Source organism: Actinotalea alkalitolerans (genome assembly GCF_023369855.1).
In the GTDB taxonomy this organism is placed as follows: domain Bacteria; phylum Actinomycetota; class Actinomycetes; order Actinomycetales; family Cellulomonadaceae; genus Actinotalea.
The window spans coordinates 113,272-169,672 of sequence record NZ_JAMBPP010000001.1; the positions used below are offsets into that span (position 1 = coordinate 113,272).

54 protein-coding genes (2 of these 54 running past the window's edge) are annotated in these 56,401 nt (G+C 72.2%); 15 read left to right on the plus strand and 39 right to left on the minus strand.

The annotated features are described in order from the left end of the window. Positions 1–205 carry the 3' portion of a FadR/GntR family transcriptional regulator gene (locus tag M1R94_RS00540; protein ID WP_249379708.1) on the plus strand. The gene continues 527 nt to the left of window position 1, outside the view, so only the last 205 of its 732 coding nucleotides appear in the window; the start codon falls outside the window, past its left edge; the stop codon is at positions 203–205. 31 nt (positions 206–236) lie between these two features. Here the strand turns inward: M1R94_RS00540 and M1R94_RS00545 are convergent, their stop codons facing one another. Together M1R94_RS00545 and M1R94_RS00550 are read right to left on the minus strand one after the other, a co-directional pair. After that, entirely contained in the window at positions 237–1,004 is a 768-nt protein-coding gene (locus M1R94_RS00545; RefSeq protein WP_283252716.1) for a class I SAM-dependent methyltransferase, read from the minus strand. A gap of 25 nt (positions 1,005–1,029) precedes the next feature. Next, a complete protein-coding gene (locus M1R94_RS00550; protein WP_249379709.1) occupies positions 1,030–2,820 on the minus strand; it encodes an ABC-F family ATP-binding cassette domain-containing protein in 1,791 nt (596 codons plus the stop codon). A 215-nt stretch (positions 2,821–3,035) separates the two neighbouring features. On the opposite strand from M1R94_RS00550, the gene M1R94_RS00555 reads away from it, so the two are divergent. After that, the gene (locus tag M1R94_RS00555; protein ID WP_249379710.1) at positions 3,036–3,626 is read left to right on the plus strand and encodes a TetR/AcrR family transcriptional regulator; all 591 of its coding nucleotides are present in this window, start codon (positions 3,036–3,038) and stop codon (positions 3,624–3,626) included. A gap of 92 nt (positions 3,627–3,718) precedes the next feature. Further along, positions 3,719–4,309, plus strand: coding sequence for an AhpC/TSA family protein (locus M1R94_RS00560; RefSeq protein WP_249379711.1), 591 nt, complete (start codon positions 3,719–3,721; stop codon positions 4,307–4,309). A 57-nt stretch (positions 4,310–4,366) separates the two neighbouring features. Here M1R94_RS00560 and M1R94_RS00565 read toward each other — a convergent pair whose 3' ends face one another. From M1R94_RS00565 to M1R94_RS00605, 9 genes are all read right to left on the minus strand, one after another. Beyond that, positions 4,367–5,122: a glucose 1-dehydrogenase gene (locus tag M1R94_RS00565; RefSeq protein WP_249379712.1), complete on the minus strand. Its 756-nt coding sequence runs from the start codon at positions 5,120–5,122 to the stop codon at positions 4,367–4,369. After that, positions 5,119–6,150 carry a zinc-dependent alcohol dehydrogenase gene (locus tag M1R94_RS00570; protein WP_249379713.1) on the minus strand — a complete coding sequence of 344 codons (1,032 nt, stop codon included), beginning with the start codon at positions 6,148–6,150 and terminating at the stop codon, positions 5,119–5,121. The genes M1R94_RS00565 and M1R94_RS00570 overlap by 4 nt, the downstream gene beginning before the upstream one ends. Before the next feature lies 1 nt (position 6,151). Then, positions 6,152–7,165 (minus strand): C-terminal binding protein, encoded by a 1,014-nt coding sequence (locus tag M1R94_RS00575; RefSeq protein WP_249379714.1) that lies wholly within the window; start codon positions 7,163–7,165, stop codon positions 6,152–6,154. Further along, positions 7,165–7,953, minus strand: coding sequence for an SDR family oxidoreductase (locus M1R94_RS00580; protein ID WP_249379715.1), 789 nt, complete (start codon positions 7,951–7,953; stop codon positions 7,165–7,167). The genes M1R94_RS00575 and M1R94_RS00580 overlap by 1 nt, the downstream gene beginning before the upstream one ends. A gap of 61 nt (positions 7,954–8,014) precedes the next feature. Further along, positions 8,015–8,905 (minus strand): IclR family transcriptional regulator, encoded by an 891-nt coding sequence (locus M1R94_RS00585; protein ID WP_249379716.1) that lies wholly within the window; start codon positions 8,903–8,905, stop codon positions 8,015–8,017. A 23-nt stretch (positions 8,906–8,928) separates the two neighbouring features. Continuing rightward, positions 8,929–9,768, minus strand: a complete 840-nt coding sequence (gene kduI / locus M1R94_RS00590; RefSeq protein ID WP_249379717.1) for a 5-dehydro-4-deoxy-D-glucuronate isomerase — start codon at positions 9,766–9,768, stop codon at positions 8,929–8,931. Positions 9,769–9,859: 91 nt separating this feature from the next. Next, the gene (locus M1R94_RS00595; RefSeq protein ID WP_249379718.1) at positions 9,860–11,170 is read right to left on the minus strand and encodes a TRAP transporter large permease; all 1,311 of its coding nucleotides are present in this window, start codon (positions 11,168–11,170) and stop codon (positions 9,860–9,862) included. Positions 11,171–11,184: 14 nt separating this feature from the next. Continuing rightward, the gene (locus M1R94_RS00600; protein WP_249379719.1) at positions 11,185–11,688 is read right to left on the minus strand and encodes a TRAP transporter small permease; all 504 of its coding nucleotides are present in this window, start codon (positions 11,686–11,688) and stop codon (positions 11,185–11,187) included. 27 nt (positions 11,689–11,715) lie between these two features. After that, a complete protein-coding gene (locus M1R94_RS00605) occupies positions 11,716–12,777 on the minus strand; it encodes a TRAP transporter substrate-binding protein (RefSeq protein WP_249379720.1) in 1,062 nt (353 codons plus the stop codon). 295 nt (positions 12,778–13,072) lie between these two features. Between M1R94_RS00605 and M1R94_RS00610 the strand changes: the two genes are divergently transcribed. After that, positions 13,073–14,041 (plus strand): DUF4862 family protein, encoded by a 969-nt coding sequence (locus M1R94_RS00610; protein WP_249379721.1) that lies wholly within the window; start codon positions 13,073–13,075, stop codon positions 14,039–14,041. Between the two features lie 61 nt (positions 14,042–14,102). On the opposite strand, the gene M1R94_RS00615 is transcribed toward M1R94_RS00610, so the two are convergent. Further along, on the minus strand, positions 14,103–15,158 hold the full coding sequence (locus M1R94_RS00615; protein WP_249379722.1) for a D-2-hydroxyacid dehydrogenase: 1,056 nt from the start codon (positions 15,156–15,158) through the stop codon (positions 14,103–14,105). 113 nt (positions 15,159–15,271) lie between these two features. On the opposite strand from M1R94_RS00615, the gene M1R94_RS00620 reads away from it, so the two are divergent. Next, complete coding sequence (locus M1R94_RS00620) at positions 15,272–16,189, plus strand: NAD(P)-dependent oxidoreductase (RefSeq protein WP_249379723.1); 918 nt, start codon at positions 15,272–15,274, stop codon at positions 16,187–16,189. A gap of 92 nt (positions 16,190–16,281) precedes the next feature. Here M1R94_RS00620 and M1R94_RS00625 read toward each other — a convergent pair whose 3' ends face one another. Then, the gene (locus M1R94_RS00625; RefSeq protein WP_249379724.1) at positions 16,282–17,313 is read right to left on the minus strand and encodes an aldo/keto reductase; all 1,032 of its coding nucleotides are present in this window, start codon (positions 17,311–17,313) and stop codon (positions 16,282–16,284) included. 68 nt (positions 17,314–17,381) lie between these two features. Between M1R94_RS00625 and M1R94_RS00630 the strand changes: the two genes are divergently transcribed. Continuing rightward, positions 17,382–17,846, plus strand: coding sequence for a tRNA (cytidine(34)-2'-O)-methyltransferase (locus M1R94_RS00630; protein ID WP_249379725.1), 465 nt, complete (start codon positions 17,382–17,384; stop codon positions 17,844–17,846). A 106-nt stretch (positions 17,847–17,952) separates the two neighbouring features. Here the strand turns inward: M1R94_RS00630 and M1R94_RS00635 are convergent, their stop codons facing one another. Together M1R94_RS00635 and M1R94_RS00640 are read right to left on the minus strand one after the other, a co-directional pair. Then, positions 17,953–18,561 carry a Clp protease N-terminal domain-containing protein gene (locus M1R94_RS00635; RefSeq protein ID WP_249379726.1) on the minus strand — a complete coding sequence of 203 codons (609 nt, stop codon included), beginning with the start codon at positions 18,559–18,561 and terminating at the stop codon, positions 17,953–17,955. Continuing rightward, entirely contained in the window at positions 18,554–18,796 is a 243-nt protein-coding gene (locus tag M1R94_RS00640; protein WP_249379727.1) for an RNA polymerase subunit sigma-70, read from the minus strand. The genes M1R94_RS00635 and M1R94_RS00640 overlap by 8 nt, the downstream gene beginning before the upstream one ends. Positions 18,797–19,088: 292 nt before the next feature. Between M1R94_RS00640 and M1R94_RS00645 the strand changes: the two genes are divergently transcribed. Then, complete coding sequence (locus M1R94_RS00645) at positions 19,089–23,168, plus strand: carbohydrate binding domain-containing protein (protein ID WP_249379728.1); 4,080 nt, start codon at positions 19,089–19,091, stop codon at positions 23,166–23,168. Positions 23,169–23,273: 105 nt separating this feature from the next. Here M1R94_RS00645 and M1R94_RS00650 read toward each other — a convergent pair whose 3' ends face one another. The 4 genes from M1R94_RS00650 to M1R94_RS00665 all read right to left on the minus strand — a co-directional run bounded on the left by M1R94_RS00650 (position 23,274) and on the right by M1R94_RS00665 (position 27,160). Beyond that, positions 23,274–24,209 carry a hypothetical protein gene (locus M1R94_RS00650; protein ID WP_249379729.1) on the minus strand — a complete coding sequence of 312 codons (936 nt, stop codon included), beginning with the start codon at positions 24,207–24,209 and terminating at the stop codon, positions 23,274–23,276. 176 nt (positions 24,210–24,385) lie between these two features. Next, complete coding sequence (locus tag M1R94_RS00655; protein WP_249379730.1) at positions 24,386–26,044, minus strand: catalase; 1,659 nt, start codon at positions 26,042–26,044, stop codon at positions 24,386–24,388. 65 nt (positions 26,045–26,109) lie between these two features. Next, positions 26,110–26,652 (minus strand): Fur family transcriptional regulator, encoded by a 543-nt coding sequence (locus tag M1R94_RS00660; RefSeq protein ID WP_308199855.1) that lies wholly within the window; start codon positions 26,650–26,652, stop codon positions 26,110–26,112. Between the two features lie 37 nt (positions 26,653–26,689). Next, entirely contained in the window at positions 26,690–27,160 is a 471-nt protein-coding gene (locus tag M1R94_RS00665) for a VOC family protein (RefSeq protein ID WP_249379731.1), read from the minus strand. Positions 27,161–27,244: 84 nt separating this feature from the next. Here M1R94_RS00665 and M1R94_RS00670 point away from each other — a divergent pair, with 84 nt between their 5' ends. Beyond that, a complete protein-coding gene (locus M1R94_RS00670; RefSeq protein ID WP_249379732.1) occupies positions 27,245–27,811 on the plus strand; it encodes an MOSC domain-containing protein in 567 nt (188 codons plus the stop codon). Between the two features lie 36 nt (positions 27,812–27,847). Here M1R94_RS00670 and M1R94_RS00675 read toward each other — a convergent pair whose 3' ends face one another. Next, a complete protein-coding gene (locus tag M1R94_RS00675; protein WP_249379733.1) occupies positions 27,848–28,528 on the minus strand; it encodes a DUF624 domain-containing protein in 681 nt (226 codons plus the stop codon). A gap of 235 nt (positions 28,529–28,763) precedes the next feature. On the opposite strand from M1R94_RS00675, the gene M1R94_RS00680 reads away from it, so the two are divergent. After that, entirely contained in the window at positions 28,764–29,789 is a 1,026-nt protein-coding gene (locus M1R94_RS00680) for a LacI family DNA-binding transcriptional regulator (RefSeq protein WP_249379734.1), read from the plus strand. A 25-nt stretch (positions 29,790–29,814) separates the two neighbouring features. Here M1R94_RS00680 and M1R94_RS00685 read toward each other — a convergent pair whose 3' ends face one another. The 8 genes from M1R94_RS00685 to M1R94_RS00720 form a co-directional block, all read right to left on the minus strand. Continuing rightward, a complete protein-coding gene (locus M1R94_RS00685; RefSeq protein WP_249379735.1) occupies positions 29,815–30,792 on the minus strand; it encodes an NAD-dependent epimerase/dehydratase family protein in 978 nt (325 codons plus the stop codon). A gap of 75 nt (positions 30,793–30,867) precedes the next feature. Next, positions 30,868–32,730 (minus strand): putative bifunctional diguanylate cyclase/phosphodiesterase, encoded by a 1,863-nt coding sequence (locus tag M1R94_RS00690; RefSeq protein WP_249379736.1) that lies wholly within the window; start codon positions 32,728–32,730, stop codon positions 30,868–30,870. A gap of 307 nt (positions 32,731–33,037) precedes the next feature. Next, positions 33,038–35,584, minus strand: a complete 2,547-nt coding sequence (locus tag M1R94_RS00695) for an ATP-dependent Clp protease ATP-binding subunit (RefSeq protein WP_249379737.1) — start codon at positions 35,582–35,584, stop codon at positions 33,038–33,040. A 119-nt stretch (positions 35,585–35,703) separates the two neighbouring features. Further along, positions 35,704–37,626: a putative bifunctional diguanylate cyclase/phosphodiesterase gene (locus tag M1R94_RS00700; protein WP_249379738.1), complete on the minus strand. Its 1,923-nt coding sequence runs from the start codon at positions 37,624–37,626 to the stop codon at positions 35,704–35,706. A 139-nt stretch (positions 37,627–37,765) separates the two neighbouring features. Further along, positions 37,766–38,008: a helix-turn-helix transcriptional regulator gene (locus M1R94_RS00705; RefSeq protein WP_249379739.1), complete on the minus strand. Its 243-nt coding sequence runs from the start codon at positions 38,006–38,008 to the stop codon at positions 37,766–37,768. Continuing rightward, positions 38,001–38,855 carry an ABC transporter permease gene (locus tag M1R94_RS00710; RefSeq protein ID WP_249379740.1) on the minus strand — a complete coding sequence of 285 codons (855 nt, stop codon included), beginning with the start codon at positions 38,853–38,855 and terminating at the stop codon, positions 38,001–38,003. The genes M1R94_RS00705 and M1R94_RS00710 overlap by 8 nt, the downstream gene beginning before the upstream one ends. Beyond that, positions 38,852–39,805, minus strand: coding sequence for an ABC transporter ATP-binding protein (locus M1R94_RS00715; RefSeq protein ID WP_249379741.1), 954 nt, complete (start codon positions 39,803–39,805; stop codon positions 38,852–38,854). Before M1R94_RS00715 ends, M1R94_RS00710 begins: the two co-directional genes overlap by 4 nt. Positions 39,806–39,868: 63 nt before the next feature. After that, a complete protein-coding gene (locus M1R94_RS00720; RefSeq protein ID WP_249379742.1) occupies positions 39,869–40,402 on the minus strand; it encodes an O-acetyl-ADP-ribose deacetylase in 534 nt (177 codons plus the stop codon). 152 nt (positions 40,403–40,554) lie between these two features. Between M1R94_RS00720 and M1R94_RS00725 the strand changes: the two genes are divergently transcribed. Then, positions 40,555–41,409 (plus strand): aldo/keto reductase, encoded by an 855-nt coding sequence (locus tag M1R94_RS00725; protein ID WP_249379743.1) that lies wholly within the window; start codon positions 40,555–40,557, stop codon positions 41,407–41,409. Positions 41,410–41,448: 39 nt separating this feature from the next. Here M1R94_RS00725 and M1R94_RS00730 read toward each other — a convergent pair whose 3' ends face one another. The 10 genes from M1R94_RS00730 to M1R94_RS00775 all read right to left on the minus strand — a co-directional run bounded on the left by M1R94_RS00730 (position 41,449) and on the right by M1R94_RS00775 (position 50,022). After that, positions 41,449–42,366, minus strand: coding sequence for an alpha/beta fold hydrolase (locus tag M1R94_RS00730; RefSeq protein WP_249379744.1), 918 nt, complete (start codon positions 42,364–42,366; stop codon positions 41,449–41,451). Further along, positions 42,363–43,058 (minus strand): TetR/AcrR family transcriptional regulator, encoded by a 696-nt coding sequence (locus M1R94_RS00735; protein WP_249379745.1) that lies wholly within the window; start codon positions 43,056–43,058, stop codon positions 42,363–42,365. The genes M1R94_RS00730 and M1R94_RS00735 overlap by 4 nt, the downstream gene beginning before the upstream one ends. Positions 43,059–43,107: 49 nt before the next feature. Then, entirely contained in the window at positions 43,108–43,533 is a 426-nt protein-coding gene (gene dtd / locus M1R94_RS00740) for a D-aminoacyl-tRNA deacylase (RefSeq protein ID WP_249379746.1), read from the minus strand. After that, positions 43,530–44,519 (minus strand): asparaginase, encoded by a 990-nt coding sequence (locus tag M1R94_RS00745; protein WP_249379747.1) that lies wholly within the window; start codon positions 44,517–44,519, stop codon positions 43,530–43,532. The genes dtd and M1R94_RS00745 overlap by 4 nt, the downstream gene beginning before the upstream one ends. Then, entirely contained in the window at positions 44,516–44,851 is a 336-nt protein-coding gene (locus M1R94_RS00750; protein ID WP_249379748.1) for a DUF2516 family protein, read from the minus strand. The genes M1R94_RS00745 and M1R94_RS00750 overlap by 4 nt, the downstream gene beginning before the upstream one ends. A gap of 34 nt (positions 44,852–44,885) precedes the next feature. Beyond that, complete coding sequence (locus M1R94_RS00755; RefSeq protein ID WP_249379749.1) at positions 44,886–45,968, minus strand: GGDEF domain-containing protein; 1,083 nt, start codon at positions 45,966–45,968, stop codon at positions 44,886–44,888. Then, complete coding sequence (locus tag M1R94_RS20615) at positions 45,965–47,062, minus strand: GGDEF domain-containing protein (protein WP_249379750.1); 1,098 nt, start codon at positions 47,060–47,062, stop codon at positions 45,965–45,967. Before M1R94_RS20615 ends, M1R94_RS00755 begins: the two co-directional genes overlap by 4 nt. A gap of 95 nt (positions 47,063–47,157) precedes the next feature. Further along, complete coding sequence (locus M1R94_RS00765; RefSeq protein WP_249379751.1) at positions 47,158–48,240, minus strand: FUSC family protein; 1,083 nt, start codon at positions 48,238–48,240, stop codon at positions 47,158–47,160. Continuing rightward, positions 48,237–49,427 carry a CAF17-like 4Fe-4S cluster assembly/insertion protein YgfZ gene (ygfZ, locus tag M1R94_RS00770; protein WP_283252749.1) on the minus strand — a complete coding sequence of 397 codons (1,191 nt, stop codon included), beginning with the start codon at positions 49,425–49,427 and terminating at the stop codon, positions 48,237–48,239. The genes M1R94_RS00765 and ygfZ overlap by 4 nt, the downstream gene beginning before the upstream one ends. A gap of 28 nt (positions 49,428–49,455) precedes the next feature. Next, on the minus strand, positions 49,456–50,022 hold the full coding sequence (locus M1R94_RS00775; protein WP_249379753.1) for a heme-binding beta-barrel domain-containing protein: 567 nt from the start codon (positions 50,020–50,022) through the stop codon (positions 49,456–49,458). Between the two features lie 162 nt (positions 50,023–50,184). Here M1R94_RS00775 and M1R94_RS00780 point away from each other — a divergent pair, with 162 nt between their 5' ends. Next, positions 50,185–50,556, plus strand: coding sequence for a DsrE family protein (locus M1R94_RS00780; RefSeq protein ID WP_249379754.1), 372 nt, complete (start codon positions 50,185–50,187; stop codon positions 50,554–50,556). A gap of 14 nt (positions 50,557–50,570) precedes the next feature. Here the strand turns inward: M1R94_RS00780 and M1R94_RS00785 are convergent, their stop codons facing one another. Beyond that, a complete protein-coding gene (locus tag M1R94_RS00785; RefSeq protein WP_249379755.1) occupies positions 50,571–51,305 on the minus strand; it encodes a hypothetical protein in 735 nt (244 codons plus the stop codon). 184 nt (positions 51,306–51,489) lie between these two features. On the opposite strand from M1R94_RS00785, the gene M1R94_RS00790 reads away from it, so the two are divergent. The 4 genes from M1R94_RS00790 to M1R94_RS00805 form a co-directional block, all read left to right on the plus strand. Next, positions 51,490–52,236, plus strand: coding sequence for a winged helix-turn-helix transcriptional regulator (locus M1R94_RS00790; RefSeq protein ID WP_249379756.1), 747 nt, complete (start codon positions 51,490–51,492; stop codon positions 52,234–52,236). A 198-nt stretch (positions 52,237–52,434) separates the two neighbouring features. Further along, positions 52,435–55,308 carry a DUF4040 family protein gene (locus M1R94_RS00795; protein WP_249379757.1) on the plus strand — a complete coding sequence of 958 codons (2,874 nt, stop codon included), beginning with the start codon at positions 52,435–52,437 and terminating at the stop codon, positions 55,306–55,308. After that, positions 55,305–55,613 carry a sodium:proton antiporter gene (locus M1R94_RS00800; RefSeq protein ID WP_249379758.1) on the plus strand — a complete coding sequence of 103 codons (309 nt, stop codon included), beginning with the start codon at positions 55,305–55,307 and terminating at the stop codon, positions 55,611–55,613. The genes M1R94_RS00795 and M1R94_RS00800 overlap by 4 nt, the downstream gene beginning before the upstream one ends. Next, positions 55,610–56,401 carry the 5' portion of a monovalent cation/H+ antiporter subunit D family protein gene (locus tag M1R94_RS00805; RefSeq protein ID WP_249379759.1) on the plus strand. The gene runs 693 nt beyond the window's last position, so the window shows 792 of its 1,485 coding nt (coding positions 1–792); its start codon is at positions 55,610–55,612; its stop codon lies beyond the right edge, outside the window. Before M1R94_RS00800 ends, M1R94_RS00805 begins: the two co-directional genes overlap by 4 nt.

The following is a 56,401-nucleotide window of genomic DNA, read 5'->3' on the forward strand; positions in this document are numbered from 1 at the left end:
GGCGCTGGCCGGACGCACCGCCCGCCACCGCCTGTGGCGCGGCATCACCCAGGCGGGCGCCGACGAGCGGACCCAGGGTGAGCACGAGGCGATCCTGGCGGCGGTCACCGACGGTGACACCGGACGCGCGCGCGTGCGCATGGCAGCCCACCTGCTCGAGGTCGAGGACTTCCTGCGCTCGCGTCAGGACCCGACGGGGCCCTGACGGGTGCTCCGGCCACGCGCTGCGCCGACGGCTACCGCGAGCGGTCGGGCTTACGCGCCTCGACCAGGAACCGCCCGGTGTGCGCGACAAGCTCGCCCGACTCCTCGATCTGCTGGTGCAGCGTCAGCAGCTGGGGGCGGAAGCGCTCGACGCTGAACCCGGGCACGATCCACACGACCTTGCGCAGGTAGTGCACCACTGCGGCGACGTCGACGAAGGCCAGCCGCAGCTCCTGGGTGCGCAGGTCCACGACGTCGAGCCCGGCCTCGCGCGCCGCAGTCACCGCGACACCCGGGCTGCGCGGTGTGAGCGTGACGTCCTGCCCGAGCATCGCGCGGGTCAGCTCGGGCGCCGTGAGCGGCCCCACCTGCTGCGAGAGGTAGGTGCCGCCGGGCTCGAGCACCCGCGCGATCTCGGACCACACGGTGACGGTCGGGTGCCGGCTGACGACCAGGTCGAAGGACCCGTCGTCGAAGGGCAGCGGCGCGTCGTCGGCCACCTGGTGGACGCTCGCCCCCAGCGGGGCCAGGGCTCGCCGCGCGATCGGCACGTTCGGCGGCCAGGACTCCGTCGCGGCGAGGCGGGGCGGCACGACCTCGATCCCGGCCAGCACCTCCCCGCCGCCGGTCTGGACGTCCAGGGCCGAGCGGGCGTGCGCCATCCGCTGCGAGACCAGGCGCGAGTACCCCCAGGCCGGGCGCTCCTCGGTCGCGCGACCGTCGAACCACGAGAAGTCCCAGCCGTCGACCGGGACGGCGGCCCCCTCGGCCAGCAGCTCCTCGAAGGCGCTCGTCACCATGGCCTCGATCGTGGCACGAGGCCGGTCACCGGTCCGCAGCCCGTGGGTCGGACGCCGCTCGGACCGCGGTCGTGAGGTCGAGCCGACGTCCTGCCCAGGCACGCCGCAACCACCGGTCGTGCGAGGCGACCACGACGGTGCCGGGGTAGTCGGGGATCGCCGCCTCGAGCTGGGTGACCAGCAGCAGCGACAGGTGGTTGGTGGGTTCGTCGAGCAGCAGCACGTCCGGCGGGTCAGCGAGGAGGGCAGCGAGGGCCAGCCGGCGCTGCTGCCCGACGCTCAGAACCGTGACCGGCCGGCTCTCGTCACGCCCGCCGATCAACCCGAAGGTCGCGAGCGGCACCTCGTCCGCACGCGCGGTGCCGACCAGGTCCGCGTAGGCCTCACCGGCGGTGCGGTCGGGCCCGCGCCCTGCCGGGTCGGGCAGGTCGCCGTCCTGGGAGAGCAGCCCGATACGCAGCCCTCGCGGGTGGTCCACCGAGCCGGACGTCGGTCGCAGGTCACCGGCGAGCACGCTCAGCAGGGTGGACTTGCCCGACCCGTTCGCACCGGTGACCAGCCACTTCTCCCTCGCCCCCAGGGTGATCGACGTCGTCGCGAGGCGTCCCGCGACCTCGACACCGGTGGCGGCGAGCACGGGCCCGGCCGCGGTGCGCGCACGGCGCGGAGGGCCGTCGGGGGTGAGCCCACGAAGCACCAGGTCTCGCGGTGGTCGGCGGACCTGCCGCTCGTGCAGGTCCTCGAGCCGCGAGCGCGCGTCGTTCACCCGACGGGAGACCACCGTGGCGTTGCGGTCGGCGTAGAACTTCTTGGCGGCGCGTCCCTCGGTGCGGGGAGCACGCCCCGGGTGCCCGACCTGGTGGTGGTCACGGACCGCTGCGTGCAGCCGACCGAGCTCGGCCTGCTCGTCGCGGTACTGCCGGTCCCACCGGTCACGGGCGTCCAGCCGCGCCAGGAGGTAGTCCGTGTAGGCACCCGAGAACCGGGTCACGCCGATCCCCGCGCCCTCCCCGTCACCGACCAGCGGGCCCGTCACCGCGTGCGGCCTGGCCGCGGGGTCCAGGTCGACCAGCGACGTGACGCTCTCGTCGAGGAACGCGCGGTCGTGGCTGGCGAGCAGCACCGGACCCCGCCACCGGGTGAGCACCTCGCGCAGGTGCGCGGCGGCGTCGTCGTCGAGGTGGTTGGTGGGCTCGTCCAGCAGCAGCACGTCGGGGGCGTTGAGCAGCAGCCAGGCGAGCGCCAACCGTGACCGCTCGCCGCCCGAGAGCGTCCCGGTGGACCGGTCGCGGGGCAGGTCGGCCAGACCGAGCCCGGCGAGCATCTCCTCCACCCGGGTGTCGATCGTCCAGACCCCCAGGTGCTCCGCGTCCGCGAGCGCACGTTCGAAGGCACGTGCGGCGGACGGGTCGTCCGGGGTCCGGCCCAGGGCGTCGGCCGTCGTGCTCACGGCGCGCTCGGCTGCCCGTACCGGTGCGACGGCCAGCTCAAGGGCCGCGCCGACGGTCGCCGAGGCGGAGAAGGGCGGCACCTGGTGCAGCAGACCGACGCGCGCCGGTCCGCCGTCGGGGGCGACCGCGGTCACGGCGCCGGCGTCAGGGAGGACGAGCCCGGCAGCGGCCCGTAGCAGGGTGGACTTGCCCGAGCCGTTCTCGCCGATCAGCCCGGTGCAGGTACCGCCCGGGACGACGAAGGACACGTCGGTCAGCACGCGGCGGTCGGCGAAGGAGACCGACAGGCCCTCGACCCGCAGGTGGGCGAGGTCGGGCGACCCCGCGCGCGGCGAGCCGAGCACTGGGGGTGGGGTGGTGGTCATGCGGGCGTCCTGGAGGTCGGTCGGCCTCCCACCGGGTCGGGGCCACGGGCGCGGGAGCGGATCGCTGGTCACAGGAGCACGTCACGATGCTAGGTGCCGGACGTGATGACAGGCACGCGAATATCGGTCACCAGCCCCCACCGATCCCGTTCTTGACCGATCGACCAAGTCACGCCTACGCTCGTGGCCTGTCGACCACGACGAGGGAGGACCTGGTGGGTGCCGAGACGAAGGAGCGCGTGCTGCAGGTCGCACGCGACCTGATCCACGCCTCCTCCTACACCGAGGTGAGCCTGCAGGACATCTGCGACGCGGCAGGCGTGCGCAAGGGCAGCCTGTTCCACTTCTTCCCCTCCAAGGAGGCCCTCGGCCTGGCGGTCGCCGGACGCAACCGGGAGCTGCTCGCGGCACTCCTGGACGAGACGCTCGGCACCGAGGCGCCGCCCCTCGAGCGGCTCACCACCTTCTTCCACGCCTTCGCCCGCATGCTCGCGACGATGCGGCAGCCGATGGGCTCGACCCCCGGGTGCCCGCTGGGCGGGTTGGCGGCCGAGCTCGGCCCCGGTCCGAGCGACCTGCGGGCCGCGGTGACCCGCGACCTCGAGGCGTGGGCCGGCCGCTTCGAGGGTGCCGTCCGCGAGGCGCAGGCCCGCGGTGAGGTCGACGCCGCGACCGATCCGCGCGCGGGGGCCCTGGCCCTGCTCGCCCACCTCCAGGGAGCCGCCCTGCTCGCCCACGCGCTGGACGACCCCGACGTCGTCCACCAGGCGGCGGGCGCCGTCCCGCACCTGCTCGCACCCCGCTGAGCGCCATCGACCCTCACCGCACCGAGCCGCCCCTGACCACTTGGCCGAACGACCAAGTACGAGCCCGCACCACGACCCACGAGGAGACACCCGTGCCCGCCACCCGCACCGCTCGCAGACTCACCCCCGGCGACGTCGTCCCACCCCGCGCACTGACCACCATGACTGGCCGGACCGTCGACCTGACCAGCCCTGGGGCCCTCACTCACCTGCAGCTGCGTCGCTTCGCCGGGTGCCCGATCTGCAACCTGCACCTGCGGTCGGTCGTCGGCCGGCTCGAGGAGATCACCGCCGCCGGGGTGCGCGAGGTCGTGGTGTTCCACTCGACCGCGCAGGACCTCCTCGCCTACGAGGCCGACCTGCCTCTCGACGTCATCCCCGACCCGGACCGTCGGCTGTACTCCGAGCTCGGGGTCGAGCCCGCCGTGCGCGCGCTGCTCGACCCCCGGGCCGTGCTCGCGATGCTGCGCGGGACGGTCCACGACGTCGTGGCGGCGCTCCGCGGTCGCGGCAAGGTCCCGCCGGTCACGCCCGACGGCGGCATGCTCGGGCGCCCCGCCGACCTGCTGCTGGCTCCGGACGGCACCGTGGTCGCGGTCCGCTACGGGGCCCACGCCGCCGACCAGTGGTCGGTCGACGAGCTCCTCGACCACGCGCGCAGGGCGCGACCGGCCCTCGGGTGAGGCGCCGGGCCGCGCGAGACGGCTCAGCGTCCGAGACGGCTCAGGCTCCGAGACCGCTCAGCGTGCGAGCCAGCCCCCGTCGACCGCGAGCACCTGACCGTGGATGTAGCCCGCGGCCGGGGAGGCCAGGAAGACCACGACGTTGCCGATGTCCTCGGGGTTGCCCCATCGTCCGGCAGGGATGCGCACCGAGAGCTGCTCGAGGCGCACCGGGTCGGCGAGCAGCGCGGTGTTCATGTCGGTGGCCATGTAGCCCGGAGCCACCGCGTTGACGTTGACGCCCTTGGCCGACCACTCGTTGCACAGCGCCTTGGTGAGCTGTGCGACGGCGCCCTTGCTCGCGGCGTACGCAGGGACGGTCAGGCCGCCCTGGAAGCTCAGGAGCGAGGCGAAGTTCACGATCTTGCCCTCGCCACGCTCGAGCATCGGGCGCCCGAACAGCTGGCACAGCTGGAAGGTCGACCGCAGGTTGATGTCGATCACGCGGTCCCACGCCTCGAGCGGGAAGTCCACGGCCGGGTACCGGTCCTGCGTGCCGGCGTTGTTCACCAGGATGTCCACGCGGTGGTCGGCCAGCACCTGCGCGGCGGTGGCCGCGATCGCGTCGCCGTCGGCCAGGTCCACGGGGTAGAAGTGCACGGACCGGCCCAGGTCCTCGGCGTGGGCGACCAGCTCGGCCGGCACCTCGGTGCGGGCCAGCACGACGACGTCGGCCCCGGCCTCGAGCAGCGCGGTGCTGATGCCGTGGCCCAGCCCGCGGCCACCACCGGTGACCACGGCCGTCCTGCCGGTCAGGTCGAAGGGGTTGCTCATGCGTCTGCCTTTCCATCCAGGGGGGTGACCAGGACCTTGAGGCAGTCCTGGCCGGTGGTCGCGGCGCTGAAGGCGGCGTCGACGTCGGCCAGGTCGAAGGCCTTGGTCGGGAAGCGGTCCAGGCCCAGCGCGTCCTGCGCGATGAGCTCGATCGCCCGCGTCATGTCGGCCGAGGTGTAGACGCGCACGCCCACCATCGACTGCTCCTTGAAGCAGATGCCCTGCAGGTCCAGTGGCGTGGGCTGCTTGTAGACGCCCACGACGACGATCCGACCGAGCACCCGGGTGGTGGCCGACAGCTCGGCGGCCACCGACGGATGGGCCGCGGAGTCGAACGTGGTGTCCGCACCCTCGCCGTCGGTCAGCGGGGCCAGTGTCTGTGCCATGGTCGAGCCCTCGGGCACGACCGTGAAGCCCAGGCCCTCGGCGACCTCGCGCCGCCACGTACTGGGCTCGGTGATGACGACGGTCCCGGCACCGGCGTGGCGCGCGACCAGCGCGGTCAGCACCCCGATCGGGCCCGCCCCGTACACGGCGACCGTGTCCCCGGCCTCCATGCCGGACAGGTCCACCGCGTGCACCGCGACGGCGAGCGGCTCGGCGAGGCTCGCGGTCCGCGGGTCCACGCCGTCGGGCACCGCGTGCAGCACCTCGGGCGGGAGCGCGACGTACTGCGCCATGCCCCCCGGGGCGTCGATGCCGTACAGGCCGAGCCGACGGCACACGTGCGAGCTGCCCGCACGGCAGGCCCGGCACTCCCCGCAGGAGATGAGCGGCTCGACCGTCACCAGGGCGCCGACCGGCGGTCCGCTCGCCCCCGCGACCTCGACCCAGCCGGACATCTCGTGACCCATGATCAGCGGCGCCTGGGCGCGCGGGTGCTTGCCGTGGAAGATCGACAGGTCCGTGCCGCAGATCCCGTTGTAGGCGACCTTGACCAGTGCCCAGCCCTGCGGGACCTCGGGCAGCGGGACGTCGGTGACCTCGAGCTCGTCGACCGCGGTCCACCGGGCTGCGCGCATGCTCATCTCAGGCTCCTGTCATGCCGTCGGCGGGGGCGCACCCCGCGTTGCGACCCGGGGCGCCGAGCACCTCGGGGTTGACGATGTTGCGGGGCGCGCGGCCGGCGCACACGTCCACGACGTTCGCGACCGTGCGTCGCTTGAGCTCGTCGTAGGACTCCTCGGTGTACCAGGCCAGGTGGGGGGTCAGCACCACGTTGTCGAAGTCCATCAGCGGGTGGCCGACAGGCAGCGGCTCGGTCTCGTGCACGTCGATGGCGGCCGCGAGGATCCCCCCGCTGCGCAGCGCCTCGACCAGCGCCGGGACGTCGACCACACCACCGCGGCTGGTGTTGACCAGGATCGCATCGCGGCGCATGCGTGCGAGCTGTGCGGCGCCGATCATGCCGCGGGTCTGGTCGGTGAGCGGCGTGTGCAGCGACAGGACCTGCGAGCGTTCGAGCACCTCGTCCAGACTCACCGAGGTGACGCCGTGGAAGGTGGGCTCACCGGGCTGCGCGGCGACGTCGTAGCCGATCACCTCGTAGCCCAGGCCGGCGGCCTTGCGTGCGGTGGCCGTACCGATCAGACCCATCCCGATGATGCCGAAGACCCGACCTCGGGTCTGGTAGAGCGGACGCACGACGGGCAGGTCGAAGGACCCGGCCCGCACACCCCTGTCCAGGCGTGGGATGCCGCGGGCTGCGGCCAGAGCCATCCCGATCGCGTGGTCCGAGACCGACTCCGTGCCGTAGTCGGGCACGTTGCAGACCGCGATGCCGCGCTCGCTCGCTGCCGCGACGTCCACCGAGTCCACGCCCACCCCGTACCGGCCGATGGCCTTGAGCCGGGGCAGGGCGTCCATCACCTCGGCGGTGATCGACGCGTACTGCACGAGCACGGCGTCCGCCCCGGCCGCGTTGGCCACGAGCTCTTCGGCGGTCCGCGACTGGGTCAGCACCAGCTCGGCACCGACGGGGTCGACGACCTCGTGCTCGGCGGTGAACGAGTCGTGGTCGCACTCGGTGATGACGATCCGCATCAGCGGGCCAGCCAGCCACCGTCGACCGGCAGGATCGCCCCGTGGATGTAGGTGGCGGCGTTCGAGCAGAGGAACAGCACGGCGTCGCCGATGTCGGACGGCTCGGCCCAGCGGGCGGCCGGGATGCGGCCGAGGATCGCCTGGCTGCGCTCGGGGTCCTGACGCAGGTCGTGGGTGTTGGCCGTCGCCACGTACCCGGGGGCGACGGCGTTGACGTTGACGCCCTTGTCGGCCCACTCGTTGGCCAGCGCCTTGGTGAGTCCGGCGACGGCCGACTTCGACGAGGTGTACCCCGGGACGTTGATGCCGCCCTGGAAGCTGAGCATCGAGGCGGTGTTGACGATCTTGCCGAAGCCGCGCTCGATCATGCCGCGGCCGACCTCACGGGACAGGATGAAGGTCGCGCGCAGGTTGACGTCCACGACGTAGTCGAAGTCCTCGTCGGAGTGCACGGCCGCGGGGGTGCGACGGATCGTGCCACCGTTGTTGACCAGGATGTCCACCTCGCGGGCGACCAGCTCGGCGGCCAGCGCGGTGACCTGCTCGCGCACCGAGAAGTCGGTGCGCAGCGGGGTGAAGGTGCGCCCCAGGCCCTCGACGAGCGTCCGGACCTCGCTGTCCCCCTCGGGCATGTCGTGGCTGACGCCGATGATGTCCGCGCCGGCCGAGGCCAGGGACTCCGCGATGGCCAGGCCGATGCCCTGACTGGCCCCGGTCACGACGGCGAGCCGGCCCTCGAGGCTGAGGAGACGCTCCGCGTAGGAGGCGGGGGTGATGGGGTTCGTCATGGTCGGGTGCTCCCTGTATGAGTGCTGATGGGTTGCGGCGTGGTGGTCGTGGCCGCGTCGGTCAGGTGGTGTGGCCCAGTGCCGCCGAGATGCGGTCGGCGGTCTCGACGGCCAGGGCCGCCATCGCCTCGATCTGCTCGACGCTGTGCTCGAGCGTGAGGGTCGAGATGCTCAGGCCGTACTTGATGGTTCCGGTGTGGTCCCGGATGGGGGCCGCGACGCAGCCCACGCCGGGGACGTTCTCCTCCCGGTCCAGGGCGTAGCCGAGCCTGCGCACCGAGGCGATCTCCTCACGCAGACCCTCGATCGTGGTGATGGTGTGCTCGGTGCGGTACGGCAGCCCTGCCCGGGCCACGAAGCGTTGCAGGCCGTCGTCGGTGTACCCGCTGAGCACGACCTTGCCGATGCCCGAGGAGTGCATCGGGATGGCGTGGCCGACCCTCGAGGGCATCTGGTAGGGCTTGTCGGAGTCGCTGCGGATCAGGTAGACGATCTCGTCGCCGTTGACCGCCCCGACGTGCACGGTGCAGTGCACCCTCTCGACGAGGTCGTCGACGAAGGGCTGCGCGATGGCCGAGATGTCGATGCGCTGGAGGGCGCGCCCGGCCAGGGCCAGGATCTTGGGCCCCGGGAGGTAGCCCCCGTCGCTGCTCAGGCTCACGAACTGCCGGTCCAGCAGGGTGCTCAGGATCCGGTGCGTGGTGGCCTTGGCGAGCCCGGTCGCCTCGACCACGTCGGTGAAGCGGGAGTGCATCAGTGCCGCCTCGAGCACCAGCAGGGTCTTCTCGCTCGCGCTGGTGGTCGAGGTGACCCGTGCGTCGGCCTCCTGCGCGGGTGCCCCGACGGGCAGGACGCCCGTAGGTGCCCCGACGGGCGGGACGCCGTCGTGCGAACCGCCGTCGTGCGAACCGCCGTCGTGCATCCCCTGCGGGGGCACCGTCTGCGTGGCCATGGTCGTCTGTCCGTCTCTCGCGCTCAGCGCATGTCCGCGATGGCGAAGCCATCCATGTCGTCGAAGGACTGGTTCTCGCCGGCCATCGCCCACACGAAGCTGTAGCTCGCGGAGCCGACCCCGGAGTGGACCGACCAGCTCGGGGAGATGATCGCCTCCTCGTTGCCGACCACCAGGTGCCGGGTCTCGGTGGGCTGGCCGAGCAGGTGGATCACGCGCGCGTCGGCAGGCAGGTCGAAGTAGAGGTAGGCCTCCATGCGGCGGTCGTGCGTGTGCGCGGGCATGGTGTTCCACATGCTGCCCGGGTGCAGGGTGGTGACCCCCATGACCACCTGGCAGCTGCGGACGCCGTTCTCGTGGATGTACTGGTTGAGGGTGCGCCGGTTGGAGGTGAGACCGTCGCCGAGCTCACGGATGGTGCCTGTGCCGGCCTCGACCAGCGTGGTCGGGTAGGCGGTGTGCGCCGGGGCGGAGACCACGTAGAACCGCGCGGGACCCTGCTCTCCGGAGGTGTCGGTCGAGGAGAACACGACCTCGACCGCGCCGCGCCCGACGTACAGGCACGAGCCGTGGCCGACGTCGTAGGTGGTGCCGTCGACCGTGATCTGGCCGGGGCCTCCGACGTTGACGATGCCCGCCTCGCGGTGCTCGAGGAAGAACTCCGAGCGGATCTCGGGGAAGGTCGGCAACGGCAGCGGGCCGGTGACGGGCTTGGCCCCGAGCAGCACCACGCGGTCGTGGTGGGTGTAGACCGCGGTCGCCTCGTCGTCCACGAACAGGTCCTGGACGAGGTAGCGCCGCCGGAGCTCGGCGGTGTCCATCCCGGGGACGTGCTCCGGGCTGGTCGCGTAACGCTGTTCCATGGTGGGCCTTTCGGTGACGAGATCGAGGTCGTGACGAAGGTCGGGACCACCGGCCGGCGGCGCGAGGGGGGTCGGCGCCGGCCGGTGGGGACTAGAAGGCGACCAGGCCGAGCACGCTCGGCAGCCACATCGACAGGGCCGGTGTGAAGATCACCATGATCAGCAGCAGGATCAGGGCCCCGAAGAACGGCATGAGGCGTCGGACGACGTCCTCGATGCCGAGCCCGGCGACCTTGGCCCCGACGAAGAGGATGGGACCCACGGGCGGGGTGATGGTCCCGACCGACAGGGCGAACACCATCATGATCCCGAAGTGCACCGGGTGGATCCCGAACGCCGCGACGATCGGCAGGAAGATCGGCGTGAAGATCAGCACGGCCGGCGTCGGATCCATGAAGAGCCCGACGACGAGCAGCACCAGGGCGATCAGCAGGAGCAGGATCACCGGGTTGGAGCTGATCGTGAACAGCGCCTCGGAGACCAGCGCGGGCACCTTGGCGAAGGACATCACGAAGCCCATCACCGAGGAGACCCCGATGAGGAACATCACGACCGAGGTGGTGCGGGCCGCGTCCATGAGGATGCGCGGGATCTGCTTGATCGTGATCGACTTGTAGATCGCGGACAGCACGAGCGAGTAGATGACCGCGATGTTGGAGGCCTCGGTCGCGGTGAAGATCCCACCGAGGATGCCACCGATGACGACCACGATGAGGAACAGCGCCGGAAGGGCGATGACGATGGTCTTGAGCCCCTGGGCGAAGCCCACCCGCTCGGTGATCTTGAGCTCGGGGCGCTTGCGGGCGTACAGGTAGACGATGACCATGCACGAGAACGCCCACAGCAGGCCCGGGACGTAGCCGGCCACGAAGAGCGCTGCGATCGAGGCGCTCGAGACCAACGAGTAGACGATCATCAGGTTGCTCGGCGGGATGAGCATGCCGGCCGGGGCCGAGGCGATGTTGGTCGCTGCGGAGAAGCCTCGGTTGTAGCCCTCCTTGGCCTGCAGCGGCCCCATGGTCGAGCCGATCGCCGCTGCCGCGGCCACGCCGGACCCGCTGACCGCGCCGAAGAGCGCGTTCGCGGCGACGTTCGTCTGGGCCAACGAGCCCGGGGTGCGGCCCACCATGACCTTGGCGGCGTTGATCAGCCGGATGGCTATCCCGCCGTTGTTCATGATGACGCCGGCCAGGACGAAGAACGGGATGGCCAGCAGCGGGAACGAGTTGATCCCGCGGAAGATCTGCTGGGCAGAGGTCAGGACGCCGTTCTCGACGCCGAGGATGACGAACAGCGCCGTCATCGAGGACAGGCCCACGGCGATGCTGATCGGCGCGCCGATGATCAGGAAGATCGCGATGCCTACGAGGAGGATGAGTGCTGCGAGTGCTGCTGGATCCATGGGTCAGCCCTCCTTCACAGGACGTCGGGCTCGGAGTCCTCGACGGGGCGCTCGGCGCCCGTCAGGATCCGGACCAGGTGGTAGACGGTGTAGAGGGCGATGAGCACGCCCGAGATCGGCAGCGCGAGGTACAGCGGGCCGACGTTGACCGGTAGACCGGTGAGGTTCTGGGCCCAGGCCAGCTGGACGACCAGGTAGCCACCCCAGATCAGCACCAGGCCGGTGAAGGTCAGGATGGCGAGCTGCACGATGACCGAGAAGACGGTCTGCGCGGCCCGTGGGAGCTTGCGGACGGCGATCTCGACCGCGATGTGGCCGCGTTCGCCGAAGACGAGCGCCGCCCCGAAGAGGCCCAACCAGATGAACAGGTACTTGGCGAGCTCCTCGGACCAGCCGCTGGGCTGGTTGAGGACCTGCCGGGCGAACACCTGCCACGCGACGTCGACCACGAGGGCTGCGAACAGCACCACGCAGAACCACGTCAGCACACGATCGAGCACGTTCTTTGCTGTGGTCATGTCGGACCTCTTCGGGACGGGCAGCCGTTACTCGGCTGCGGCGCGGACCTGGTCGTAGATACCGCGGGTGACGTCGTTCGAGAGCTTCTGCTCGGTCAGCGGGGCGATGACCGCGGCGAAGGCCTCGGCGTCGACCTCGTTGAACATGGCGCCCTCGGCCTCGGCGGCGTCCTTGGCCGCGCTGACCTGCTCGGTCCACAGCTCGGCCTCGTGGACGCGGGCCTCGGCGAGGAGCTCGGCGAAGATCTCCTGGTGCTCGGCCGACATGGCGTCGTAGATCGCCGGGTTGATGATCAGGTAGTCCGGGAACATCAGGTGACGCGTGTAGCTGTAGTACGGGGCGACCTCGTGCTGCTTCAGGTTGTAGAAGATCAGCTCGTTGTTCTCGCCGCCCTCGAGCAGGCCGGACTGGATGGCGGTGTAGACCTCACCCTGACCCATCGGGGTCCCGGTGCCGCCCATGAGGCTCATCATCTCGATGTTGGTGTCCGACTCGATGACGCGGATCTTCATGCTCGCGAGGTCCGCGGGGGTGTTGATCGGCTTGACCGAGTTGTAGACGTTCCGGACGCCGCCGTGGAAGGCGCTGAGCACCTTGATGTTCTGCCCCTCGAGGGACGAGTACAGCTCGGTGGTGATGTCGGGGTCGTTGGTGACCTGGCTCTGGTGCTCCGGGGAGTCGAAGACGAAGGGCAGGTTGAAGACCACGAAGTCCGGGTTGAAGTTCTCGAGCAGCGGGCCGCCGACGTAGGCCATCTCGATCGTGCCGGCCTGGAGGAGCTCGATCGTCTCGCGCTGGGCACCGAGCGTCTCGTTGGGGAAGACCTCGACGTCGTACGCGCCGTCGGTCGCCTCGAAGAGCTTGTCACCGAGCTCGTCCATGACGATGTACTGCGGGTGGGTCTCGGGCTGGTTGAACGCGACCTTCATGACGAGGGTGTCCGCGTTGGCCTCGGGGGCGGCAGCGGTCTCGCCGGCCTCGGGGGCGGTCTCGGGGGTGGTGGTGCCGGTTCCGGCGCTGCACGCTGTCAGTGCGAGCAGAGCCGCCCCGACCAGGGCGGTCATCGAAACTGCCTTGTTTCGCCTCATGCTGTTACTCCTTGGTTGGCTCACGGGTGAGCTCCCGTCACGTACCGGGGGGATGCGGTGCGGGGCGACCCCGCGTGCTGGTGGACAACCGAACTACTGCGTCCTGGTCGAGCTGACCTCTTCGTCAGTGGTCCGTGGATGGAACTAAGTTCCGACCTACGGAACACTAGCCACCGTTGGCCCCGAACACAACGAGACCTTCGTCCCAGGGCAGGATCGAGACCGTATCGAGACGATGCGGGCACGACCCGAGCACGCCACCGTGCCCGGCGAGCCACCGAACAGCGGAGGAACCATGACCATCCCGGCCCCGGACCAGCCCGGCGCACGTCTGCTGGGGGCCTACTCCATGGCCCCCGCCGACCCCGTCGCGGAGACCGAGCTCTACGACGGCGTGGCACGCCTCGGCGTCGCGGGTCTGGAGATGCCCCTGCCCCCCGAGGGCGCCCCGAGCCTCGAGCCCGGCTGGCTCGCCCGGAACCTCCGACCCGAGTGGGACCTGCTCCTGACCTGCATCCCCACCGTCATGTCCCGACTTGGCACCGACCCTGCGCACGGCCTGGCCTCGGCCGACGACGCCTCACGCCGCCGGGCCGTGGCGGACGTCGCCCGCGCCCGCGACCTCGCGCTGCACCTCGCCGACACCCACGGACGACGACAGGTCACGGCGATCCAGGTGCACAGCGCACCCGGGCCCGACCTCGGCACCCGGGACGCGTTCGCCCGGTCCCTCGAGGAGATCCTCGGCTGGGACACGGCAGGAGCCGAGTTCCTCGTCGAGCACTGCGACGCACTGGTCGACGGGCAGAGTGCCGCGAAGGGCTTCTGGACCCTCGAGGACGAGATCGCGACGATCCGACGCGTCGCCGGTGACGCTCCCGCCGGCACAGCCCTGGGCGTGAGCATCAACTGGGGCCGCTCGGCGATCGAGGGACGCAGCGCCCAGACCGCCCTGGCCCACCTGGAGACCGCGGTCGAGGCCGGTCTGCTGCGCGCCCTCGTCCTGTCCGGGGCCAGCGACGTCGAGACGCCGTGGGGGCCGGCCTGGGGCGACGCGCACATCCCGCCGCGGGGTCAGGACCCGGCCCTCGCCGCGTCGTCGGCCTCGCTCCTGGGACCTGACGAGGTGGCGGCGGCGCTGGACGTGGCCACGCGCGGCGGGACCGATCCCCTGATCGCGGTCAAGGTCTCGGTCAGGCCGCGGGACGTGGACGTCGCGACGCGCCTCGCCGTGGCACGGGCCGCCCTCGACCTCACCCGCTGAGCCGACCGGTCCCGACCGTCAGGGGCCCGACGACCACCGGTCGCCCGCCACCGACAGGTGGTCAGGCCAGGTCATCGGGCCCCACGACGTTGCGCAAGGTCTCACCGTCGAGCAGACGACGCGCGTTCTCAGCCGTGAGCTCGGCGATCCGACGATCCTCGAGGGGGTTCAGCGCGGCGGTGTGCGGGCTGATCAGCGCGTTGGGCAGCCCCCACAGCGGGCTCTCGGCGGGCAGCGGCTCGACCTCGGTGACATCCAGCGCGGCGAAGCCGACGGCGCCGTCCTGCAGGGCCCGCACCAGGGCGGGTTCGTCGATGACCGTGCCGCGACCGACGTTGACCACGGTGGCCCCGCGACGCAGCGCACCGAGCACCCGCTCCCCGACCAGCCCCTCGGTGGCCGGAGCCCCGGGCAGCGTCACCACGATCGCGTCGGCCTCGGGGGCGACCTCGGCGATCTGGTCGAGCCCCACGACCCGCTCGACACCCTCGACCTCGATCGCACTGCGGTTCGCCCCGATCACCCGGGCACCCACGGCCGTGAGCAGCTGGGCGGTCTGCCGTCCGATGTTGCCGAGGCCCACCACGAGCACGGTCTGCTGGTGCAGCTGGCCCATCGCCCAGCGCCCCGACCAGGTCCTGCTGCGCTGCTGATCGAGCAGTCGCGGCAGGGTCTTGGCGCCCGCGAGAAGACCGAAGAGCGCGAACTCCGCCAACGTCCCCGAGTGCACCCCGGCCGACGTCGTGAACGTCACCCGGTCCAGGTCCTGCGGCGCGAGCCCGGCCGCCCCCACCTGGGACGCCCCACCGGCGGCCATCGTCTGCACCCAGCGCAGCCGCGGGTTGGCCGCGACCGTGCGGGCCAGGGCGGCCGACGACACGTCCGGTATGCCGTACAGGGCCTCGGCCGAGTCGACCAGCTCCTCGAACCGGGCCTGCTGCTCAGGGGTGCGCGACCACGACGGGTCGCCGCCGTGGTCCCCCGGGTGTCGCATGGGCGGGAGCAGCGAGTGGTCCCGGACCAGCTCGACGCGGGGCTCGAGCTCCTCGAACAGCACGCACAGCTCCTCCTCGAGGGGGGTGGCGAGCACCATGCGCAACCGGTCCGTGCGACTCATCAGCTGATCCCTTCACCGCGCGATGCCACTCACCGCACCGGGCACCACCCCATCACGCGTCCCCCGCCTGCACCAACCCACGGCCCCTGGGGGTGCTGGTTAGGCTGCCTGGCATGGGTGAGCAGGCTGCGCAGGTCCGCACGGGGTCCGTCGGAGTGGTCGGGCTGGGGGTGATGGGAGCTCCGATGGCCGGTCACATCCAGCGAGCCGGGCACGAGGTCCACGTGACCGCACGCCGTCCCGCGGCTGCCCAGGCGCTGGTCGCGCAGGGCGCGGTGTGGCACGCCACCCCACGCGAGCTGGCCGCCGAGGTCGACGTCGTGGTGCTCATGGTCCCCGACCTGCCCGAGGTCGACGCGGTGCTCGACGGACCCGACGGGCTGCTCGCCGGCGCCACGGGCCCACTGCTGCTCGTGATCAGCTCGACCGTCTCCCCCCAGGGCGTCCGGGCCCTGGACGCCCGGCTCCGTGCCGAGACCGGCGGCCGGGTCCGGGTGGTCGACGCACCGGTCAGCGGCGGGCAGGAGGGCGCCGAGGCCGGCACCCTGGCCGTCATGCTCGGCGGCTCCGACGAGGACGTCGCCCTGGCCCTGCCGGTGCTCGCAGCCACCGGGACGGCCGTGCACCTCGGTCCCCTCGGCGCGGGTCAGGTCGCCAAGGCCTGCAACCAGATGATCGTCGCCGCGACCGTGCTGGCCCTCGGGGAGGCCTCGGTGGTCGCCGAGCGGGCCGGGCTGGACGTCGGGGCGATGCTGGACCTCCTGGGTGGCGGGTACGCGGCCAGCCGCATCCTGGAGGTCAAGAAGGAGCGGTTCGCGACCCACGACCACAGCCCTTCAGGGGCAGCGCGCTTCATGGTCAAGGACCTGGGCTTCGCCACGGCCGAGGCGCGCCGCACGGGCACCCCGACCCCGCAGGCCGACGTCCTGCGCGCGGTCTTCACCGACCTCACCGAACGCGGCTTCGGCGACCAGGACACCGCCGTCGTGCAGGCCTACCTCGAGTCGCTGGCGGCCCCGCCCGCACCCTGAGAGCACAGTGAGGGCGGGGCGGGCTCAGCAGCAGGGTCGGTTCAGCGGACGGGTCGGTTCAGCGGACGGGTCGGTTCAGCGGACGGGTCGGTTCAGCGGGCGGTGCCGTCGACGGCGTGCTCCTCGATCGCAGCGAGCTCGTCGTCGGTGAGCGGACCGGCCGCCAGCGCCGCGACGTTGTCCTCGAGCTGGGCGACGCTGCTCGCACCGATCAGCGCCGAGGTGACCCGAGGGTCACGCAGCACCCAGCTGAGGGCCAGCTGCGCCAGGCTCTGCCCACGGCCCGCGGCGATCTCGTGCAGCGCCCGGGCCCGCGCCAGATAGGTCTCGGAGATGCGCTCGGGTGTCAAGAAGTGGCCGACCGAGGCCCGCGACCCGGCCGGCACCTCACCCGAGAGGTACCGCGAGGTGAGCAGTCCCTGGGCGAGCGGGCTGAAGACGATCATCCCGATACCGAGGTCGCCGACGGTGTCGAGCAGCGCCTCGTCCTGACCGTCCGCGACCAGCTCGACGTGCCGGTTGAACATCGAGTAGCTGGGCTGGTGGATGAGCAGCGGGGTGCCCAGCTCACCGAGCACCCGTGCGGCCTCACGCGTCTGGGACGGCGAGTAGTTCGATACCCCGGCGTACAGCGCCTTGCCGCTGGTCACCGCGGTGTGCAGCGCCCCCATGGTCTCCTCGACGGGCACCGTCGGGTCTGGCCGGTGGGAGTAGAACACGTCGACGTAGTCCAGGCCCATCCGTGTCAGCGACTGGTCGAGCGAGGCCAGCAGGTACTTGCGCGAACCACCGTCGCCGTACGGGCCGGGCCACATGTCGTAACCGGCCTTGGAGGAGATGACCAGCTCGTCACGGTAGGGGCGCAGGTCGGCGGCCATGTGTCGACCGAAGTTCTCCTCGGCCGAGCCGTAGGGCGGGCCGTAGTTGTTGGCCAGGTCCAGGTGCGTGACGCCCAGGTCGAGGGCGCGACGCAGCACCGCACGCTGGGTCTCGAACGGCGAGGTGTCGCCGAAGTTGTGCCACAGCCCGAGGGACAGCGCGGGCAGGTCCAGGCCGCTGCGGCCGGCTCGGCGGTAGGTCATGGTCTCGTAGCGGTCGTCGGCGGCGACGTAAGGGGTGCTCATGCGTCCACGCTAGTCGTCGCGCCCCGCGCGCGACGCCCCGTCACCGTGGGCGGTGGCACACTCGGCGGGTGCTCAACGTCATGTTCTTCGAGCCGCGGATCGCCGGGAACACCGGCAGCGCCATCCGCACGTCGGCAGCCACGGGCTCCGCCCTGCACCTGGTCGAGCCGCTGGGCTTCGACCTGTCCGAGCCCAAGCTGCGGCGAGCGGGCCTCGACTACCACGACCTCGCGCACGTCGTCGTGCACCCTGACCTGGACACCGCCCTGGCTGCGCTGCCGACGTCGCGGGTGCTCGCCTTCACCACCCAGGCGGGCGCCCGTTTCACCGACGTCGCGTACCGGCCCGACGACGTCCTGCTCTTCGGTCCCGAGCCGTCCGGGCTGCCCCCTGAGGTGCTGGCCCACCCGCGGGTCACCGAGCAGGTGCGCATCCCGATGCTGGCCGGACGGCGCTCGCTCAACCTCTCGAACTGCGCAGCCGTCGCGACCTACGAGGCGTGGCGCCAGCTGGGGTTCGCCGGGGCCGTCTGAGCCGGGCCGGTCTCCAGGAGCCGGCGCCGCCCCGCGCACTCACCCCGGCGGCGTGATCCTGGGCAGGGGCGCTGGCAGCCGGCGGCGTCCCCGGCAGCTGCACCTCTCACCCATCCACGATCGTCCGGCCGAGGACGCGGTGGAGCAGGCGGGTGATCGGTCCGGCGGGCACCTCGGCCGGCCACATCGGGACCGCGGCACCTGGTGGCACCAGTGCGGACAGGACCGCCGTGCGCACGTCGTCCGGGTCGATCCCCATCGCGTCCAGCAGTCGCGGCACGCGCGCGGAGGGCTCGAGCACCCCGAGCCACAGGACCGCGCTGCTCACCTTGCCCTCGTTCGGCACGGCGCGGGTGCGGCGAAGGTGACCCCACTTCACCGTCGCCCGGTTCAGTGCCGCCTGCAGCTCGGGCGTGTGCTTGGTGCGCGGTCGCGTCCCGCTCCCCTCGCGCTCGGCGGGCACGGTGACCGCCGGGTCGTGAGCGGTCAGCCCGAGCCGAGCCAGGTGCGGGGCGTCGTCCACCGCCCCGAGCACCGCGTCACGCACCGACGCCGTCGTGAGACCAGGGAAGGCTCGCACCACCTTCTGCGTCAGCTCGTCGTCGGACGCCAGCAGCCCGAGCAGCACGTGCTCGGAGCCGTAGGCGTGCGCCCCCAGGGCCGTGGCCTCGTTCGTCGTCGCCGTCATCACCGCGACGAAAGACTCGTCATACATCAGCATGGTTGCCCCATCTCCGTGGTCCGCGTGGGTGGCTGTGCTTCTTGTGCACCGTCTGGCGCGTGACCTGGAGCTCGACGGCGATGTCCGCCCACGACATCCCCCGCTCCCGCGCCCGGGCGACGTGCAGGTCCTCCAACCTGTCCGCCAGGCGGTGCAGAGCGACGACCGTCCGTAGCCCGTCCCGGGGGTCAGCCGTCGAAGCCGCCGCTTCCACCGTTGTGAGATCCATGGGTGTCAGCCTGGTCTGACAATCGTCTGGTGTCAACCCAGTCTGACAACGAACCCTCACCGACAGAGGGTCGAAGCCGGTCTCGAGCGGTGGGGTGAAGAGCGCAGCGGGGGCGTCGAGCGGCCCTTCCTGCAGCACGGCCACCACGCCACGCCAGTGAGCGCTCTCTCAGCATCAGAGATCGCTCTCTGAGACCGGTTCCATTGCCCGGCGATCGGGGGCATACTGCGCATGTCCGACCCTCCGGGCCCGCGCAACGTCGCGCGGCAGACGACTCCAAAGGCGGAGAAGCGTGAGAAGAAGCAGGTCGATCGCGGCGGGGCTGGTCCCCGTCACAGCACTCTCGGTGGGACTCGCGATGCCGGCATCGGCCGCGACCGTCTCGATCCTCGCCGACTTCGAGGGGTCCTCGGATGCCCCGGACGGCTTCTACGCCTACCAGGGTGGCGGAGGCGGCGCCGGCTTCGGCGTCGAGACCATCGCCGACGGCGACCCCCTGGCCCTGGACGGCCAGGTCGGCGACAACAACGTCCTCTCCGTCGGCGCGGACGTCCCGGCCGGCGCCTACGCCGGGTTCGGCGAGAACTTCGCCTCGGCAGTGGACGCCAGCGCGTTCGACGGGTTCCAGTTCTGGATGTACGGCACCGGCAGCGGCGCCGTCCTGCAGTCGGAGCTCCTCGATGGCGCCGCAGCGACCGCCACGGACTCGGACACCTCGGAGCGGTTCGACTACCAGTTCACGGACGACTGGACGGGCTGGAAGCTCATCCAGATCCCGTTCACGGCCTACCAGGTCGCCAGTGACCACAACCCGGCGCCTGATAACGGGGTCCTCGACCTCACCGAGCTGTACGGCATCATCTTCCCCGTCGTGTCGACGCCCGGGCCGGTGACCTGGAAGTTCGACGAGCTCGCCTGGTTCAGCGGCGCCGACATCGCGCCGAAGGTCGGCTTCGCCACCCCGGCGAGCAGTGTCACCGAGGGCGGCACCGTCACGGTGACCGTCCGACTCGACATCGCCTCGGACACGGCAGTCACTGCTGACTGGGCGACGGCGGACGGCACCGCGACCGCAGGCGAGGACTACACGGCCGCGACCGGGACCGTGACGTTCGAACCGGACGTCACGACCGCGACCATCGAGGTCGCGACCACCCAGGACGCCATCGTCGAGGGCAACGAGACCTTCACGCTGACGCTCTCCGACGTGGCCGGCGCCGATCTCGGCACCTCCACGCACACCGTGACCATCCGCGACGACGACGCCGCCGAGGCGGAGCCGGTGTGGGACAACGTGCGTCTCGTCGAGGGCTTCGACACCCCGGGCGCGCTGCCGGTCACGGAGGACGGCGTCACCGCCGGCCACGAGTTCTTCGCCGACCCGACCGCCACCGTGTCCGGGGCTGTGGAGCTTCCGCCGACGCCGGCGCCGGGCGACGACGCCGGCGACACGACGCTGCGTCTGACGATGACGGCGCCGTCCTACGCAGGCGTCACGCAGAAGCTCGGTGACCCGGGAGGCGCCTGGACCCCGCAGGACTGGAGCCGCTTCGACGGCTTGTCCTTCTGGTTCCACGGCACCAACAGCGGCAGGTCCCTCTTCATCGACCTGCTGGACAACCGCAACCCCGGGTCGACGACCGACGACGCGGAGCGCTACAGCGTGGTGTTCACGGACGACTCGACCGGGTGGCGCTACGTCGAGCTGCCGTTCAGCACCTTCACCCGCAAGGACGTCGGCAACGGGGCGCCCAACGACGGTCTCAACCTCTCGGCCGTCCACGGCTGGGCGATCGGCGCGACCGCCGTCCCGACCGAGACCACCTGGTACCTCGAGGACATCTCGCTCACCGTCCCTGAGACGGTGATCGACGAGTACGAGCACGCCGACGGCCTGCCGTCCGGCACGGACGCCGACGGCCTGGGTCTCGGCTTCCAGCCCTACTCCGGCAACGGCGGCGCCGTGGTCGCGGACGTCGTCACCGACGGTCGGACGGCTGCGCGACCGGGCGCTGAGGACGGCAACAGCGCCCTCGGCCTCACGCTCGACGTCCCGGCGGGCACCTGGGCCGGCATCTCGCACGCGTTCTCTTCCGACGGCGTCTGGACGCCGCAGGACTGGAGCGGTTCGCAGGGCGTCAACTTCTGGCTGTACGGCCAGAGCACGGGGAACGTCGTCTACGTCGACGTCGTCGAGAACCGCGCGGAGGGCTCGACCACCGACGACGCCGAGCGGTACAGCGCGTCGATCACGGACGACATCGCCGGGTGGCGTTTCGTCGAGCTGTCGTGGGACGACTTCGCGCGCAAGGACATCGGCAACGGTGCCCCGAACGACGGGTTCACGCTGGACGAGGTCCACGGCTACGCGATCGGTGTCGCGCAGACCGACGGGCCGACCGAGTACCTCGTCGACCGCTTCGCGCGGTGGGGTGCGAGCCTGGCCGACGTCCCGCTGCTCGTGGGCTTCGACCGCGGTGTCTACCAAGGCACCGAGGGCGGGACGGCGACGGTGACGGTCGCTCTCGCACGCGCGTCCGACGAGACCGTGACGGTGGACTACGCCACGCTCGAGGGCACGGACCGGACCCAGACCGAGGCCGTCCCCACGGTCGCCGGTCGCGACTACACGCCGGTGAGCGGCACCCTGACGTTCGCCCCGGGCGAGACCGAGAAGACCTTCTCGGTGGAGCTCCTGGACGACGACAAGTTCGAGCTCACGAAGAACATCCAGCTCGCGCTCGCGGGCACGACCGGCGCCGACCTCAGCCCGTTCGCGCGGTACGCGAGCATCGCGATCGAGGACGACGACCCGCGTGACCCGAACCTCATCGAGGACTTCGAGACGCATCCGGGGCTCTGGCGGACCACCGGTGCCGGACTCCAGGACATCCGCGTCCTCACGGGCGACGCGAACGCCTACCCGGGGCAGGCCGCCGACGAGGGCGTGGGCGAGGTCACGATCACGGGTGGTGGCGCCGAGGTGCGCCGGGACTTCGCGCAGGCGCAGGACTGGTCGCGCGGCGAGGCGCTGAGCTTCTGGTACCGCGGCACCGGCAGCGGTGAGCCCGTCACGGTGTCCCTGCGCGACGACGCGGCCCCTGACCCTGGTCCCGCCGGCTGGACGAGCACCGTGTACCTCGACGACTTCGACGCCCCGGCAGGCACCCCGGTGAACCCGGACTCGTGGTCGAACGAGACCGGCGGCTGGGGCTGGGGCAACCAGGAGTCGCAGTTCTACACGCCGGGCTCGCAGAACGTGTGGCAGGACGGCGAGGGCAACCTCGAGATCCAGCTCCGCGAGAGCACCGACGAGACGCTGTGGTGCTCGGCGAGCAACGTGCCGTGCGGCTACACCTCCGCCCGCATCGCCACCATGGACAAGGAGGAGTTCCTGTACGGCCGCATGGAGGCGCGTCTCAAGGTCCCGTCGGGCGAAGGCCTCTGGCCCGCGTTCTGGACGCTGGGCAACGACTTCCTCGAGGTCGGATGGCCGCAGACCGGCGAGATCGACATCATGGAGCACGTCGAGGGTGACAACGGTCAGCCGAACGAGGCGTTCGGCACGATCCACGGCCCCGGCTACTCCGGTGGGGCGTCGATCGACGGCAGGGTCTACCTGCCGGAGGGAGAGTCCTTCGCGGACGACTTCCACACGTTCACCGTGGAGTGGGAGCCGGGCCGCATCACCTGGTTCCTGGACGGCGACCAGTACCACCAGGTGACCCCTGCGGATCTCCCCGGTGACTCCGAGTGGGTCTTCGACCACCCGTTCTTCCTCATCCTCAACCTGGCCATCGGCGGCAACTTCGGCGGCACCATCGAGGAAGGGCTCGAGCTGCCCGCGTCGTACCTGATCGACTACGTCAAGGTCGAGCAGGCCCCCGACACCGCCGAGCGGTTCGAGGCGAGCTTCGTGGACAGCACCGAGGGATGGCGTCAGGTCGCGGTGCCGTTCAGCTCGTTCACCCGGTCCGCCGACCAGCCGGCCGGCGCACCCGACAACGGCCTCACGCTGACCACGGTCAACGGGTTCGGGCTGACCTTCGACGAGTCGGTCACGAGCGGCACGGTGCTGCTCGACCAGATCCGGCTCGGGGGCGTACCCGGGGTCGACCCCGAGGACCCCTCAACGCCACCCCCGGGTACGCCCGGGACCGGCGCGCCGGGAACCGGCGCTCCCGGGACGGGCGGCTCTGCCGCCGGCGGCTCCGCCGCCGGTGACCGTGGAGTCCTCGGCGCCACCGGAGCCAACCTCGTGGCCGCCCTGATCGCCCTGGCCCTCCTGGCGACCGGCGGACTCCTGGTGGCCCAGGCTCGACAGCGCCGGTTGGACGAGGCGGTTCCGGGTGAGGTGCCGCTGGATCTCTGACCCGCATCGCCACGGGCCCCGCCACCCGACCCGACGACCACGGAACCCCGTGCCGACGTCCTCGACGTACGGCACGGGGTTCCGTGCCGCCGGGGCAGACCCCGGTCAGCGCATGCGGCGGGGGGCGGGCCTCCTGTCGCGCCGTGGCACGTCCGGCCCGAACGGCGGGTAGTCGTCAGGAAGGTAGGTGGGAAGGAGCGCGGCGAGGTCGAGCACCAGGTCCGCCATCAGCTCGACGCGGGCGAGATCGGTGGGCCCCGGAGCGTGCACCACGACGTCGCGCTCCTCGACCAGCAGCCGCAGGCCCGGCAGGTCCGCGCGGGCGAGCCGCTCGAGGAGGCGTGGGCTCAGGACGTCGTGGGCGAAGCGTGCGTCGGCGCACCGGATCCGCCACCGCTCGTTGACGTCGTAGGACTCGACCGTCAGGTCCTGGCCCCCCACGGCCCGTGCGACGCGATCCAGGAAGGTCATCGGCGTCACGGTCAGGGAGGGGAACCGCCGTGGACCGACGACCATCACCGCGTGCCTGCTCGACCAGTCGGCCAACCCTGAACCGATGGTCGACGAGGCGACCTCGCCCCGCGCGTCAGCACGTCGGAGCACGTCGGTCGCATGCGCGGAGAAGGGGATCCCCCGGGCACTCCAGCGGCTGGACAGCAGGCTCGAGCGGCGCTGGTAGTCCCAGCCATGGGCGCCGGCCCACTGCCGGGTCCGGGCGCGACGGCGACGGTTCCGCCGGCTGACGGCCACGCCCGCGGCGACCGCCGTCACGCCCAGCACGATCGCGATCGCCAGGACGTCGGGGTCGTCCGCGCGAACGCCCTGACCGGGAGCGTGCCGGGCGGTCACCAGCACGGCGAGCAGGGCGACGACGAAGCACCCCAGCACGAAGAGCCCGGCCAGCCCCAGCCATCCCAGCACGAGCACCACCATCAGACCGAGCGCCCGTCCTCGCGAGAGCGTGCGCTCGCGGACGCTGCGCCTCAGACCCGTCAGGAGGTCGAGCCCCCACGGTGCGGGCTCACCAGCCTGTCCGGTCACCCCTCACCCATCGGCACGCGGTCGCCGCTCCCCAAGGGGAAGAGCTGCCGAGATCCCCGGCGGGACGTTCGCGGTGCCGGCCTGCGCTCGACGGCGCTGGAACGCCTCCACGCCATGACGCACCTCGGGCCCGCCCCGGCATGCGGAGCGGGCCCGAGGACCGGTCACCTCGCTGGTCAGGCCTGAGCGAGGACCACGCGCTCGTTGGGCACGCAGTGGGTCATCTGGAGACCCGTGACGTCGCGCGGCCCGTTCGAGCCGAGCTTCTCGAGCCGGTCGAGCTCGTCCTGCGAGAGCGTCTGGCTGGCGAGCGGCGGCAGGTCGCGCACGTCGGCGGCGGTGATGCCCAGCCCCTCGCCGACCCGCTGGCCCAGCTCGTCGTCGCAGAGCAGGAAGTGCCACACCATGCGCTGCTGCACCTGCGGCACGGCCTCACCGATCGCGCCGACCAGGTTGGTGACCAGGTCGTCCTTCTCCCACTGCTCCATGAGCTGGTAGCGCTGACCGGCCTGGGTGTAGTCGTTGGTCAGCGGGATGCGCTTGCGGGTGAGCCGTCCGACGATCTGGGGCCCCTGCTCGTCGTGCGCGGGGGCGGTGGCCTCGCGCAGGCCGCCGGTGATCGACGGCTCGTAGTTGACGTGCGGGTTCTCGCCGGCGCCGTCCACGTGATAAGTCATCTGCCCGTCGCGCTGATTGGTCGCGACCTTCGCGTTCTTGGCCTGGTTGACCGGCAGCTGCAGGTAGTTCGGGCCCACCCGGTAGCGCTGGGTGTCGCTGTAGGAGAAGGTGCGACCGACCAGCATCTTGTCGTCGGAGAAGTCCAGGCCGTCGACCAGCACACCGGTGCCGAACGAGAGCTGCTCGTTCTCGGCGAAGAAGTTGCTGACGTTGCGGTTGAGCACCATCTTGCCCACGGTCCTGGGCGGGAACTGGTCCTCGGGCCACACCTTGGTGTCGTCCAGCGGGTCGAAGTCGAGCTCGGGGTGCTCGTCGTCGCTCATGAGCTGGACCCGCAGCTCCCACTCGGGGTACTCGCCGCGCTCGATGGACTCGTACAGGTCCTTGGTGGCGTGGCCGAGGTCCCCGCCCTGGATGACGGCGGCGTCGGCCTCGGTCAGGCTCTTCACCCCGGCGGTGGGGATCCAGTGGTACTTGACCAGGTGCGTGAGGCCGTCGGCGTTGACCCACTTGTAGGTGTTGACGCCGAAGCCCTGCTGGGTGCGGTAGTTCGCGGGGATGCCCCGCGGGCTGAAGAGGTTGACCAGCATGTGCATCGCCTCGGGCGTCTGCGACATGAAGTCGAAGATGCGGGCGGGCTCCTGCCGGTGGGTGACCGGGTCGGGCTTGAGGGAGTGGATGACGTCGGGGAACTTGATCGCGTCGCGGATGAAGAAGACGCCGAGGTTGTTGCCGACGAGGTCCCAGTTGCCGTCCTCGGTGTAGAACTTCACCGCGAAGCCGCGGGGGTCGCGGGCCGCCTCGGAGGAGTCTCGGCCACCGATCACGGTCGAGAAGCGGATCGCGAGGTCGGTCTTCTTGCCGGCCTCGGCGAACAGCTTGGCCCGGGTGTACCGGGAGATCGGCTCGTCACCCCAGGTCCCTGTGGCCTCGAAGTACCCGAAGGCGACGGCGCCGCGGGCGTGCACCACGCGCTCAGGGATGCGCTCGCGGTCGAAGTGGCTGATCTTCTCGAGGAACTGGTAGTTCTCCAGCGTGGCCGGGCCGCGGGCGCCCACGGTCCGCTGGTTCTGGTTGTCGTGGACCGGGTGGCCCTGACGGTTGGTCAGGACGGGGCGGTCGTCGGGTGCGGGCGGCTGGGATGCGACGTCGGTCATGGTGTCCTCTCGGCGGGTGGGTCGTGCGGTCAGCTGTGGGGCGCCGGGCGGTACGGCGCGCAGGGTCAGGCGGTGGTGAACGAGGGTCCGGCGGCGCCAGGGGCCCGCGAGGGGAGAACCGGACGCGCGCCGGCGGGCCCCCGGGCCTGGCGCACCCGCAGGCCGTCGGACGACGGCGCCTGGCTCGCCGCGCAGTCGGCGCAGCGTCCCCAGAAGACGACCTCGGCCTCGTCGACGACGAAGCCGAGGTCGTCGGCGGGGGTCAGGCAGGGGGCCGTGCCGTGCGAGCAGTCCACGTCCGCGGTGCGCCCGCAGCCGCGGCACACGAGGTGGTGGTGGTTGTCACCGACGCGGGTCTCGTAGAGCGCCGGGTGCCCGGCCGGTTCGATCCGACGCACGAGGCCGGCGGCGGTCAGCGCCTCGAGGCAGTCGTAGACGGCCTGGGTCGAGACGGCCCCGAGCCGGGTGCGGACGGCGTCGGTGACCACTGCGGCCGTGAGGTGCCGCCCGGTCGCCGTCGCGGTGTCCAGCGCCTGGTACACCGCGAGCCGGGGGCCGGTGACGCGCAGGCCCGCCGCGCGCATCAGCACCTCGGGGGACTCGGTCACCACTCCATGGTGGCAGCCAGACTGGAATGAGTCCAGTTTAGGCCGTCGGGTCCACGACGAAGTCGCCCTCGACCCCTCCCCCTTCCACCCAGGCGCGGGCCTGCTCCTGGTCGGCCATCCGCGGTGCGGTCAGGACGATCGTGTTGCCGTCAGGGTCGGTGAGACGCACGTCGGTCGTGAACCACGGGGTGTCCGTCGGACCGTCGACCGCCGCACCCGCCCCACGGAGCGCTGCGGCGACCGCGGCCAGGTCCGCCTCCCCAGACGCGAACGAGGTCGTGGCTGATCCGGAGGTCGGCTCGCCCTGCGTGACGAGGAGGTCCTGATGCCTCATCCGCCGCAGGTGGAGCAGCACCGGCCCGTCCGGGCCGGGGATCGTGGCGAGCTTCACGAAGCCCGCCAGTGCGTAGAGGCGCTCGGTCGCCTCGAGATCACGGACGACGAGGTTGACGAACATCGGCATCGGGTAGATCGAACGGTCGATCGCGGGAGTGGGTTCCTTGGTCATGACAACCACCGTGCACGTTGACGTCGCGTCAACGTCAAGGGGCCTCTCTCCCGGGCTGCGGCGAGTCCCGGCTAGCGTCTCCCTGTGGTCACCGACACCCTCCCGACGCGGCAGGCCCGTGTCATCGCGGTCAGCCGAGACGACACCCACCGCTTCAGCAAGCCCACCGTCGACAGCGTCACCCTGATCGAGGGGTGGGGCATCGAGGGCGACGCGCACGCGGGTCCCACCGTCAAGCACCGGTTCCAGGTCGCTCGCGACCCGCACGCCCCCAACCTGCGCCAGGTGCACCTGCTGCACGAGGAGGTCTTCGCGGAGGTTGCCGAGGAGGGCTACTCCCTGGCGCCGGGCCTGCTCGGCGAGAACATCACGACCCGTGACGTGACCCTCCTCGACCTGCCCACCGGCACCGTGCTGCGCCTGGGCCCGGATGCCGCGGTGCGCCTGACCGGCCTGCGCAGCCCCTGCCGTCTGATCGACACCCTGGAGCGCGGCCTGATGCGGCAGCTGACCGCCCGCGCGGGTGACGGCACCGTCGTCCGCAAGGCCGGGGTGATGTCGGTCGTGGTGGCCGGCGGCGTGGTCCGCGCCGGGGACGGCATCAGCATCGAGCTGCCCGAGGGGCCGCACGTGCCGATGCAACCCGTCTGACGGGCTTGCGCGGCGCAGCTCGGGGTGGACGCACCCTCAGGGCGCCACGAACCGCCGTCGGACCATGCCCAGCACCGAGAGCTCGTTGCGCAGCACGCCGTAGGTGAGCAGCGAGGCGAGCATGACGACGACGGCGTCGAAGGTCACCACGGTCAGACCGACGACAAGCACCACGTAGGACAGCAGCCCGAGGGTCGGCAGCGGCCGGGCACCGAGGCTGAGCACCGTGATGCGGGCCACGTCACGCCAGCGGAACGCAAAGGTCGCGGTGATCGCGAGCATCCGCAGTGCCAGCACCAGGACCACCACCGACATGACCGCGTAGAGCACCGCGACCGGCCTGCCGATCCCCGTGGCGTCCTGGCTGGCGAGGTTCATCGTCAGCACCAGGAGCACCACCACCGCCGGCACCCACACGCGCAGGGAGTCACCGAGGTTGATCCGGTACCCGCGGGCGAAGTGCTGGGCCGGGGAGGTGTCACGCTCCTCGTGGAACCGGCGCCAGGTGAAGAAGGCGGCGGCCAGCGCCGGCCCGACAGGCAAGGCCGCGAGGGCGAACAGCGGCAGGTTCGTGGCGTCGGGGGTGAGCACGAGGGCCAGCGCCAGGCCCGGCGCGAGGGTCAGGACCAGGAGCCCCTCCACGACCAGGAACCACATCACCACGTTCGCCACCCGGGGCAGGGGCCCCGCGCCGAACTCCTGCCGTGATGTGCTCACTGCTTCTCCCACCGGTGGGTCCCGCGCACCGGTCGGGTGCGGTGCAGCACGACGACGCCCGTCGCGTGCAGCGCCAGGATCTCACCCCCGTCGACCTGCACCCGCCTCCTCCCGACTGCGGTGACTGGCGCACCCCGGATGGACGTTCTGAAAGTTTCGCCTGCCTGCTAGCGTCGCGAGTGAGAGTTGCGATCGCTCGATGCGACCCTGCACCAGCCCTCGACCAGAGGTGATCATGAGGACAGACACCGCCCGCCCGACGATCGCCGCCATCGCCGCGGACGCCGGCGTCTCGGTGCCCACCGTGTCCAAGGTGCTCAACGGCCGCCCCGACGTGGCCCCCTCGACCCGGGCGCTGGTCGAGCAGACGATCCTGAGGCACGGCTACCGACGCCGCGGCGGCACCGGTCGCAGCACCTCGACACCCCGGCTCGTCGAGCTCGTCTTCCACGAGTTCGGCGCCCCCTGGGCCGTCGAGATCATCCGTGGGGTCGAGGCCGTCGCCGGCCCGGCGCGGGTCGGGGTCGTGCTCTCCGAGCTGGGCGGGGCACACCGCCCCCGCCAGGAGTGGCTCGACGACGTGCTCGCGCGCCGCCCCCTGGGCATGATCCTGGTGCTCTCCGACCTCGGCGCCGAGCAGCGTCGCCAGCTCGAGACCCGGTCGATCCCCTTCGTGGTGGTCGACACCGCGGGCGAGCAGCCACCGGGCGTACCCACGGTCGGCTCGGCGAACTGGAACGGGGGCCTGGTGGCCACCCGTCACCTGCTGGGCCTGGGTCACCGCAGGGTGGCGGTCATCTCCGGTCCGCCTGACGTGATGTGCAGCCGCGCCCGCATCGACGGGTACCGCAGCGCGCTGGACGAGGCCGGCGTCGGCGTCGACACCGGGCTGATCCGGTACGGGGACTTCTTCGTCGGGGGCGGGTACCACCACGGCCTGGACCTCCTGTCGGCTCCCGACCGCCCCACCGCGATCTTCGCGGGCAGCGACTTCCAGGCCCTGGGCGTGCTGCGCGCCGCCCGCGAGCTCGGCCTGCGCGTCCCCGAGGACCTCTCGGTGGTCGGGTACGACGACCTGCCCGTGTCCGAGTGGATCGGCCCCGCCCTGACCACCGTCCGCCAGCCGCTCCTGGAGATGGCCGCGACCGCCGCTCGGATGGTGCTCAGCCTGGCCATGGGCGAGACGCCGGCCAACCTGCGGATCGACCTGGCCACCGAGCTCGTCGTGCGCGAGAGCACCGCACCGCCCCCCACCGGCTGACCGGAACCCCTGGCGACCGCCGGGACTACCGCGCCGCCGCCGACAGCGCCGAGGGCTCGAGCCTCGGGTCGAGCTCCGGATGATCCAGCCCCCTCTGCTGCACCCATCGCCACGTGTCGGTCACCGAGTCCTGCACGGGCCGGACGGCCAGGCCCAGCGACCGCGCCAGGGTCGTGTCGACGTCCCAGGCCGTGCGGGCGACCTCGTGCGGGAGCCAGAACGGCAGGTCACGCCAGGGCTCGACACCCGCGGCGAGCAGCCTGTCCTCGGCGATCGGCACGAGTGTCCCGGGCGTGCCGCCGGTCGACGCGACCGCTTCGCGGCACGCCTCCAGGAGGCCGCCGAAGGTGGTCATCCCCACCGGACCGGTCGCGGTCACCGGACCCGACCACCCCTGCTCGACCCCGGTGACCAGCAGCTCGGCAAGGTCCCGGACGTCGACGAAGGCCATCGGCTGGTCAAGGGTGCCGGGCACGGCGACCTGCTCGCGGGTCGCGATCCGGTGCAACCACGACGTCATCCGGCGGGTGGTGTCCCCCGGACCGATGATCAACCCGGGTCGGACCGTCCACAACCTGTCCCCCAGCACCCGTCCCAGCACCCGTTCGCTCTCGGCCTTCATCGGGCCGTACGAGGTCAGGTCGTCCTGCGGGGTGAAGAGCGGGTCGCCCTCGCCGCGCACCGGTCCCGGGGGCCATGCCCGGTAGGCGCTGACGCTGCTCACGTAGGCGTACGCACCGACATCGCCCAGGATGCCCGCCGCAGCCTGAGCCCCGGCGACGGTGTACCCGCACACGTCGACCACCGCGTCCGGCGCGGACCCGGAGAGGACCCGGGCGAGCGCGTCGGGGTCGTCACGGTCGGCGTGCACCTCGACCGCTCCCGTGGGCGCAGGAGCTCCATGCCCGCGGGAGACCGCCACGACCTGGTGGCCCCGCCGGAGCGCCGAGCGCACCACCTCACCGCTCAGGAACCCGCTGGACCCCAGGGTCACGATCTTCATCACGCCAGCCTCGTCGGCGGGCGACCCCCTGTCGAGCGCGTCCGCCCAGGGCGGACGACCTGCCGTCTACGGTCCTCAGCTCAGGCCGACCGGGTCCCAGAGGATGGTCGGTGCCGCGACCGCGACCGGAGCGGGCTCGGTCGCCAGCGGCCAGGGAAGCGGTGACCGGAGCCAGGTCCTGAGGTCCTCGGCGGGCATCGGACGAGCGATCAGGAAGCCCTGGACGTCGTCGACCCCGAGGGCCCTGACGACGTCGAGCTGTGCGCGGTCCTCGACGCCCTCGGCGGTGACCGGGACGCCGAGGGCGGCCGCGACCTCGACCATCGCACGGACCATCACCGCGCACGTCGGATCCTGCACGACTCCCTCGACGAGCCACCTGTCGATCTTGATCCCGTCCAGCCCGACCACCGACAGGTGCTGCACGCTGGTCAACGCGCTACCGAAGTCGTCGAGGGTGAGCAGGACACCTGCGGCGCGCAGCACGTCGAGCTGGGGGCGCGCCACGCGGAGCTCGTCGATGGTGGCCGTCTCGGGCAGCTCGAGGCGCAGGCACGAGTATGCGAGCCCGGTCCGCCGGACCACACCGAGAACGCGGGCGGCGAGGTCGGGGGCGGCCAGGGCGGCCCTGCACAGGTTGACGTCCAGGATGCTCGGAGACTCGTCGAGCAGCTCGCGCCGAAGCCCGACGAAGCTACGTGCGGCCTGCCCCAGCACCCACAGGTCCAGCTCGAGGCTCATCCCGATCTGGTCGGCGAGCGTCAGCGGACTCCCGGGACCGTGCACGACTCCCCCGTCCCGGTGCCGAAGCAGCGCCTCGACACCCGTCGTCGTCCCCCGCACCACGTCGACGATCGGCTGGAAGTGCACCTCGAGGCGCCCCGAGATCGGCAGCACCTGGACCAGGCCGTCACGGTCGACCCCGAGCACGAAGCCCTCGACGCCGCCGCCCGCCGTGGCGCCCCGCGCGGGCTGGGTCACCTCGACCAGGTGAACCCGGTCGCCTCCGGCTCGCTTCGCGGTGTACATCGCCTGGTCCGCGCAGCGCACCAGCTCCTCGCCCTCGAGCAGCGTCGCGGTGACCGCGACACCGATGCTCGCCGGGCTGGCGCAGGGGTGCCCCGCGGCGGCGATCGCCGCTCTCACGGTCTCGCCCAGCACCTGCCCCTGCTGGGCCAGCGACGCATCGCCGTCGTCGGCCTGCCGGCCCGGTCGCGCGACCGCGAACTCGTCACCGCCGAGCCGGCCCACGACCTCCCCCGGCGCGAGCCGGCTGGTGAGCTCACGCCCGACCGCCCGGAGCAGGCCGTCGCCCACCAGGTGACCACGGGTGTCGTTGATCTCCTTGAGCCGGTCCAGGTCGATGTACGCCACCAGCACGCCGTGCCCGTCGGCGCGAGCCGAGGCGCACAGGGCCTTCAGGCTCGCGAGGAAGGACGCCCGGTTGCCCAGGCCGGTGAGCTGGTCACGCATGGCGTGACGGGCGAACCTGTCGGCCAGCGCCTCCATCACCGCTGTCGGCCGCAGGATCCCCACGGCCTGGCCGTCGGCGTCGAGGACGACGAGGTCCTGGTAGTTCTCCTTGCGAGTGCCTGAGGTGAGCATCGCCGCCGCCTCGGTCAGGGCGGCGTCCTCGGTGATGGTCCGCGGCGCCCAGTCAGCGACCGAGGCGATCGTCCGCTTGTTCCACAGGGCGCGGCCGTAGCCGTACTGGCCGGTCATCGTGTCCATGAACTCGTCGCGCCCGATGATGCCCAGGGGCCGGCTCGGGCTCCGCCCGCGGACCAGCACGGACGTCGCGCTCCACCGGGTTCTCAGGTCGCGGTCGACCGCCTCGCAGGTCACGTCCGCATCGACCATGACCGCCGGGTCGGCGAGGGAACGCAGGGAGAGGCCTCCCTCGTCGTCGAGATCGATCCAGCGTGGCGTGGGAGACATGATCACGTCTGTGCCATCGTCACACCGGGACCGCCGGACGAGGCCCTGACCTCGCTGTTCACCGACGGTTCGCCACCCGTTCCCCGCTGCGCCCCACCGAGGCCGGCGCCGCTGCCCGCACCCCCTCCATGCGCAAGGTCGCACATCTCCATCGAGAACGCACCGGTGATCGTGCGACCTCGCTGCGGATGTGCGACCTCACGCTGGTCCGGGGGGAGGCGGGCGCATGAGGGAGGCCCCCGCCTGACGTGTTCGTCGGGCGAGGGCCTTCCCCTTGCTGCTGCGACCGATGCGTCGGCCGGTCTGGTCAGTCCTTCGTGGCGCCCTCGTCGGTGGTGGTCAGCGGCGGCATGGCCGAGACCGCGACGCCCACCGGCTCGGCGCCGCCGTCGGCGGCGACCTCCTTGCCGATGCCCCGGAAGATGAACTCCCCGAGGAGCCCCTCGCCCTGGGCGTCGACCACGACGGTCTGACCCGGGCGCAGCTCGCCGAAGAGGATCTTCTCCGAGAGCTGGTCCTCGATCTCACGCTGGATCGCGCGGCGCAACGGCCGTGCCCCCAGCACGGGGTCGTAGCCCTTCTCGGCCAGGAGCTGCTTGGCCGCAACCGTGAGCTCCATGTTCATGTCCTTGTCCTTCAGGCGCCCCACGAGCTTGGCGATCATCAGGTCGACGATCTTGATGATCTCGTCCTGCGACAGCTGCGGGAACACCACGACGTCGTCGACACGGTTGAGGAACTCGGGGCGGAAGTGCTGCTTGAGCTCGTCCCCCACCTTCGCCTTCATCCGCTCGTAGGACGTCGACAGGTCGCCACCAGCCTGGAAGCCGGTCTGCAGGCCCTTGGCGATGTCCCGCGTACCGAGGTTCGTGGTCATGATGATCACGGTGTTCTTGAAGTCGACGACGCGGCCCTGCGAGTCGGTCAGGCGACCGTCCTCGAGGATCTGCAGCAGCGAGTTGAAGATGTCCGCGTGCGCCTTCTCGACCTCGTCGAACAGCACCACCGAGAACGGACGGCGACGCACCTTCTCGGTGAGCTGACCGCCCTCGTCGTACCCGACGTAGCCGGGGGGCGAGCCGAACAGCCGCGAGACGGTGTGCTTCTCGGAGAACTCGCTCATGTCGAGCTGGATGAGCGCGTCCTCGTCGCCGAAGAGGAACTCCGCGAGTGCCTTGGCGAGCTCGGTCTTCCCGACGCCCGTGGGGCCCGCGAAGATGAACGAGCCACCGGGACGCTTGGGGTCCTTGAGCCCGGCCCGCGTGCGGCGGATCGCCTGGGAGAGCGCCTTGATGGCCGCTTCCTGGCCGACGACTCGCTTGTGCAGCTCGTCCTCCATGTGGAGCAGCCGGCTGGACTCCTCCTCGGTGAGCTTGAACACCGGGATGCCGGTGGACATCGCCAGCACCTCGGCGATGAGCTCCTCGTCGACCTCGGCCACGGTGTCCAGGTCCCCGGACTTCCAGGCCTTCTCCTTGTCGGCGCGCTGGATGCCGAGCTGCTTCTCGACGTCGCGCAGACGCGCCGCCTTCTCGAAGTCCTGCTCGTCGATCGCCGACTCCTTGTCGCGGCGCGCCTCGGCGATCTGCTCGTCCAGGTCACGCAGCTCGGGCGGGGCGGTCATCCGGCGGATCCGCAGGCGGGCACCGGCCTCGTCGATCAGGTCGATCGCCTTGTCCGGCAGGAACCGGTCGTTGACGTACCGGTCGGCCAGGGTGGCGGCCGCGACCAGCGCGCTGTCGGTGATGGACACGCGGTGGTGCGCCTCGTAACGGTCCCGCAGGCCCTTGAGGATCTCGATGGCGTGCGTCAGGTTCGGCTCGGCGACCTGGATCGGCTGGAAGCGCCGTTCGAGTGCCGCGTCCTTCTCGACGTGCTTGCGGTACTCCTCGAGGGTGGTCGCACCGATGGTCTGCAGCTCACCGCGGGCCAGCATCGGCTTGAGGATGCTCGCGGCGTCGATCGCGCCCTCGGCGGCCCCCGCACCGACCAGGGTGTGGATCTCGTCGATGAACAGGATGATGTCGCCGCGGGTGCGGATCTCCTTGAGCACCTTCTTCAGGCGCTCCTCGAAGTCACCGCGGTAGCGCGAACCGGCCACCAGAGCGCCCAGGTCGAGCGTGTAGAGCTGCTTGTCCTTGAGGGTCTCGGGCACGTCCCCGCGCACGATGTCCTGGGCGAGCCCCTCGACGACGGCCGTCTTGCCGACGCCGGGCTCCCCGATCAGCACCGGGTTGTTCTTGGTGCGACGCGAGAGCACCTGCATCACGCGCTCGATCTCCTTGGCGCGGCCGATCACCGGGTCGAGCTTGCCCTCGCGGGCGGCCTGGGTGAGGTTGCGGCCGAACTGGTCGAGCACGGCCGAGCCCGAGGGCTGGCCCTCGGCGGGGCCGCCCGCGGCCACGGGCTCCTTGCCCTGGTAGCCCGAGAGCAGCTGGATGACCTGCTGACGCACCCGGTTGAGGTCCGCCCCGAGCTTGTTGAGCACCTGCGCGGCGACACCCTCGCCCTCGCGGATCAGCCCGAGCAGGATGTGCTCGGTCCCGATGTAGTTGTGACCCAGCTGGAGCGCCTCGCGCAGCGAGAGCTCGAGCACCTTCTTGGCGCGGGGGGTGAAGGGGATGTGACCCGAGGGGGCCTGCTGGCCCTCGCCGATGATCTCCTGCACCTGGGAGCGGACGGCGTCCAGCGAGATGCCGAGCGACTCGAGGGCCTTGGCGGCCACGCCCTCGCCCTCGTGGATGAGCCCGAGCAGGATGTGCTCGGTCCCGATGTAGTTGTGGTTGAGCATCCGCGCCTCTTCTTGGGCGAGGACGACCACCCGGCGGGCCCGGTCAGTGAATCTCTCGAACATCAGCGCTCCTTGCGGGCGGCGTGTCCCCGGAAGCTCCAGGGTCTGGACGTCGTGTCTGCAAGGCTAACCGTGGGTCGGGCCCCGCACTGCCCGTGTTCGCCGCAGGCGTGATCCGCGGCTCACCTGCTCCGCGCGGCGCGTGCACGTCCCGACCACCAGGTGACCATCTCGCCCGCCGGCATCGGCCGCGCCCACCAGAAGCCCTGGCCGCGCTCGACACCCAGGTCCACCAGGATCGCGGCGACCTCGGGGGTCTCGATGCCCTCGGCCACGACCCCGAGACCCATCGCCTCGGCCAGGTCGACCACCGCCCGCACGATCGCTCGGTCGCGGGACGAGGTCGCGAGGTCCCGCACGAAGGTCCGGTCCACCTTCAGGGTGCGCACCGGCAGGTCGCGCAGGTGGACCAGCGAGGAGTAGCCGGTGCCGAAGTCGTCGATCGCGCACACGACACCCTCGGCCGCGAGGTCGCGCAGGGCCGCACGGGCCGCCGAGTCGGCCAGGCTGGACTCGGTGACCTCGACGACCAGACGGTCCCGGGCCTCGAGCAGCCGGTGACGGATCGTCGCGAAGGTCGCCGCGTCCGAGAGGCAGTGCATGCTGACGTTGACCGCCACCGGGCCCGTCCGCAGGCCGGCCTCGGCCCAGTCGCCGGTCAGGCGGAGCGCCTCGTCGATCACCCGCACGGTCAGCGGACCGATGACCCGGCTCTGCTCGGCGAGGCCGATGAAGTCCAGCGGAGGCACCAGTCCGCGACGGGGGTGCTGCCACCGCACCAGGGCCTCGGTCCCCCAGGGCTCACCGGTCCGCAGGTCCACGACCGGCTGGAAGTGCAGGGTGAGGTGACCGTCGCCGCTCGGCCGCTCGGGGGTGGGGTCCCCGCCGTGCTCGACGGTCACCGCTCGGCGCAGCTCGCCGATCACGGTCAGCCGCTCGGTCTGCGCCCGGTCCAGGTCGTGGTCGTAGCCCGCCCAGCCCGCCCGCGTCACCTTGGCGCGGTACATCGCGACGTCGGCCCGCCGCAGGAGGGTCGAGGTGTCGTCGCCGTGCTCGGGGCTCAGCGCGATGCCGACGCTCGCGGACAGCGGGATGGTCAGGTCGCCCACCCGGAAGGGGTGCGCGAAGGCGGACCGCACCTGCCGGGCCAGGTCGGCGGCCGACTCCCAGGTCGCGGCGTGCTGCAGCACCGCGAACTCGTCGCCACCCAGGCGGGCGAGCACCCCGGTCGTCCCGACGATCGCCTCGAGCCGGACGGCGACGCTCACCAGCACCTGGTCGCCCACGGCATGACCCAGGGCGTCGTTGACGTCCTTGAACCCGTCCAGGTCGAGCATCAGGACCGCGCACGAGACCGGCGGCCGTTGGCTCAGCGCCCCGTCGACCTGACGACGCAGCAGCACCCGGTTGGGCAGACCGGTCAGTGCGTCGTGCAGCGCCTGGTGACGGATCCGCGCGTCGGACCGGGAGCGCTCGACCGCGCTGCCCACCAGGTGGGTGACCTGCTGGAGGAAGAGCAGCTCCTGGGTGCCGATGCCCCCGGCCTCCCGGTGGCTGACCACGAGGATCCCCCAGAGGCCGTCCCGGCCGTCGATCGGGACGCTCACGGCACTCGCGACGTCGTTGATCGCTCGCAACGGCGGCATCTCGGTCGCGTCGAGCAGGTCGTAGTCGTGGACGTGGGCGGGGCGACCCGTGGCGAGCGCGGTCTCGAGGGTCGTCCCGCGGATCAGGTCGAAGCCCAGCACCACCGGGGGATCGGCCGTGCGGTCCAGCAGCCCGTCCGCCTGGAGCTCGAGCACCCCGACCCGCGAGGCACGCAGGGTGTGGCGGACCACGTGCGCCACCCGGGGGAGCAGCTCACACATGTCGGTGGTGCCCATCGCGAGCTGGCCGAGCTCGGCCACCGCCTCCTGCTGCCGGACCCGGGCGCGCAGCTCGGCGATGACATCCACCTCGGCACCGATGGGTCCGGGAGCGGGGCGACCGTCCTGCTCAGACCGCGCAGCCGCCTCTGGGGTCGGTGCGCTCTCCTGGCCGGCCATGAAGGGTCCCGTCCGGCGCGAGCGTTGTCGCCCTCGCCACCTACCACTTCATGCGCAGACTACCGGGCACGCCTCTGCTCGCGGGGGTGAAGAACCGCGGCTCGCCGCGCGGGACCCGCCGCTCGGGCTCCGCCCGCCCTCAGCTGCCGATCCGCGGGAACGGCCGGGTCGAGAACACCACCTCGACCGGCACCTCGAAGTGCTCGGCGATCCGTAGCGCCAGGTGCAGGCTCGGGCTGTACTCACCCCGTTCGAGGTAGCCGACGGTCTGGTAGTGGACCTCGAGGGCCTCGGCGAGCTGCCGGCGGGTGATGCCGCGCTCGGCCCGGAGCATCGCGATCCGGTTGTGCACGACCTCGCTGCGCGACGGGCCCTCATCCAATGCGCTGCATCCGTTCCTCGCGGCGGGCCTCGACGAGAGAACCGGACTCGCGGCGCGCCATCCGGCGCAGGACGACGGGTGCCACGAGCAGGCCGACCGCGGCCCACGCACCCAGGACGACGAGTGCCTCGACGACCCGCCACCGCCCGCCCACCTCGAGGACGGCGGCCTCGTCGGGCAGGAAGGCCCAGCGCATCCCGACGCCGAGCCAGTACATCGGCAGCACCTGGGCGATCCCCTGCACCCAGCCCCACAGCGCGCTCAGCGGGGTGAAGATCCCCGAGATCGCAGCCATGCCGAGCACCGGGAACAGCCCCCAGGTGCTCACGTGGCTGGGCTTGCGTGCCAGCGACCCGATGACCATGCCGAGCGGGATGCCCGCGACGAGCCCGAGCAGCAGGAACCCGGCGAGGGCGAGCCATCCCGTGGCGCCGCGGTGCATGAGGTCCTCGAACAGGAAGAAGCTCGGGACGAGGAGGATCAGCAGCATCGGCAGCACCCCCAGGGACTGGAGCACCACCTGGCCGGTGACGTACCCGATGGTTCCGCGAGGGGCCGCCTTGGCCCGCAGCAGCGTCCCGTCCTCACGTTCGATCACCAGCGCGAAGGCCGGTCCGACGACCGCACCGAAGATGACCATCGCGGCGAGCAGGCCGGGGAGCGCGAGCACGGGGAAGGTCAGCGTGGTGCCCTCGAGCTCGGTGTTGCGGTTGAGGTAGACGTAGACGAGGACCCCGAGGCCCCACACCAGGTAGAACGTGAGGTCCTCGGGGCTGCGCAGGCTCAGCCTGAACTCGGTCCAGCCGCGCGAGACGCCGACGCGGACCGCATGCAGGGTCAGGTTCATCGACGGGTCCTCCCGGTCTCGACGGGGCGTTCCTGGGCGGGGGTGTCCTCGCCCTGGTCCGGATGCTCGTGCCGGGTGACGAGTGCCATGTAGCTCTCCTCGAGCGTCGTGCGGCGCACCTCGAGGTCACGGATCCCCTCGCCGTGCTGGGCGAAGAGCTCACGCGTGAAGGCCGTCGCGTCCTGCGCGGCATGGACGAAGCGCTGGCCGTCCAGGGTCCACCTGACCTCGGAGCGTCCCGCCGCGGCCTGGGCGAGCGCGTCGGCGCTGCCGTCGGCCACGATGCGCCCGCCGGCCAGGATGAGGATCCGGTCGGCGAGCTTCTCGGCCTCGTCGAGGTCGTGGGTGGTGAGCAGGATGGTGGTGTCCTCGAGGTCGACCAGGCTGTGCACGATGTCGTGGAACTCGCGCCGCGCCTCGGGGTCGAACCCTGCGGTCGGCTCGTCGAGGAAGAGCAGCTCGGGTCGCCCGACGATGCCGATCGCCACGTCCAGCCGACGCCGTTGACCGCCCGAGAGGGTCGAGATCTTCTGCTGCGCGTGGTCGGTGAGACCGACGAGGGCCATGAGCTCGTCGGTGGGGCGTGGCCGCTGCCGCCCGGGTTCGGCGTAGGGGAGGTAGTACCGGCCGAGGTGGTCGAGCAGCTCACGGACCCGCCAGCGGCCGTGGTCGCGCCACGACTGCAGGACGATGCCGATCCGTGCCCGCCAGTCCTCGCCCGCGGCCGCCGGGTCGACGCCCAGCACCTCGACCCGCCCTCCCGAGCGGGCGCGGAAGCCCTCGAGGATCTCGATGGTGGTCGTCTTCCCGGCACCGTTGGGACCGAGCAGGGTGACCACCTCGCCGCGCCGGACCTGCAGGTCCACGCCGGTGAGCACGTCCGTGGTGCGGTATCGCATGCGGAGGTCCTGGACGTCGATCACCGGACGATCCTCGCGGTCATCGGTCATGACGCACCTCATGGTAGGTAGACGATGTTCGATAGCAGTTGTACTACCAGACGTACGAAAGGGTCAACGGTCCGCACGCAGCGCGACCTCGAAAGCCTCGAGTGACCGATCGCTGAACAGCACGAAGCGCACCAGGCCCACCGCCTCGGACCGAGCACCACCGCTCCCCCACCGACGGACCGCGTCGACCGCGACCAGCGCGACCTCCTCGACCTCCCAGCCGTAGACGCCCGCGCTCACCGCAGGGAAGGCCACCGACCGGGCACCGAGACCGGCCGCGACCTCGAGCGAACGGGTGAAGCACGAGGCGAGGAGCGCCGGGTCGGTCTGCCCCGCATGACGGTTCGGTCCCACGGTGTGGATCACCCAGTGCGCCGCGAGCCTCCCGGCACCCGTCGCGACCGCCTCACCGACCCCGAGCCCTGCCGGGAGCGTCGTGGCGCGCAGCTCGCGGCACGCCGCGAGGAGGTCCGGTCCCGCGGCGGCGTGGATCGCCCCGTCGACACCGCCTCCCCCGAGCAAGGAGGAGTTGGCGGCGTTGACCACCGCGTCGACCAGCTCGCGCGTGATGTCGCCGCGCCTCGCCTCGATCTGCATCCGTCCAGGGTGCCCCCCACCGCCGTCGGCCGCACCCACGTCGGACCACGTCCCGGACGTGCGGTCGCTGGCTCACGTTGCGCCGCGCCCACCTCCCGGAGGAAGGTGAGTCTCGAATCGATACGAGCACCGACCGACCGCAGGAGAGAAACATGCAGCAGCGTCACATCGGCGACCGGACCGTCGGCGCGATCGGCCTCGGCGGCATGCCGATGTCCATCGAGGGCCGCCCCGACCAGGAGCGTTCGATCGCCACCGTCCACGCGGCCCTCGAGGCTGGCGTCACCCTGATCGACACCGCCGACGCCTACCACCTGACCGCGGCCGACGTCGGCCACAACGAGCTGCTCATCGCCAAGGCCCTGCGCGAGGCGGGATCGGCCGCCCACGGGGTCCTGGTGGCCACCAAGGGTGGGCACCGTCGGCCCGGCGACGGCTCCTGGTACAAGCAGGGTGACCCGGCCTACCTGCGGGCGGCCTGCGAGGCCTCTCTCCAGCGCCTGGACGTCGAGGCGATCGGCCTGTACCAGTTCCACCGACCCGACCCCGAGGTCCCCTACGAGGACTCGGTCGGCGCCGTCCGGGACCTGCTCGACGAGGGCAAGATCCTCATGGCCGGCATCTCCAACGCCGACCCCGACCAGATCCGGCTCGCCCAGGAGATCCTCGGAGGACGCCTCGCCTCGGTGCAGAACCAGTTCTCGCCCGCCTTCCGCAGCAGCGAGCCCGAGCTCGAGCTGTGCGCCGAGCTCGGCATCGCCTTCCTGCCCTGGAGCCCGCTGGGCGGCATCGCCAGGGCCGGTGAGCTCGGCACCGCCCACACCGCCTTCGCGGAGGTCGCAGCCGAGCGCGGCGTCAGCCCGCAGCAGGTCTGCCTGGCCTGGGAGCTCGCGAAGGCACCCGTGGTCATCCCGATCCCCGGAGCGAGCCGCCCGACGTCCGTGCGCGACTCGGCCGCCGCGAGCGAGCTCGAGCTGACGGCCGAGGAGCTGGCCCGTCTGGGCTGACGCGAGCAGACCGGACCCGCCTGCGCGGTGGCGGGCCGCTCAGCGGCCGGAGCGGTGGGCCACCTGACCGGTCAGGTGGCCCACCGTGCGCGCGATGGTGGCTGCGTCGGTGAGGATCCGCTGGTGACCGAGGCCGTCCGTGGTCACCAGCTCGGCCCCCGTCCACGCGGCGGCCAGGTCGGCCCCCACCTGGAAGGGCGTCTCCTTGTCCCGCAGGTCGTGCACCACCAGGGTCGGGGGCATCGCGCCGTCGGCCCCGAGAGGCGCCAGGTCGAAGTCGGTCAGGGGACGTTCGCAGAACACCTCCATGAGCTGCTGCAGCCGTGACCGGGTGCGCTCGGTGAACCCCAGCAGCCGCGAGAAGTCACGGGTGATGTCGGCGAAGTCGTGGTTGGGGGCGATGAGCACCAGGCGCCGCACCGGCACCCCCGCCCGGATCGCGACCGAGGACGACGTGCACCCCATCGAGTGGGCCACCACGCCCTCGGCCTCGCCGAAGTGGTCGGTCACGACCTCGAAGGCCTCGAGGAACTCCATGAGGTTCCCGCGGCCCGCACCCATCGCGCCCGGGTCGGAGTCCCCGTGGCTCGGGGTGTCGAAGGCGACGACCCGGTGACCCGCCTCGACCAGCGGCCCGACGAAGGCCCCGAGCTGACCGCGCCACCCGCCCCAGCCGTGCACCAGGTAGACCACCGGGCCCTGGCCCCAGGTCTCCGCGACGACCTCCCCGCCGCGCGGGACCGGCAGCCGGACCGTCTCCCCGGCCGCCGCCCGGAAGTCCTTGCGCCGCCCTGCGTTGGACGGCAACGTGCACCACACCGCGAGCGCTCGGCGCGCCGCGACCGACGGGGCGACCAGGTCCAGGGTGCGGAAGGTGGCGCGCAGGCCGATGAGCTGCGCGGCACGCCGCAGCCGGTCGGTGCGTCGATGTGCCCGCGGGGGCTGGGTGAACGTCATCGGGTGGCTCCGGTGGGCAGTGGGTCCGGGTGGGAGGTCGGGGCGGGGCGGGAGGTCGGGTCGAGGCCGTCGGGCGGGGGCGCGCCGTGCCCCTCGGGGCGCGCCGCGTCGAGCAGGGCGACCACCGCGGCACGCGCACGGTCCTGCGCCCGCGGGTCGGCGAGCAGCCGGTGCGAGTGGTAGTAGGCGAGCATCACGCCGTACAGGTCGACGGCGAACTGGGTCGGGTCGGCGTCCGGGCGCACCTGACCCTCACCGACCCCGCTGGAGAAGATCCGGGCGATGGTCCGGGCGAGCTCGCGATGCTGCTCGGCGAGGTGCTCACGGACCGGTCCGGGCTGCTCGTCGAGCTCGGTGCTGGCCTTGACGAAGAGGCAGCCTCCGGGCAGCCGCTCGCGTCCGCAGGCCAGCCACGCCTCGAGCAGCGCCAGCACGCGCTCGTGACCACGGGGTGCCCGCAGCGCAGGCAGGACGACGGCGGCGGTGAACTCCTGGGCCGCCGCGTCGACCACCGCGAGCTGCAGGGCCTCCTTGGAGCCGAAGTGCGCGTAGAGGCCGCTCTTGGACAGACCGGTGTGGGAGGCCAGGTCGCCGATGGTCAGACCGCCCAGCCCCACCCGGCAGGCGACGTCGACGGCCCGCGCGAGGATCGCCTCACGCGTGCGGTCGCCCTTCGTCCCGGTGCTCGTCACCGGGTGAAAATAGCACGGTCGTACGTTTCCTCGGCAGGAGGTCCGCGGATCAGGCCTCGAGCAGGATGGTCACCGGTCCGTCGTTGACGAGCTCGACCGCCATGTCCGCCCCGAAAGCACCCGTGGCCACCTCCAGCCCCCGACCCCGCAGGGCCGCGACCACCGCGGCGACCAACGGCTCGGCCACCGGCCCGGGAGCCGCCGCGTTCCAGGTCGGCCGACGCCCCTTGCGCGTGTCGGCGTAGAGCGTGAACTGGCTGACCACCAGCACCGGCGCGCCCGCATCCACCGCCGACCGCTCGTCCCGCAGGATGCGCAGCTCGGCGACCTTGCGCGCGACGAGCTCGACCTGCTCGTCCCCGTCGTCGTGCGTGACTCCCACCAGCACCAGCAGGCCCGGGCGGTCGATCGAACCCACGACCTGACCGTCGACCGTGACCCGGGCGCTCGACACGCGCTGCACCACCGCCCTCACGCGACCCGCACCTCGCCCACGGTCGCCACGACCTCACCGACCGGGCGACCGTGGCCCAGCACGGGTGTGGCGCCGACCGCGCGCACGGCGGCCCGCTGCCTGTCGTCGGCCCCGCCGGCCTCCAGCAGCACGTCCAGGGCGGCCGCGAGGATCGCGGGACGCGGTCGTCCGCTGCCGTCGGCCACCTTGAACGCGACCGACGAGCCGTCCGGCAGCCCCGCGGCGTAGACCCCCTCGGCGCCGTCCTTCGCGACCAGACCCGGGACCGCGCGCAGGAAGGCCGTGACGTCACGGTCCCGCCCGCCCACCAGGTCGGGGTGCCCCGACATCGCCAGGGCCACCCGCGCCTGCGGGGAGCCCGGCTCGCGCACCGGGGCCGCAGCGATCCTGCCGAGCGCTCGGGCCAGGCCGGTCACGCTGGTCGAGAGCAACGGTGCACCGCACCCGTCCACCGTGACGTGCTCGACCGGGACACCGGTGAGCTCGGCGACCGTCGACCGCACCCCGAGCTGCAGCGGGTGCTCGGGATCCCGGTAGGTCGCGGTCTCCCACCCGGCCGCCACGCAGGTCGCGAGCATCGCGGCGTGCTTGCCCGAGCAGTTCTGGGTGATCGACGACGCGACCCCGCCGGCCGTCTGCCAGGCCAGGGCCGCCCCCGGGTCGAGCGGCAGGTCGGGGGTGTTCTGGAGGGCCTCCTCGATCAGGCCGGCCGCAGCCAGCGTGCGTCGGGCGACCGCAAGGTGCTCGTCCTGCCCCGAGTGGCTCGCGCAGGCCAGCGCCAGGCCGGCCGCGTCGATCTCCAGACCCGCACGCAGCATCGCGACCGCCTGCACCGGCTTGAGCGAGGACCGCGGCCAGATCGTGGCGTGCGGGTCACCGACCGACCGGAGCACCGAGCCGTCGGCGTCCAGCACCACCAGGTGGCCCTCGTGGCGCGACTCGACCAGGTCGCCGCGCACCACCTCGGCCAGCCGCCCCGGGGTCACCAGCCGGTCCCGCGCGGCCCGTCGCCCGGCCCGCGACGGCCCGAGTAGGGCGCGACCGCCGGCTTCACGTCGACCAGGTACACGATCGCGGCCACCGCGCCGACGATCGCCAGGAAGCCGAGCGCACCGATGCCGAGGGGGTACGGGATCGCCACGAACGAGACGGCTGTCGCGGCGACCGTCACCCCGAGCCAGAAGCCCTTGGTGCGCTTGCCCGCGCTCACGAAGGCGGCCGGCGGCCGGCGGAGCACGTCCACGAGCGCGACGACGCAGGTGGCGAACACGGCGAGGTACAGGACGAGGAACACCAGCAGCTGCACGGAGCGGATCACGGTCCGAGCCTACGAGACGCTGCCGCCCACGCGGTCACCCCGTGCGTGCCACCGGCCCGGCCGCCAGGGCGACCTGGCCCCGTCCGGCCCGCTTGGCGTCGTACAGCGCGGCATCGGCGGACTCGTACAGGGCGCTCACCGGCAGCGCCTCGTGGGTGTGCGCGACACCGACGCTCACACTCATCTCCAGCACCAGCTCGTCGAGCACCAGCGGCGTCCTGGCCAGGGCAGCCAGCAGGCCGACGGCCCGGGCCCGCGCCTCGGCCGCCCGCACGTCGGGCAGGAGCACCGCGAACTCGTCGCCGCCGAGGCGGCCCACCACCGCCCCGGACCCGCAGTGGTCGCGGGTGACGGCGGCCACGTGTCCGAGCACGGCGTCGCCGACCGGGTGCCCGTGGGTGTCGTTGACGCACTTGAAGCGGTCCAGGTCCATGATCAGCAGGGCCGCACCACGCCCCAGCGGCTCGTCCAGCACCACCTGCGCCGCGTCGGTGAACGCCCGTCGCGTGAAGACCCCGGAGACCGGGTCGACCGCGAGCAGCTCGGTGAGCTGGTCCACCAGACGGTCCTGGCGGTGACCGCTGGCCACCAGCACGCTCGTCAGCGCCACGACGACCGCCAGGACGAACGGGAAGTCGTTGAGCGCCCCGTGCAGCGGCAGCACGCTGAACACGACCACCGCGTTCGCGACGATCGCTACCCCGGCCACCGACCACGCCGCCCCGGCCCGCAGGAACGCCCCCGCGTAGACGACCGGCAGCAGGAAGGCGATCTGCGCACCGCCACTCGCGTCCCGTGTGGCGAGGTTCACGCCCAGGATCGGCACGACGCTCGCGGTCGCCACGGCCCCCCACATCCAGGCCGGGATCCGGCGGCGCAGCACCCACAGCACGCCGCCGCCGAGCAGCACGAGGGTTCCCACGGTCAGCACGATCGTCGACGGACCGGCCGCCCCGGTCGAGTGCGCCACCAGCTCGGTCATCACCGTCGCGGCGCCGCCGACCGCCGCGAGCCCCGCAGCGGTGCGGGCCGCGACCAGGGCGTTGCGGGGCCCCAGACGATCCAGCGGGACCCGCGCGAGCAGACGGGCCGGCCACCGGCCACTCGGCGTGCTCACCGCACCGTCCGCACGATGACCGGCCCGGGGCGGCCAGGTCCGTCCACGGCGCCCCCGGCGACCTCGACGCGGTCGCGTCCTGCGACCTTGGCCCGGTAGAGCGCCGCGTCGGCGGCGGCGTACAGCTCGTGGAAGTCGGCTCCCACCGTCGCGGTGTGCGCCGCACCGACGCTCACGCTGAGGGCGAGCTCACCCGCAGGGTGCGGCAGCGGGTTCGCCCGGACGGTCGACCGCACCGCCTCGGCCCGGTGAGCCAGGGCGTCCCGGTCGATCCCGGGCAGCAGCGCCGCGATCTCGTCCCCGCCCATCCGCGCGACCGTGTCGCCCGGCCGGAGGACGTCGTGCAGCAGCGAGGCGAGGTGCTCCAGGGCCGCGTCGCCCGCCGGGTGGCCGAAGGTGTCGTTGAGGATCTTGAACCGGTCGACGTCGAGGATGAGCAGGCCGACTCCCGGGGCGGGAACCGCACGGTGAGCGCTGAGCACCCGGGCCGCGACCTCCTCCATCTCGCGGCGTGTGACCAGGCCTGTCAGGGCGTCGACCGTCGCGAGCTCGTGGAGGCGGTCGAGCAGCTGCTGCTGGTAGGCGCCCGACCGGGTCAGCATGATCGTCAGCACGACCGCGGCCGAGGTCATCACGGCGAGGTCGGCCGCCGCGGCCACCGGATCCAGCAGGGAGAAGACGATGACCGCGTCACCGACCACGACGCCGCCGACGACCGTCCAGGCCGCGGGGGGCCGCAGGTAGGTCGCGGCACCGACCACGGGGTAGACGAAACCGATCTGCGCCGCCGCGCTCGGGTCCAGGGTCACCAGCGCGACCACCACGATCAGCGCGATGCCCCCGAACGCGGTCCCCAGGAAGGCCCCTGCGGGCATCGTCGTCGCGCGGTACCAGAACACGACCGCGAGCCACGTCATCAGCACCAGCACGACACCCGTGACACCGAGCGTCATCCACGAGTTGTGCTCGCGGCCGACCGCGACGGCGTAGACCTCGAAGCCGAAGGTCACCAGCCCGCCCACGACGAGGAGGGTCGCGGCGGCCCGTCCGGTGGCGACCCGGTCCCTCGGCTCGAGGAAGGAGGCCGCGGTCACTGCTTGGTCATCGGCACGCCGACCGGTCACGGTGACCCCTCGAACGGGTGAACGGGTCACGCGGCGGTGGACGGCAGGCCATGCAGCGGACGCGGTCACAGGTGCGGCAGGCACGCCCGCACCTCATCACCCTCCATCCCGGCAGCCTCCCCCAGATCCACGACGAGGGAACGGAGCAGCAGGACCAGGCTCTGCACGTGCCAGTCGTCCGGCGAGACCGCCCACGGGTCCGACCGGGTCGCGACGTCCATGATCCGCTCACGCGTCCGCACCGGCTCGACCCCGTCGGCGAGCTCCCCCGCCAGCTGCTCGGTGGCGCGCGCCACGGCCTCCACGAGCGAGGCCAGCGCCGCGACGTCGTGCCCGTCGCGGACCACCACCCGCGAGCGCCGTGCCAGCACCCGGGCGCTGCGCATGACCCGGTCGAGCATCACCGCGGAGGTCTCGAGCTCACCCAGCTCGGCGCGGTGCCGCCGGTGCGCGGGTGAGACCTGGACCATCTGACGCGCGTTGCGCGCGACGTCCCGCCACTGGTCGAGCACGGCCTGCGAGGCCCGGCCCCGGATGAGCGCCTCGTCGACGTCCTGCGGCTCGCCGGTGGACATCCCCCGGGCCAGCAGACGCAGCACGTCGGTCACCTCGGTGACGCCCTCCTCGGCCAGCGACCGTGACCACCGCCGTGGGTCCTGCGGCCACAGGGCGGCGGCGACCAGGGCGACGAGGCCACCGATGAGAGCGTCGGTCCACCGGCCGATCGGCCCGCCCGAGTCGGCGGCGGGCAGGGCGACGATGACGATGGCCTGCACCCCGGCCTGGGTGGCGAGCAACGAGCCCCGGTCCAGGAATCGCGCGGCGAGGGCTGCCAGGGCCAGCACCAGGGCGATCTGCATCGAGCCCGTGCCGATCAGGCCGACCAGCAGGTCGGCGAGCCCGACCCCCACGGCGACCCCGATGGCCAGCTCCGCGACGCGCCTCAGCTGGCGGTCGGCGCTGAACCCGAGCGCGATCCAGGCCGACACCGGTGCGAAGAACGGCGCCTCGTGCCCGAGCAGGTAGTGCGCGACCGCGAACGCGACGCCGGCGGCGACGCTCGCGAGCAGCACCGGCACTGCGGCACGACGGACCCGGGCCCATCCCTGGCGGACGCGCGAACGCACGACCACACGGGCCGACCTCACCGGGTGGTCCGCGGACCCAACCCTCGGGCGACCGGTGCCGAGGGGGCCGGTCGGTCGGCGGAGATGCCCTCGCCCGCGACGACGACCTCCTGGCCCGCTGCGACGTCGCCGCCGTCGCAGGCCACGAGCAGATCGGTGTCCACCGGGGTCGAGCGCTTGATCACGGCCAGGGCCACCGGCCCGAGCTCGTGATGTCGGGCCACGCTGGTCGCCCGTCCCACGACCCGACCTCCCTCGCCCGGCAGCCGCACCTCGGCACCGGGCTCGGGCAGCAGATGGCCCGAGCCGTCCAGGTGGAGCATCACCAGGCGCCGCGGTGGACGCCCGAGGTTGTGCACACGGGCGACGGCCTCCTGACCGCGGTAGCACCCCTTGACCAGGTGCACGGCCGTGCGCAGCCAGTCCAGCTCGTGCGGAAGCGTGCGGTGATCGACCTCGACCGCCGAACGCGGACGCCAGGCCTCGACCCTCGCGGCCTCGCTCGCCCAGGTCCCCGCGAGCCGCCATCCTGCGGCCTCGCGTGCGGCGACAGCCTCGAGCAGGTCGTCGCGGGGCACGAGGACCTGGCGCCAGGGCCGGTCGAGCCCGGGGTGCTCGTCGTCGGGAAGGCCGTAGCGCGTGCCGCCGGCGAGGGTGTGCGGCCACGGGTCTCGCCACGTGACCGGCTCGCCCTCGCCGCCCTCGGCGTCCACAGGCTCGCCCAGCACGGCCCAGTCCGCGGTCACGTCGGCGACCTCGACCCGCAGCATGAACTGCATCGAGGTCAGCCAGGCGGCCAGGGGCGCCGCGGCGGCACCTTCGGTGATCAGCCAGGTGGTCGCGCCGTCGTCGACCACCCCGGCCGCGTGCTCGACGTGGCCGTGCGGGCTCAGCACCAGCGTCTCGGTCGAGCTGCGCGGCGCCAGACCGGCCAGCTGCTGCGAGGTGATCGAGTGCAACCAGGTGAGCCGGTCCGGTCCGGTGACCGTCACGACCCCCAGGTGGGACTGGTCGACCACCGCGCCCCCGGCCGCGAGGGCCCGCTGCTCGGCCGTCGGGTCCCCGTAGTGCCACGCCACACCGGCGTCCGGTCCCGTGCCGGCCACCGCGCCACGGCGGCGCAGCAGAGGGCTCGCCACCGCGGGCTGCCAGGTGGTCACGGCGGGGCCTGTCCCCTCCGCCGGCTGCGGGTCGGTGGGTCCGGTCATCTCAGCCGGGTCGGTGGGTCCGGTCATCTCAGCCGACCCGCTCGAGCTGCGCCGAGGCGTAGGACTGCAGCGGCAGCCCGAAGGCCGCGAGGTCCCAGGTCCACAGCAGGTCGCCGTCGACCAGGCCGTAGAGGCGGGTCGCGGCGCTGACCTCGACCGCGTCCGGGGTCCGGGCGATGAGGTCGCTGACCAGGTCGATCCGGCCGTTGCCGACCACCCCCGCGTAGAGCGCGAGATGCCCGGCCGGGTCGGTGAGCAGCAGCTCGACCGGGTGCTTGTCGGCCGGGACGTCCTGCGGCCGGTCCGCCGGCACCCGCCAGAAGCCGGACTCGCGCGACCAGACCTGACCCACGGGGTCCGCGACACCGTCGTCGTCGCCGCCGGCACCGTCGGACGGCTCGGGAACGAGTCGCAGGGTGCTCTCCCAGGTGAGGTACGGGCCGCCGTCGTGCGAGACGAGGACCTCGCTGATCATGCGGGTGCGCGGGACCTCGGGGTGCTCGACGACGCCCTCGCCCGACCATCGGCCGACCAGCCAGGCGAGGGGGTAGATCTCGGGAGCGAGCCCGTCGGGCAGCGTGAAGGGGACCGGCATCGTCTAGCGCTGCCCCTTGTAGAGCTTGAACACGACGTAGAAGGCGAACCAGCCGATCGCGAGCGAGGCTGCGACGAGCAGTCCGATGAAGAAGATCTCGAGAGCGAGCATGGGTCGATCCTACGACGCCGGTCGGTGAGGGTCGCTGCGTAGGCTGCTGCCATGGCCGAACCGTCCCGCCCGCTGGTCGTCAAGTCGACCTCGGGGGCCGACCGCCCCGAGGCCTGCAACCAGGCGTTCACCGTCGCCGCAGCTGCGGTGGCCGCCGGTGCCGAGGTCAGCCTGTGGCTCACCGGGGAGGCCTCCTGGCTTGCCCTGCCGGGTCGCACCGGCGACATCGAGCTCGCTCACGCGGCCCCGCTGGCCGACCTCCTCGAGCTGGTGCTGGCCGAGGGCACCGTGACCCTGTGCACCCAGTGCGCCACGCGACGGGGCATCACCGCGGCCGACCTCGTGCCCGGGGTGCGGATCGCCGGCGCCGCAGTCTTCGTCGAGGAGTGCCTGCGTCCTGGCGCCCAGGCCCTGGTGTACTGAGCGCCGAGCCGGCGTCAGCCGACGAGCACCCGGCCGACCACGTAGATCACGATCCCGCTCACGAGGGTCGGCAGCACGGCCGCCGCGAGCGCCGCCCACCGGCTGGTCATCGACGGGACCCGGTGGAAGAGCACGTGCAGCGCGGCGATGAGGATGCCGACCGCGAGGCCGAGCACACCCCCGGGCACCGGGTCGAGATCCGGCATGACCGCGCCCACGGTGGCCCCGGCACCGGTCGCGCAGAGGGTGGTGACCGACGCTCCGGTCCACCCCAGCAGGGGCACCGCCGACACCGCGGCGCCGACCGCGAGGGCCACCGCCCCGGTGACCACCAGCGAGGTGGCGCCCGGGGTGCGGCCCGAGGCCACCCAGCCCGCTGCGGCTGTGACGATGAGCACACCCGTCACGGTCCCGGTCACCGACTCCACCAGGCGCAGCCGGCCGTCCTGACGGGCGAGCTCGTTGACGAACGCGAGCAGCACCGCGAGGGCGACGACCACCGGGAGCTCACGCAGGAAGGGCTCGCCCCGGGTCGCGGCGCCGGTGATCACCGCTGCGGCGCCGCCCAGGGCGATCACCACCGAGGAGCCGAGCCGGTTGGGCAGGTCGAGCAGGAGCGGCCAGCCGACGGCGAAGACGAGGGTCAGCACGCCCGCAGCGACGACCAGGGGGAGCTCGCCGACGAAGGCGGCCACCGCGACCAGGGTCGCGATCGCCGCGGTCAGCACCGCACGCGTCGAGACGTCCATCAGCCGGTCACCGCCACCGGGGCGGTCGGACGTGGCGCACGCGGTCGTGGCAGCGCCGATGCACGAGGGGGGAGCACGCAGCAGAGTCTCGCAGATCACCGGCCGCTGCTTGCGTGGTGGTCGCGGTGACCAGCGTCCCGCTCCCGGCGGTACGGTGAACCCCCCGTCCTCAGGAGGCGCACCGGTGGCAGATCTGTTGCTGCTCACACCCACGGCCGGAGGCTCCACCCAGGTCCTCCCCGCACTGGGCCTTCTCGCGCACCGTGTGAGGGTGCTCCCCGTCGAACCGTCGGCACTGCTCGACGCGCCCGACGCCGACGTGCTGCTGCTGGACGCCCGGCGTGACCTGGCCACGGCACGGTCCACCTGCCGGCTGCTGCGCGCGACCGGGTTGACCGTCCCGCTCGTGCTGGTGCTGACCGAGGGCGGCCTGACCGTGGTCACCGCCGAGTGGGGCGCTGCGGACTTCCTGCTCGAGGACGCCTCACCGGTCGAGGTCGAGACCCGGCTGCGGCTGGTGATCGAGCGCTCGGGGACGGCGGAGGCGAACAACGCACCCGAGGAGATCTCGAGCGGCGAGCTGACGATCGACGCCGGCGGGTACACCGCACGGCTGCGGGGGCGTCCGCTGGACCTCACCTACAAGGAGTTCGAGCTGATCAAGTACCTCGCGCAGCACCCGGGCCGGGTCTTCACCCGGGCCCAGCTGCTGCAGGAGGTGTGGGGCTACGACTACTACGGAGGCACCCGGACGGTCGACGTGCACGTGCGTCGGCTGCGCGCCAAGCTCGGCCCCGAGCACGAGCAGCTGATCGGCACCGTGCGCAACGTCGGCTACCGCTTCGACCCGCCCAAGGACCGTCGTGCGGCCGAGGTCGCGGCCGCGGCGGCGGCGGCGGCCGACCTCGACGACTCCGACCCCGCCCCCTGACGGGGAGGTCCCCCGTCCCGCGGTGCGCGTCGTCCCGACCGACGGTCTATCCTCGATCTCGGTGAGCCGGGAAGCCTGGTCGGCAGCATGTTCCGCCTGCCCACTGGAGACCCCCCGTGAACCGAGCACGCCCCTGCGTGTCCGCCCGCCGTGAGACCGGCGTGACGCGTCCCCCGTCCGTGCTGAAGGGATAGCGGCGTGGCCCTCCCTCTGATCATCCTCACGCTCCTCGCGACCGTCGCGTGCACCCCGCTGCTCGACCGGTTGCTGGGCCGCTCGGCCGGATGGCCGATCGCGGCGGTCTTCGCGGCCCTCGCCGCGGTCGTCGGCCTGCAGGCCCCCACCGTGCTCGGCGAGGGCGGTGCCGTCGAGTTCTTCGTGCCCTGGATGCCGACCATCGACGTCGGGCTGCACCTGCGCATGGACGCGACCAGCTGGCTCTTCTCGATGCTGGTGCTGGGCGTCGGGGCGCTGATCATGGCGTACTCGACGCGGTACTTCCCGGCCGGCCGGCGCACCGGCTTCTACGCGCTGATGACCTCGTTCGCAGCGGCCATGGTGGGCCTGGTCGTGGCGGACGACGTCGTGCTGATGTTCGTGTTCTGGGAGCTCACGACGATCTGCTCGTTCTACCTGATCGGGCTCTCGGGGGAGTCGGCCAACCGTGCCGCCGTCCGGACGTTCCTCCTCACCGCGCTCGGCGGGCTCGCCCTGCTGGCCGCCGTCGTGCTGCTGATGGTCGAGGCGGGCACCAGCCGGCTCAGCGTGATCCTCGCCGAGACCGACTGGCAGGCGAACCCGACCTGGTCGGCCGTGGTCGCACTGCTGCTGATCGTCGCGGGGTTCACCAAGTCCGCCCAGTTCCCGTTCCACTACTGGCTGCCCGACGCGATGGCGGCCAGCACCCCGGTCAGCGCCTACCTGCACGCCGCGGCGATGGTCAAGGCAGGCATCTACCTGCTCATGCGCTTCACCCCCATCTTCGGCGACTTCCCGCTGTGGAACACCGTCCTGATCACCACCGGGCTGATCACCGCCGTGATCGGTGCGGTCTTCGCGCTCCAGCGGCACGACCTCAAGGAGCTCCTGGCGTACTCGACGGTCAGCCAGCTCGGCTTCCTGGTGGCCGTCATCGGCGTCGGGACGCCCTACGCGCTGACCGCCGCCGCGGTGCACACCCTGGCCCACGCGCTGTTCAAGTCGTCGCTCTTCATGCTGATGGGGGTCATCGACACCCAGAACGGGACGCGTGACATCCGGCGGCTGCACGGCCTGCGCACGACCATGCCGGTCACCGCCGTGCTCATGACCCTTGCCGCGCTGTCGATGGCGGGGGTGCCCCCGCTGCTCGGCTTCGTGTCCAAGGAGAGCCTCTTCGCTGCCTTCCTCGAGGCCCCCGGCCCGTCGTGGGCCGGGGCTCTGGCCGGGACCGTCGCGGTCGGCGCCGCGGCCCTGACCTTCGCCTACGCCTACCGGATGGTGCAGGGCGCGTTCGGGGGGCCCCCCGGGGAGGCCCGACGCGGCGAGGCCTCGACCGCGTACCTCCTCGCCCCGGCGCTGGCAGCCTCGGGCGGCCTGGTGCTCGGGCTCACCGTCCCGCTCCTCAACCCGCTGGTCGACCAGGTGGTCCTCGAGACCACCTCCGAGCCGGGGCACGGCGGTCTGGCCCTGTGGCACGGTCTCAACAGCCCGCTGTTCATGTCCCTGCTCGCGATCGCGATCGGCACCGTGCTGGCCTGGCGTCGCCTCTCGGTCGACCGCGGGCTGGACCGGCGGCTGTTCCCCGTCAAGGGCACCGCGGTCTTCGAGGAGCTGCACAGCCTGGTCATCTCGGTCGGGGCGCGCATCGGGAACCTCACCCGCACCGACGCCCCCGCGCCCTACCTGGGCACCGTCATGGTGGTGGTGAGCGGTCTGGCGGCCGTGGTCGTGCTCAGCGGCCCGACGCTGCCGGCCCTCAACGGCGAGACGACCCGGCCGATGGACTGGTTGCTGGTGGCGCTCGTCCTGGTCGCCGTGATCGCCGTGGTGATCACCCGGTCGCGTCTGGCCGCTGTGGCGCTGACCGGCATCGCCGGATTCGCCGTCGCCCTGTGGTTCCTGTTCCTGGGTGGCTTCGACCTCGCCCTGACCCAGCTGCTGGTCGAGATCCTCACGGTCGTGGTCGCGGTCCTGGTGCTGCGGCGCCTTCCGCGCAAGTTCCACCCGGTCAGCCGCCGGCGAGGTGCTGTGGCCGCCGTGGTGGCGATCGCTGCGGGCACCGCAGCGGCCCTGGCGGCCTTCGCCCTGACGGGGCGCCGCGAGCTGTCCCCCGCCGCCGACTACTTCCTGCGCAACGCCGAGGAGGAGACCGGGGGCAGCAACGTCGTCAACACGATCCTGGTGGACTTCCGTGCGCTGGACACCCTGGGTGAGCTGACCGTGCTGGCGATCGCCGGGCTGATCATCATCGCGGTGCTCGACTCGAGCAGCCTGAGCCACGGCAACCTCCCCGAGAAGGTCTCCGGCTTCGCCCGCAACGCCGTGTTCTCGGCGCGGGAGAACTCGCTCATCATGCGCACCGTGGGGCGTGCGCTGAGCCCGGTCCTAGTCGTCTGGTCGGCCTACCTGCTGCTGCGCGGGCACAACGCCCCCGGCGGCGGGTTCATCGCGGCCCTGGTCGGCGGTGCGGGCTTCGCCCTGGCCTACCTCACCGCGTGGGACGCCCGCCGTGCCCCGATCCACCTGCCCTACGCGCTGATCAGCGCCCTGGGCATCGTCGTCGCGACCGGCACGGGTCTGCTCGGCTACGTCGACGAGTCGTTCCTGCGGCCGCTGCACGTCGACATCCCCTACCCCGGCGGCTACTACCACTTCACCACCGCGCTGCTGTTCGACATCGGCGTGTACCTGGCGGTGGTCGGCGTGCTGCTCACCACCCTCAACAGGCTGGGCACCGAGGACGACATCCACGCCGAGACACGGCCGCTGGGCCCCGACGACGACCCGCCCGACGACGGCGAGCCGCCCGCCGGACCGCACGACGACACGTCGCCGGTGCACGAGCCCACCACGACCGGAGGTGCGCGATGACCCTCGCCCTGACCATCGGGATCCTCGTCACCGGCGGCGTCTACCTGCTGCTGCAGCGAGGCATGGTGCGCATCGTGCTCGGCTTCGTGCTGCTGAGCCACGCGGTGAACCTGCTGCTGCTGTCCTCGGGTGTCACCTCACGGCGTGACGCACCGCTGATGGACCGTGCCGACCCGGCCACCGCGGCCGACCCGCTGCCCCAGGCGTTCGTCCTGACCGCCATCGTCATCGCCTTCGCCATCACCATCTACATGTTCACCCTCGCGGTCGCACGCACCGACGACGACACCGAGGACCCCTCATGAGCGCCGCGCTGCTGCCCCTGATCGTCGCGGTGCCGCTGCTGGCCGCGGCGGCCCTGGCCGTCCTGGACCGGTCGCGCCCGGTGCGGCAGACCCTGCTCATGGCCCCGAGCGCCGCGGTGCTCGCCACGGGCCTGTACCTCGTCTGGCTGACTCGCGACGGCGCCGTCCTGGTGGACAACGTCGCCCTGTGGCCCGACGGCATCGCGATCCCCTTCGTGGTCGACGTCTTCACGGCCCTGATGATCAGCGCCACCGCACTGCTCGCCCTGGTCTGCTCGGCCTTCGCGATCGTCACCGGCACGGCCGACACGCAGTACTTCTCCTCGTTGGTGCTCACCCTGACGGCGGGGGTCTTCGGGGCGCTGATGACCGGTGACCTCTTCAACATGTTCGTCTTCATCGAGGTCATGCTCCTGCCGTCCTACGGCCTGCTGGCGATGAACGGCGGGCTGAACCGGCTCAAGGCCGGCCGGCTGTACGTGGCGGTGAACCTGCTGACCTCGACGATCTTCCTGGCCGGCGTGGGCCTGGTGTACGGCGTCACCGGCACCGTCAACCTGGGTGAGCTGGCCGGCCTGGCCAAGCAGGACCCGCTGGTCGCGGCAGCCGCCGCCGTGTGCCTGCTCGCGCTGTCGGTCAAGGCCGCGGTCGTCCCGGTGCACGGGTGGCTCACGCGGGCCTACCCGGCGACGTCCCCGGCCGTCACGGCCCTCTTCTCGGGCCTGCACACGAAGGTCGCGATCTACGCGATCTACCGCCTGTACGCCGTGCTCTTCGACGGCGACTCC

Coding starts and splice junctions, on each gene's coding strand:
- M1R94_RS00665 (WP_249379731.1), bottom strand. CDS start 27,160: ATGACCAAGGAACCCACTCCCGCGATCGACCGTTCGATCTACCCGATG.
- M1R94_RS00570 (WP_249379713.1), bottom strand. CDS start 6,150: ATGAGCATGCGCGCAGCCCGGTGGACCGCGGTCGACGAGCTCGAGGTC.
- M1R94_RS00565 (WP_249379712.1), bottom strand. CDS start 5,122: ATGAGCAACCCCTTCGACCTGACCGGCAGGACGGCCGTGGTCACCGGT.
- M1R94_RS00775 (WP_249379753.1), bottom strand. CDS start 50,022: ATGCCGGTCCCCTTCACGCTGCCCGACGGGCTCGCTCCCGAGATCTAC.
- M1R94_RS00610 (WP_249379721.1), top strand. CDS start 13,073: ATGACCATCCCGGCCCCGGACCAGCCCGGCGCACGTCTGCTGGGGGCC.
- M1R94_RS00625 (WP_249379724.1), bottom strand. CDS start 17,313: ATGAGCACCCCTTACGTCGCCGCCGACGACCGCTACGAGACCATGACC.
- M1R94_RS00680 (WP_249379734.1), top strand. CDS start 28,764: ATGAGGACAGACACCGCCCGCCCGACGATCGCCGCCATCGCCGCGGAC.
- M1R94_RS00550 (WP_249379709.1), bottom strand. CDS start 2,820: ATGACCACCACCCCACCCCCAGTGCTCGGCTCGCCGCGCGCGGGGTCG.
- M1R94_RS00780 (WP_249379754.1), top strand. CDS start 50,185: ATGGCCGAACCGTCCCGCCCGCTGGTCGTCAAGTCGACCTCGGGGGCC.
- M1R94_RS00545 (WP_283252716.1), bottom strand. CDS start 1,004: ATGGTGACGAGCGCCTTCGAGGAGCTGCTGGCCGAGGGGGCCGCCGTC.
- M1R94_RS00595 (WP_249379718.1), bottom strand. CDS start 11,170: ATGGATCCAGCAGCACTCGCAGCACTCATCCTCCTCGTAGGCATCGCG.
- M1R94_RS00695 (WP_249379737.1), bottom strand. CDS start 35,584: ATGTTCGAGAGATTCACTGACCGGGCCCGCCGGGTGGTCGTCCTCGCC.
- M1R94_RS00730 (WP_249379744.1), bottom strand. CDS start 42,366: ATGACGTTCACCCAGCCCCCGCGGGCACATCGACGCACCGACCGGCTG.
- M1R94_RS00690 (WP_249379736.1), bottom strand. CDS start 32,730: ATGTCTCCCACGCCACGCTGGATCGATCTCGACGACGAGGGAGGCCTC.
- kduI (WP_249379717.1), bottom strand. CDS start 9,768: ATGGAACAGCGTTACGCGACCAGCCCGGAGCACGTCCCCGGGATGGAC.
- M1R94_RS00685 (WP_249379735.1), bottom strand. CDS start 30,792: ATGAAGATCGTGACCCTGGGGTCCAGCGGGTTCCTGAGCGGTGAGGTG.
- M1R94_RS00615 (WP_249379722.1), bottom strand. CDS start 15,158: ATGAGTCGCACGGACCGGTTGCGCATGGTGCTCGCCACCCCCCTCGAG.
- M1R94_RS00710 (WP_249379740.1), bottom strand. CDS start 38,855: ATGAACCTGACCCTGCATGCGGTCCGCGTCGGCGTCTCGCGCGGCTGG.
- M1R94_RS00585 (WP_249379716.1), bottom strand. CDS start 8,905: ATGGCCACGCAGACGGTGCCCCCGCAGGGGATGCACGACGGCGGTTCG.
- M1R94_RS00620 (WP_249379723.1), top strand. CDS start 15,272: ATGGGTGAGCAGGCTGCGCAGGTCCGCACGGGGTCCGTCGGAGTGGTC.
- M1R94_RS00640 (WP_249379727.1), bottom strand. CDS start 18,796: ATGGATCTCACAACGGTGGAAGCGGCGGCTTCGACGGCTGACCCCCGG.
- ygfZ (WP_283252749.1), bottom strand. CDS start 49,427: ATGACCGGACCCACCGACCCGCAGCCGGCGGAGGGGACAGGCCCCGCC.
- M1R94_RS00605 (WP_249379720.1), bottom strand. CDS start 12,777: ATGAGGCGAAACAAGGCAGTTTCGATGACCGCCCTGGTCGGGGCGGCT.
- M1R94_RS00700 (WP_249379738.1), bottom strand. CDS start 37,626: ATGGCCGGCCAGGAGAGCGCACCGACCCCAGAGGCGGCTGCGCGGTCT.
- M1R94_RS00725 (WP_249379743.1), top strand. CDS start 40,555: ATGCAGCAGCGTCACATCGGCGACCGGACCGTCGGCGCGATCGGCCTC.
- M1R94_RS00575 (WP_249379714.1), bottom strand. CDS start 7,165: ATGCGGATCGTCATCACCGAGTGCGACCACGACTCGTTCACCGCCGAG.
- M1R94_RS00580 (WP_249379715.1), bottom strand. CDS start 7,953: ATGACGAACCCCATCACCCCCGCCTCCTACGCGGAGCGTCTCCTCAGC.
- M1R94_RS00600 (WP_249379719.1), bottom strand. CDS start 11,688: ATGACCACAGCAAAGAACGTGCTCGATCGTGTGCTGACGTGGTTCTGC.
- M1R94_RS00715 (WP_249379741.1), bottom strand. CDS start 39,805: ATGACCGATGACCGCGAGGATCGTCCGGTGATCGACGTCCAGGACCTC.
- M1R94_RS00635 (WP_249379726.1), bottom strand. CDS start 18,561: ATGTATGACGAGTCTTTCGTCGCGGTGATGACGGCGACGACGAACGAG.
- M1R94_RS00655 (WP_249379730.1), bottom strand. CDS start 26,044: ATGACCGACGTCGCATCCCAGCCGCCCGCACCCGACGACCGCCCCGTC.
- M1R94_RS00785 (WP_249379755.1), bottom strand. CDS start 51,305: ATGGACGTCTCGACGCGTGCGGTGCTGACCGCGGCGATCGCGACCCTG.
- M1R94_RS00800 (WP_249379758.1), top strand. CDS start 55,305: ATGACCCTCGCCCTGACCATCGGGATCCTCGTCACCGGCGGCGTCTAC.
- M1R94_RS00720 (WP_249379742.1), bottom strand. CDS start 40,402: ATGCAGATCGAGGCGAGGCGCGGCGACATCACGCGCGAGCTGGTCGAC.